Origin of the sequence: Bradyrhizobium sp. BWC-3-1, assembly GCF_032917965.1 — a bacterium.
GTDB lineage: Bacteria > Pseudomonadota > Alphaproteobacteria > Rhizobiales > Xanthobacteraceae > Bradyrhizobium > Bradyrhizobium canariense_D.
In genome coordinates, this window is sequence record NZ_CP136625.1 from 3,585,505 (window position 1) to 3,642,278 (window position 56,774).

54 protein-coding genes and 3 pseudogenes (2 of these 57 only partly in view) are annotated in these 56,774 nt (G+C 61.2%); 33 read left to right on the forward strand and 24 right to left on the reverse strand.

Going from position 1 to position 56,774, the window contains the following annotated elements; translation table 11 throughout:
* Positions 1-77, forward strand: partial view of a hypothetical protein gene (locus tag RX329_RS17195; RefSeq protein ID WP_317246164.1) — the final stretch only. 166 nt of this gene lie to the left of the window's left edge; 77 of the gene's 243 nt are visible here — the last part of the coding sequence; its start codon lies beyond the left edge, outside the window; the stop codon is at positions 75-77.
* Between the two features lie 100 nt (positions 78-177).
* Complete coding sequence (locus RX329_RS17200) at positions 178-1,524, forward strand: IS5 family transposase (protein WP_085383111.1); 1,347 nt, start codon at positions 178-180, stop codon at positions 1,522-1,524.
* Between the two features lie 1,269 nt (positions 1,525-2,793).
* Here RX329_RS17200 and RX329_RS17205 read toward each other — a convergent pair.
* Complete coding sequence (locus tag RX329_RS17205) at positions 2,794-3,102, reverse strand: hypothetical protein (protein ID WP_094183607.1); 309 nt, start codon at positions 3,100-3,102, stop codon at positions 2,794-2,796.
* 379 nt (positions 3,103-3,481) lie between these two features.
* Here RX329_RS17205 and RX329_RS17210 point away from each other — a divergent pair, with 379 nt between their 5' ends.
* Complete coding sequence (locus RX329_RS17210; protein WP_085383279.1) at positions 3,482-3,877, forward strand: hypothetical protein; 396 nt, start codon at positions 3,482-3,484, stop codon at positions 3,875-3,877.
* A gap of 313 nt (positions 3,878-4,190) precedes the next feature.
* Positions 4,191-4,535 carry a response regulator gene (locus RX329_RS17215; protein WP_085383280.1) on the forward strand — a complete coding sequence of 115 codons (345 nt, stop codon included), beginning with the start codon at positions 4,191-4,193 and terminating at the stop codon, positions 4,533-4,535.
* Here the strand turns inward: RX329_RS17215 and RX329_RS17220 are convergent.
* Positions 4,532-4,876: a response regulator gene (locus RX329_RS17220; protein ID WP_085383281.1), complete on the reverse strand. Its 345-nt coding sequence runs from the start codon at positions 4,874-4,876 to the stop codon at positions 4,532-4,534. The two genes, RX329_RS17215 and RX329_RS17220, sit on opposite strands and share 4 nt — an antisense overlap.
* Positions 4,877-5,042: 166 nt before the next feature.
* On the opposite strand from RX329_RS17220, the gene RX329_RS17225 reads away from it, so the two are divergent.
* Entirely contained in the window at positions 5,043-5,330 is a 288-nt protein-coding gene (locus RX329_RS17225; protein ID WP_085357295.1) for a hypothetical protein, read from the forward strand.
* Between the two features lie 28 nt (positions 5,331-5,358).
* Here RX329_RS17225 and RX329_RS17230 read toward each other — a convergent pair whose 3' ends face one another.
* Complete coding sequence (locus RX329_RS17230; RefSeq protein ID WP_244561131.1) at positions 5,359-6,468, reverse strand: sensor histidine kinase; 1,110 nt, start codon at positions 6,466-6,468, stop codon at positions 5,359-5,361.
* A 171-nt stretch (positions 6,469-6,639) separates the two neighbouring features.
* On the opposite strand from RX329_RS17230, the pseudogene RX329_RS17235 reads away from it, so the two are divergent.
* From RX329_RS17235 to RX329_RS17250, 5 genes and pseudogenes are all read left to right on the forward strand, one after another.
* A pseudogene (locus RX329_RS17235) lies at positions 6,640-6,852 on the forward strand (DNA polymerase/3'-5' exonuclease PolX); the annotation flags it as partial.
* A 107-nt stretch (positions 6,853-6,959) separates the two neighbouring features.
* Positions 6,960-7,310 carry an MOSC domain-containing protein gene (locus RX329_RS41940; RefSeq protein ID WP_349642617.1) on the forward strand — a complete coding sequence of 117 codons (351 nt, stop codon included), beginning with the start codon at positions 6,960-6,962 and terminating at the stop codon, positions 7,308-7,310.
* A gap of 491 nt (positions 7,311-7,801) precedes the next feature.
* Positions 7,802-8,038, forward strand: coding sequence for a hypothetical protein (locus RX329_RS41945; protein WP_410706321.1), 237 nt, complete (start codon positions 7,802-7,804; stop codon positions 8,036-8,038).
* A gap of 238 nt (positions 8,039-8,276) precedes the next feature.
* Positions 8,277-8,858, forward strand: a complete 582-nt coding sequence (locus tag RX329_RS17245) for a chemotaxis protein CheB (RefSeq protein WP_085383283.1) — start codon at positions 8,277-8,279, stop codon at positions 8,856-8,858.
* A 76-nt stretch (positions 8,859-8,934) separates the two neighbouring features.
* Complete coding sequence (locus RX329_RS17250) at positions 8,935-9,150, forward strand: hypothetical protein (protein WP_085383284.1); 216 nt, start codon at positions 8,935-8,937, stop codon at positions 9,148-9,150.
* Here the strand turns inward: RX329_RS17250 and RX329_RS41950 are convergent.
* The 10 genes from RX329_RS41950 to RX329_RS17295 form a co-directional block, all read right to left on the reverse strand.
* Complete coding sequence (locus RX329_RS41950; RefSeq protein WP_143273769.1) at positions 9,143-9,331, reverse strand: cupin domain-containing protein; 189 nt, start codon at positions 9,329-9,331, stop codon at positions 9,143-9,145. The genes RX329_RS17250 and RX329_RS41950 overlap by 8 nt on opposite strands.
* A gap of 12 nt (positions 9,332-9,343) precedes the next feature.
* Positions 9,344-9,946 (reverse strand): NYN domain-containing protein, encoded by a 603-nt coding sequence (locus RX329_RS17255; protein WP_085383285.1) that lies wholly within the window; start codon positions 9,944-9,946, stop codon positions 9,344-9,346.
* A 625-nt stretch (positions 9,947-10,571) separates the two neighbouring features.
* On the reverse strand, positions 10,572-10,871 hold the full coding sequence (locus RX329_RS17260) for a hypothetical protein (RefSeq protein ID WP_317246165.1): 300 nt from the start codon (positions 10,869-10,871) through the stop codon (positions 10,572-10,574).
* 447 nt (positions 10,872-11,318) lie between these two features.
* Positions 11,319-13,523 (reverse strand): PAS domain S-box protein, encoded by a 2,205-nt coding sequence (locus tag RX329_RS17265; protein WP_317246166.1) that lies wholly within the window; start codon positions 13,521-13,523, stop codon positions 11,319-11,321.
* 338 nt (positions 13,524-13,861) lie between these two features.
* Positions 13,862-14,086, reverse strand: coding sequence for a hypothetical protein (locus RX329_RS17270; RefSeq protein WP_085383266.1), 225 nt, complete (start codon positions 14,084-14,086; stop codon positions 13,862-13,864).
* 9 nt (positions 14,087-14,095) lie between these two features.
* Entirely contained in the window at positions 14,096-14,296 is a 201-nt protein-coding gene (locus RX329_RS17275; RefSeq protein ID WP_085383267.1) for a hypothetical protein, read from the reverse strand.
* A gap of 153 nt (positions 14,297-14,449) precedes the next feature.
* Positions 14,450-14,734 carry a hypothetical protein gene (locus RX329_RS17280; protein WP_094183532.1) on the reverse strand — a complete coding sequence of 95 codons (285 nt, stop codon included), beginning with the start codon at positions 14,732-14,734 and terminating at the stop codon, positions 14,450-14,452.
* Positions 14,735-14,978: 244 nt separating this feature from the next.
* Positions 14,979-16,139 carry a PAS domain-containing sensor histidine kinase gene (locus tag RX329_RS17285; RefSeq protein WP_085383269.1) on the reverse strand — a complete coding sequence of 387 codons (1,161 nt, stop codon included), beginning with the start codon at positions 16,137-16,139 and terminating at the stop codon, positions 14,979-14,981.
* A complete protein-coding gene (locus tag RX329_RS17290) occupies positions 16,140-16,928 on the reverse strand; it encodes an alpha/beta fold hydrolase (RefSeq protein WP_085383270.1) in 789 nt (262 codons plus the stop codon).
* A 91-nt stretch (positions 16,929-17,019) separates the two neighbouring features.
* Positions 17,020-17,421, reverse strand: a complete 402-nt coding sequence (locus tag RX329_RS17295) for a response regulator (protein ID WP_085383271.1) — start codon at positions 17,419-17,421, stop codon at positions 17,020-17,022.
* 36 nt (positions 17,422-17,457) lie between these two features.
* Between RX329_RS17295 and RX329_RS17300 the strand changes: the two genes are divergently transcribed.
* Entirely contained in the window at positions 17,458-17,637 is a 180-nt protein-coding gene (locus RX329_RS17300; protein WP_085357351.1) for a hypothetical protein, read from the forward strand.
* A gap of 32 nt (positions 17,638-17,669) precedes the next feature.
* Here the strand turns inward: RX329_RS17300 and RX329_RS17305 are convergent, their stop codons facing one another.
* Positions 17,670-18,389: a DJ-1/PfpI family protein gene (locus RX329_RS17305; RefSeq protein ID WP_085383272.1), complete on the reverse strand. Its 720-nt coding sequence runs from the start codon at positions 18,387-18,389 to the stop codon at positions 17,670-17,672.
* 114 nt (positions 18,390-18,503) lie between these two features.
* Positions 18,504-18,901: pseudogene (gene arr / locus RX329_RS17310) on the reverse strand (NAD(+)--rifampin ADP-ribosyltransferase).
* A 143-nt stretch (positions 18,902-19,044) separates the two neighbouring features.
* Between arr and RX329_RS17315 the strand changes: the two are divergent.
* The gene (locus RX329_RS17315; protein WP_085357349.1) at positions 19,045-19,275 is read left to right on the forward strand and encodes a hypothetical protein; all 231 of its coding nucleotides are present in this window, start codon (positions 19,045-19,047) and stop codon (positions 19,273-19,275) included.
* 16 nt (positions 19,276-19,291) lie between these two features.
* On the opposite strand, the gene RX329_RS17320 is transcribed toward RX329_RS17315, so the two are convergent.
* A complete protein-coding gene (locus RX329_RS17320; protein ID WP_317246167.1) occupies positions 19,292-19,723 on the reverse strand; it encodes a nuclear transport factor 2 family protein in 432 nt (143 codons plus the stop codon).
* Positions 19,724-20,323: 600 nt separating this feature from the next.
* On the opposite strand from RX329_RS17320, the pseudogene RX329_RS17325 reads away from it, so the two are divergent.
* From RX329_RS17325 to RX329_RS17345, 5 genes and pseudogenes are all read left to right on the forward strand, one after another.
* Positions 20,324-22,506: pseudogene (locus tag RX329_RS17325) on the forward strand (PAS domain S-box protein).
* The gene (locus tag RX329_RS17330) at positions 22,499-22,828 is read left to right on the forward strand and encodes a response regulator (RefSeq protein WP_244561126.1); all 330 of its coding nucleotides are present in this window, start codon (positions 22,499-22,501) and stop codon (positions 22,826-22,828) included. The pseudogene RX329_RS17325 and the gene RX329_RS17330 overlap by 8 nt, the downstream one beginning before the upstream one ends.
* Positions 22,829-23,647: 819 nt before the next feature.
* Positions 23,648-24,682, forward strand: coding sequence for an IS110 family transposase (locus tag RX329_RS17335; RefSeq protein ID WP_247287488.1), 1,035 nt, complete (start codon positions 23,648-23,650; stop codon positions 24,680-24,682).
* Positions 24,683-25,129: 447 nt separating this feature from the next.
* On the forward strand, positions 25,130-26,092 hold the full coding sequence (locus tag RX329_RS17340) for an ABC transporter substrate-binding protein (RefSeq protein ID WP_158091664.1): 963 nt from the start codon (positions 25,130-25,132) through the stop codon (positions 26,090-26,092).
* 117 nt (positions 26,093-26,209) lie between these two features.
* Positions 26,210-27,580, forward strand: coding sequence for an IS1182 family transposase (locus RX329_RS17345; RefSeq protein ID WP_026233905.1), 1,371 nt, complete (start codon positions 26,210-26,212; stop codon positions 27,578-27,580).
* Between the two features lie 1,529 nt (positions 27,581-29,109).
* On the opposite strand, the gene RX329_RS17350 is transcribed toward RX329_RS17345, so the two are convergent.
* Positions 29,110-30,141, reverse strand: coding sequence for an IS110 family transposase (locus RX329_RS17350; RefSeq protein ID WP_317246423.1), 1,032 nt, complete (start codon positions 30,139-30,141; stop codon positions 29,110-29,112).
* A 247-nt stretch (positions 30,142-30,388) separates the two neighbouring features.
* Between RX329_RS17350 and RX329_RS17355 the strand changes: the two genes are divergently transcribed.
* The 3 genes from RX329_RS17355 to RX329_RS17365 all read left to right on the forward strand — a co-directional run bounded on the left by RX329_RS17355 (position 30,389) and on the right by RX329_RS17365 (position 35,562).
* Positions 30,389-32,509: a 3-hydroxyacyl-CoA dehydrogenase NAD-binding domain-containing protein gene (locus tag RX329_RS17355; RefSeq protein ID WP_317246168.1), complete on the forward strand. Its 2,121-nt coding sequence runs from the start codon at positions 30,389-30,391 to the stop codon at positions 32,507-32,509.
* Between the two features lie 218 nt (positions 32,510-32,727).
* Entirely contained in the window at positions 32,728-33,921 is a 1,194-nt protein-coding gene (locus RX329_RS17360) for an ABC transporter substrate-binding protein (protein WP_085384124.1), read from the forward strand.
* Positions 33,922-34,023: 102 nt separating this feature from the next.
* The gene (locus RX329_RS17365; RefSeq protein ID WP_085384209.1) at positions 34,024-35,562 is read left to right on the forward strand and encodes an acyl-CoA synthetase; all 1,539 of its coding nucleotides are present in this window, start codon (positions 34,024-34,026) and stop codon (positions 35,560-35,562) included.
* A 64-nt stretch (positions 35,563-35,626) separates the two neighbouring features.
* On the opposite strand, the gene RX329_RS17370 is transcribed toward RX329_RS17365, so the two are convergent.
* Complete coding sequence (locus RX329_RS17370) at positions 35,627-37,846, reverse strand: acyl-CoA dehydrogenase (RefSeq protein WP_085384125.1); 2,220 nt, start codon at positions 37,844-37,846, stop codon at positions 35,627-35,629.
* A 74-nt stretch (positions 37,847-37,920) separates the two neighbouring features.
* Between RX329_RS17370 and RX329_RS17375 the strand changes: the two genes are divergently transcribed.
* The 9 genes from RX329_RS17375 (at position 37,921) to RX329_RS17415 (ending at position 48,182) form a co-directional block, all read left to right on the forward strand.
* A complete protein-coding gene (locus tag RX329_RS17375; protein ID WP_244561216.1) occupies positions 37,921-38,802 on the forward strand; it encodes a FadR/GntR family transcriptional regulator in 882 nt (293 codons plus the stop codon).
* Positions 38,803-39,011: 209 nt separating this feature from the next.
* Positions 39,012-39,800: a CoA-transferase subunit beta gene (locus tag RX329_RS17380; protein WP_085384126.1), complete on the forward strand. Its 789-nt coding sequence runs from the start codon at positions 39,012-39,014 to the stop codon at positions 39,798-39,800.
* Positions 39,801-39,849: 49 nt separating this feature from the next.
* Positions 39,850-40,734, forward strand: a complete 885-nt coding sequence (locus RX329_RS17385; protein WP_085384127.1) for a CoA transferase subunit A — start codon at positions 39,850-39,852, stop codon at positions 40,732-40,734.
* A gap of 8 nt (positions 40,735-40,742) precedes the next feature.
* Positions 40,743-41,963 (forward strand): CaiB/BaiF CoA transferase family protein, encoded by a 1,221-nt coding sequence (locus RX329_RS17390; protein ID WP_244561217.1) that lies wholly within the window; start codon positions 40,743-40,745, stop codon positions 41,961-41,963.
* A gap of 80 nt (positions 41,964-42,043) precedes the next feature.
* Positions 42,044-43,333 (forward strand): cytochrome P450, encoded by a 1,290-nt coding sequence (locus tag RX329_RS17395; RefSeq protein WP_198957588.1) that lies wholly within the window; start codon positions 42,044-42,046, stop codon positions 43,331-43,333.
* A 67-nt stretch (positions 43,334-43,400) separates the two neighbouring features.
* Positions 43,401-44,504, forward strand: coding sequence for an NAD(P)-dependent alcohol dehydrogenase (locus RX329_RS17400; protein WP_085384130.1), 1,104 nt, complete (start codon positions 43,401-43,403; stop codon positions 44,502-44,504).
* Positions 44,505-44,527: 23 nt separating this feature from the next.
* Positions 44,528-45,766 (forward strand): cytochrome P450, encoded by a 1,239-nt coding sequence (locus tag RX329_RS17405; protein ID WP_085384131.1) that lies wholly within the window; start codon positions 44,528-44,530, stop codon positions 45,764-45,766.
* A 62-nt stretch (positions 45,767-45,828) separates the two neighbouring features.
* Entirely contained in the window at positions 45,829-46,977 is a 1,149-nt protein-coding gene (locus tag RX329_RS17410) for an acyl-CoA dehydrogenase family protein (protein WP_085384132.1), read from the forward strand.
* 8 nt (positions 46,978-46,985) lie between these two features.
* Positions 46,986-48,182, forward strand: a complete 1,197-nt coding sequence (locus tag RX329_RS17415) for an acyl-CoA dehydrogenase family protein (protein ID WP_085384133.1) — start codon at positions 46,986-46,988, stop codon at positions 48,180-48,182.
* 125 nt (positions 48,183-48,307) lie between these two features.
* On the opposite strand, the gene RX329_RS17420 is transcribed toward RX329_RS17415, so the two are convergent.
* Genes RX329_RS17420 through RX329_RS17430 form a run of 3 tightly spaced genes read right to left on the reverse strand, consistent with a single transcriptional unit; the run spans position 48,308 to position 50,868 of the window.
* Positions 48,308-49,273: an NAD(P)H-dependent flavin oxidoreductase gene (locus tag RX329_RS17420; RefSeq protein ID WP_085384134.1), complete on the reverse strand. Its 966-nt coding sequence runs from the start codon at positions 49,271-49,273 to the stop codon at positions 48,308-48,310.
* Between the two features lie 22 nt (positions 49,274-49,295).
* Positions 49,296-49,700 carry a Zn-ribbon domain-containing OB-fold protein gene (locus RX329_RS17425; protein ID WP_085384135.1) on the reverse strand — a complete coding sequence of 135 codons (405 nt, stop codon included), beginning with the start codon at positions 49,698-49,700 and terminating at the stop codon, positions 49,296-49,298.
* A 1-nt stretch (position 49,701) separates the two neighbouring features.
* A complete protein-coding gene (locus RX329_RS17430; RefSeq protein ID WP_317246169.1) occupies positions 49,702-50,868 on the reverse strand; it encodes a thiolase domain-containing protein in 1,167 nt (388 codons plus the stop codon).
* A gap of 156 nt (positions 50,869-51,024) precedes the next feature.
* Here RX329_RS17430 and RX329_RS17435 point away from each other — a divergent pair, with 156 nt between their 5' ends.
* Complete coding sequence (locus tag RX329_RS17435) at positions 51,025-51,888, forward strand: MaoC/PaaZ C-terminal domain-containing protein (RefSeq protein ID WP_085384136.1); 864 nt, start codon at positions 51,025-51,027, stop codon at positions 51,886-51,888.
* Between the two features lie 60 nt (positions 51,889-51,948).
* Entirely contained in the window at positions 51,949-52,725 is a 777-nt protein-coding gene (locus RX329_RS17440; RefSeq protein WP_085384137.1) for an SDR family NAD(P)-dependent oxidoreductase, read from the forward strand.
* An 85-nt stretch (positions 52,726-52,810) separates the two neighbouring features.
* Here the strand turns inward: RX329_RS17440 and RX329_RS17445 are convergent, their stop codons facing one another.
* The 3 genes from RX329_RS17445 to RX329_RS17455 all read right to left on the reverse strand — a co-directional run bounded on the left by RX329_RS17445 (position 52,811) and on the right by RX329_RS17455 (position 56,047).
* Positions 52,811-54,025 carry an ABC transporter substrate-binding protein gene (locus tag RX329_RS17445; protein ID WP_317246170.1) on the reverse strand — a complete coding sequence of 405 codons (1,215 nt, stop codon included), beginning with the start codon at positions 54,023-54,025 and terminating at the stop codon, positions 52,811-52,813.
* 37 nt (positions 54,026-54,062) lie between these two features.
* Positions 54,063-55,202, reverse strand: a complete 1,140-nt coding sequence (locus RX329_RS17450; RefSeq protein WP_085384138.1) for an acyl-CoA dehydrogenase family protein — start codon at positions 55,200-55,202, stop codon at positions 54,063-54,065.
* 350 nt (positions 55,203-55,552) lie between these two features.
* Complete coding sequence (locus tag RX329_RS17455) at positions 55,553-56,047, reverse strand: MarR family winged helix-turn-helix transcriptional regulator (RefSeq protein ID WP_085384140.1); 495 nt, start codon at positions 56,045-56,047, stop codon at positions 55,553-55,555.
* A 180-nt stretch (positions 56,048-56,227) separates the two neighbouring features.
* Between RX329_RS17455 and RX329_RS17460 the strand changes: the two genes are divergently transcribed.
* Together RX329_RS17460 and RX329_RS17465 are read left to right on the forward strand one after the other, a co-directional pair.
* Positions 56,228-56,539 (forward strand): hypothetical protein, encoded by a 312-nt coding sequence (locus RX329_RS17460; RefSeq protein WP_085384141.1) that lies wholly within the window; start codon positions 56,228-56,230, stop codon positions 56,537-56,539.
* A gap of 35 nt (positions 56,540-56,574) precedes the next feature.
* Positions 56,575-56,774: the beginning of a Rieske 2Fe-2S domain-containing protein gene (locus RX329_RS17465; protein ID WP_085384142.1), read on the forward strand. The gene runs 1,120 nt beyond the window's last position; only the first 200 of its 1,320 coding nucleotides appear in the window; it begins with the start codon at positions 56,575-56,577; its stop codon lies beyond the right edge, outside the window.

Genomic DNA, 56,774 nt, shown 5'->3' on the forward strand with positions numbered 1-56,774 from the left:
TTCTCGAACTAGTCGTCCGTGAACAAGGTTCTAAGCGATTGATCAGGAGTCTTTTTTTCGGATTCGAGGCGGTTTGAGATTGCAGGGAATGGGAGGTTGAGGCCGCCCAACCCTGCAATTTCGTTTGTGGTTCCCTTTCCCTGCGGATCATGATTCTGTGGTGCACCGGAGGGGCCGATGCGACCGAAGAAGCACAGGACGACGGGATCGAACGATCTGTTCCGGGCGCGGCTGGACCAGATCATCAACATGAAGCACGAGCTGGTTCAGCTCGCCGGCAAGATCGATTGGGACTGGATCGACGGCGAGGTCGCGCCGCTCTACAGCGAGAATGGCCGGCCCGGAATCGAGACCCGGTTCATGATCGGCCTGCTGTTGCTCAAGCACACTTACGGGCTGTCCGATGAGGGCGTTTGCGAGCGCTGGGTTCACGACCCGTATTTCCAGTTCTTCACCGGCGAAGAGTTCTTTCAGCACGCCTTCCCGCACGAGCGCTCGGACCTGAGCCATTGGCGCAAGCGGCTCGGCGACAAGCTGGAGTCGTTGCTGGCCGAGAGCCTGCGGGTGGCGCACGAGGCCGGTGCGTTACGCGGCCAGGACCTCAAGCGCGTCACGGTCGATACCACGGTGCAGCCGAAGGCCATCACCTTTCCGACCGATGCCAAGCTGCTTCATGCGGCTATCAAGGGGCTCAACCGCCTGGCGAGAAGGCACGCCGTCAGGCTGCGGCAGTCCTATGTTCGCATTGCCAAGGCCGCTGCGATGATGGCGGGCCGCTACGCCCATGCCAAACAGTTCGGGCGGCATCAGCGGCAGTTGCGTATCCTGCGCAGCCGGCTCGGCCGGATCATCCGCGACATCCGTCGCAAGATCGAGCGCCAGCCAGCCCTCGAGGAGGCATTTGCCCTTCCGCTTGGCCGAGCCAGCCAGATCCGCTCCCAGCAGCAGCGCCAGCGCGGCTGGAAGCTATATTCCTTCCATGCCCCGGAGGTGGAATGCATCGGCAAAGGCAAGGCCGCCGCGCCTTACGAGTTCGGCGTGAAGGCCTCCATCGTCACCAACAACCGCCGGGCGCCCGGTGGCCTGTTCGTACTGCACGCCAGGTCGCTGCCCGATAATCCCTACGACGGTCATACCCTGCGGGACGTCATCGACCGCACCGAGGCGCTCACCGGATGTCCGATCGAGCGGGCCTATGTCGACAAGGGATATCGCGGCCACGACACGCAAAATCCCCGTCGCGTCTTCATTTCGGGCCAGAAGCGCGGCGTGTTCGGCGCCATCAAGCGCGAGCTCCGGCGCCGCTCCGCCATCGAGCCCATCATCGGACATCTGAAGGCCGAAGGTCACCTTGGCCGCTGCTATCTCAAAGGCCGCGCCGGCGACGCCGCCAACGTCGTGCTCTCAGCAGTGGGCCACAACTTCCGCCGTATCCTCGCCTGGCTCAGAGAACTCTTGTGCCTCTTCCTGGTCCGACTATGGCGCGTGCTGGCCGGTCCAGCCCCGCTCAATTCGGCTTCTTAACGGACGACGAACTAAGACGTTCGATCTTTGAGAGCGCTTCCGGCACGTGCCGAGATCAGGGAGAGAACCGGAAAGACTAGGGCGCCTGGCGCCCTAGTTCATCCGCCGCTGTCGCTGGGCGTCCCGTCGAGCGTCTAAGCCGCGGTGCTCCCTTTGTTGTTCAGCATTGAGCATCCGTTGGGCTTGGCGCGCCAGATCCGCATAATTCTGCGCAACTTTTCTGAGGGAGTCTCTGGTCTGTGGGTCCTCGCAATTGTCGGCCTTGGTGCGAAACTCCTCCGCACGCATGAGCCAGTACTCAACGCCCATGGCCAATCCCCTTCAATTGGACCGTCACTAGTAATGGACGTTCAGACAAATTGGTTCCGGGGGTGCACGTAAACCGCGCGCTGCGCAGCTGTCACGACTCCGTGGACAGCATCGTCCTGAGGGAGCGCCGCGGCTCCAGCGCTGGCGGGCTCCGTGGGAAGGTGGCTTCCGTAGACTGCCAATGCCAAAGCCGCGACCCGGGGGACGATGCCGCGCTCGTTGGGCCTCTGCATTTCACGTAGCCCAAAGCCATGTTCCAACGGTGGTGGGCTAGGCGGTTCCGTGTCTGTGCAGGAGCGAGCTGGCTGAATCTTGGTAAAATCATGAGCGGAAGAATTTGGAACGACGAGTGGAGGAAGGCCTGGTGTCTTGCTGGCTCACTTTGAGAGGCAGCCGGCGGAGCGGCCCCGGCCTGTCCTTCTTCCAGCCGCCTGAGCCGGGGCGTGTCTCCGCTAGAAGGGCGTCCGGGCGCGCACTAATGCGGCTTAGCCCTTCTTTCGAAACTGCTGCGCACGCTCCTGAAAATTCGTGGAATGTGCATCTCGGGATCCTTGAGCTGACTGCGGCTCAATCTGCGGAGCGCAATCGCCTGGTCTAGCGCGCTGAGCGCGATCTAACAGTTCCTGGGTTTCCGGGCTGAATTGTTTGGGCATGAAGGCGCTCCATGCTGGCAGGCGGGAGCGCTATGGCGTCTCTCAGTCACCGACGCCTACGGCAAGGCCTGCGGTCGGTGATGAACAGGATGGCTTGGGCTCGTTTTACCGCTTCGGTTTCGCGATCGGCATGCCGGTACTCCACTGACCCGGCAAGGAGAACGCCCGTAACAACGGCGTATTCTCAAAAGGAAGGCCTCCGGGAGCGGCGGAGGCCTAGTCTGGGAGGTTGGAGCTTGAAAAAACTTGACCCACTGCGCCCCGTTCCTACAGCTGCGCATCAAGCTGCCGCTTCCGCGCTGATCGCTTAATCTGCGTTATAGGTGCGCGTGAGCACGAGTAGTGCGCTTCTTGGAGTGTGGCCATGTCGTGCCCTTAAGGAGCAATCACGAGAGGCTTCTATAGAGCCCATCCTGCTTGGATCGATCTCGCTTTCCTTCACGGCGACCGGCTCTACCGCCTCGCGTTTCGCCAGAGGGTTTGCGGCACGCGCCTGCTTCAGCCACTCATCCGCAAACAACAGCCACTGCTCCTTGGATGCAGCGACGTCAGTCTTGGCGGCCTGCTTGCGGCATTCCTCATACTCGCGACGGAACTTGGCTGCATCTCCAGACATGACGTCGAAACTGCCGCTAGACCGGGTTGTGATTGAATCCGAATGCTATCTTAAGTCTTTCAACGGTGCCGAGTTCCGGCCCCTAGCAGGAGGGCAATAATCTTCTGCTCCCGAACGGAGGCCGCTCGGGCGCGGCTTGTCGCGACTTCAGGAGAGCGGCCAACCATCATCCTGCTTGGTCTCGGGCGACATCCAGTCAGGTGATTCATAAGTCGCCATCGCGCGTGCGCGTCGGACCACTCTTCCAACGACTGAATTGGGAGGGCGGCGCGGGCCGATTGAGCTCGGCGCAACTCCGTTGATCTAGGTCAACTTGCCGCAGTGAACCTGCCGCAGCCTTTCCAGATCCGGGGGCAATTCAAAAGGGAGATAAGGGACCATGCTTCGTTGTATTCTCGTTGCTCTCGCAGCAGTCGTCTTGTTCACTGCAACCTTGCTCCCCGACGACGCCTATGCTCGCCGTGGAGGTGGCGGCGGCTTCCATGGTGGTGGCTTCCGTGGCGGTGGCATGCATGCCGGCCGGGTCCACGGCGGTGCAGGAAGATATCACGGCGGCGGTCGCTACGCCGGACGTGCTCATCCCTCCCACCCGATAGCAGGGCGTCCGGGCCGCCCGGGCTACCGCCCAGGCGCCGGCTATGCAGGTCGGTACCCCTATCGCGGATACGGGGCGGCTGCGGTTGGAGCCGCTGCGCTCGGCGCAGCCGCATACGGCAGTTACAACAACTGCTTCGATGCTTATGGCAACTATATCTGCAACCAGTATCCCTATTAATCGCGCGCGCGAAGGAGGCCAGCCGCTCGGAGAAGCTGCGCCTCCAAGTGCGCGGTCCGCCCCGGCCGCCTTAGTCAGCTTTGCTGCGTGGCGCAGGGGCGCGCGGATCGATTTGCTCGGGCCATGGCGGCTTCTGCCGAGCGGTTTGAAAGGAAGCTTCGCATCGTAAGGTGCTAAGCTTTTTTTGACCGCCCGACCGGCCCTACTGATGGCATCGTCGGCGCGATCCAATAGATCGCGCCTTGTTACCAGCCTCATGCGAGCGTCTCGGAACATCCGAACTTGACGCAGGTTAAGACTCAGAGGTTGTTCAATGGCTCACACAGTTCTCGTCGTTGATGATGACGCCGCCGTACTCGACGTGATCGCGAGCATGCTCGAAGACATTGGTTGCAACGTGGTATGCGCACACAACGGCGATGAAGCTCTGGAAACACTGACGTGCCAGCCAAACATTTCGATCTTAATCACCGACATCAACATGCCCGGCATGGATGGTCATGAACTGGCCGAGCGCGCGACGCGTATTCGTCCCGCGCTGAAAGTTCTTCAGCTATCGGGCCGCGAGCGGAGGCGTGATGGCTTCCCGATGCTTAGGAAGCCGTTCTCTGAAGAAGACCTAGCACGCGTGATGCAGCAGACTACCGGCGTTTGTTAACGCAACAGGGTCGCTAAGCAGCGTTCAAGCTCCTCGATTGTGAAGGGCTTTTGAAGGGCCGGACAATTCCGAAATCCTTCAGGCACGCCGCCCGCCCCATATCCGCTCGCAAAGGCAAACGGAACGCTTCTGCTTTGCAGTGCTTCCGCGATGGGGACAGAACTATGGTCGCCAAGCTGGATGTCGAGGATGGCGGCATCAACGCCCGGCGCTGAAGCGAGCAGAAGCCCTCCCTGCAAATCGTTAGCCTCCCCAGCGACGCTATGACCTAGCTCGACCAGCATGTCCGCTATCATCATGCGTATGAGCGCTTCATCCTCGATCAGAAGCACAGACGCCATAACGCTACCCCCCGCCCGTATTGTACCCGACTACCAAGCCCAAGCTATGCTGCCTTAACATGGCTGTCGGCTGACCTGGATGTCCAGTCCGGTCATTGCGAGTCAAAAACATTTGTGTGACGGTGCTTTCCCCGGGGCTGATCGATGCCCCTGAATAGTGAGATCAATGACCGTTTTCTCTGGCTTCGTATTCGCAATGGATGTTGACGGCAAAGCTACGTTCGCCTTCGAGGCCAAGAATTTCCCCGAAGCCTTTGAGTTATGCAAAGAAGATTGGGTTCGTGAGGACCTGATCACGATGACATCGAACGGCGTCCCGCTTTGCTCCTCGACGGCGAAGTTGACAGTTCGCAGAGCTGACGAAGCCGAGATCGTCATCTATCGAGACGCCGCCCTCAAAGCACAGACGGAAGACTTGATCCTGGCGTACCTTCTGGAATTAGATCAAGAGTAGTGCGCAATGGGGTCTGTGCCTAGAACCGCTACGTTCCTGAGAGCGGTAGGCGGATGTGAAAAACCGCGCCATTCCCGGCCTTGCCCTCTGTCCAAATCTGACCGCCATTGGCTTCCACTATAGTGCGGACGATGGACAATCCCATTCCCATGCCTTCGGGCTTCGTGGAGAAAAATGGCTCGAACACCAATTGGACTATATCTGCTGAAATGCCGGCTCCCGTGTCCGATACGATGATGTCAGCGGAATTTTCGACGCGCGTTGTACTGATGGTAATCTTGCGGTTGGAAGCAGGCACGGATGACATCGCGTCCATGGCGTTTAAAATCAGATTGATGATGACTTGCTGGAGTTGGGGTTGGTCAAAATTTACAAGCAACTCACCTGACGCAGTCTCGGTGGCCAAATCCGTCTCCCGCGAGGCTGCTAATCTCGATAAAAGTCCGACCGTATCTTGAACAATTTGATTAACATTTTCATCTTTGCGCGCGAACGGCGCCTTTTTTAGAAACCTCCGCACGCGCTTTAGGACCTCACTGGCGCGTTCATCATCTCGCCGAATATCGTTCAGGATTTCGCTTAGTTCCTCAACATTCGGAGGCGACGAATCAAGCAACGCTATCGCCGTCTCGCTGTTGGTTAAAATGGCCGCGAGTGGCTGGTTCAGCTCGTGCGCTATCGTTGCGGTAAGCTCGCCCGCCAGGTTGAAGCGATTCAAGTGGGCCAGCTCTGCAGTGCGTTTTGAAATCTGTAACTCCGCCGCGCGCGCCCGCCGCGTCAAGCCATCGATTTCGGACAGACGGCTGCGCAGTTCGCTCTGCATTTCCTTGTGCTGGTTAACATCCGCACACGAGCCAATGTATCCCAGAAAAGAACCGTCCGGCGCATAGCGCGCAATTCCGGTGTCATCAATCCAACGATATGTTTGATCATGGCGACGGAGCCGATATTCCATCCGAAAGTCCAGCCGCGCATCAAAGTGGTGGACGTATGTTTTCAGGCAGCGATCCAAATCCTCAGGATGAACGCCCTCCGCCCAACCGTCGCCAACCTCCTCGAGAATGTCGCGCCCGGTAAAATTCAACCACCGGCGGTTGAACCAAAGGCATCGTTTATCTATGCCCGAGACCCAGATCATCACGGGCGCTGCATCCATCACTTCGCAGAATCTCGCGTCCAATCCAGCCGAAGGCTCGACAGGGAAACTGGTTGGCTGTGAACTGTTCAATGGGACCGTCATTCGCAAAGCCCCCTTGCTCTATCGCATGGGCTGAGTTTGATTGGCGATAAATGGCTGGTCAAGTCCAGGGTGGTCAGCGCATCGCTGGACTACGCGGACGACGTGCTGCAGGGCTTCCACTTCGTGGTCGCGAGCATCCACGGCCGATTCAAACTCGACCGCAAGGCACAGACGCAGCGCCTGCTGCGTGCGATCTCCGATCCCCACACCACCATCATGGGCCATATGACCGGGCGGCAGCTGCAGCGGCGGCCGGGCTACGAAATCGACATCGAGAAGGTGACGTGCTGGTGGAAGGCCATGGTGTCGAAGGCGACGCCCACGCCGGCGCGTTCGTCAAGCACCGGTATCTCGCCCGCCGGCAGCCGCGCCTACCCAATCTCCGGCAGGTGCACCACATCCCGGCTGAGCTCTTTGCATCACTGTCGGATGCGGCTTCCAGGTCGCAAAGGGGGGACCTGGGCGAGAATATCACCACTGCCGGACTGGACCTCGAGCGGATGCCGCTCGGGGCCGTGATCGAGCTCGGACCAACGGCGCTCGTGGAACTGACCGGCCTCCGCACGCCCTGTATCCTCATCGACCGTTTCCGGGCCGGCCTAAAACGGCAGGTGCTGTCGTCGGCGGAAACGGGCCCTCCATTCGAATGCGGGGTGCTGGGCTGGTCAGGGTCGGCGGAGCGGTCGTGCCTGGGCATTCGGCTCCCGTCCTCGCCATTTCGCGCCTTGCCGGCTCTGTAGGACCACTTCAGGAGGCGTTCGCCCTAGCTCGTTCGCGCGCCTCACGCCGACGTTCGCGACGTTCGCGCCGCCGCTTGGCTCGGTCAGGGGGCTGCCGCAGCGGAGGAACCTGCGTCGCAGCGACTATCCGCGCCGGAGCCTCTTCGACCAAAGGCGCCTGGATCGGTTCGGTCGCAGTGGGGCGGGCTTCCATGAATTCGAGCACCGCCCGTCCCTTGGCAGTGATCTGCCATCCGCTGCCAATCCTGCGATCCCTGATCGGGCGTCACAAGGAGTACCTCGCGAAGTTGGTGTGCCCGAAAGGCATGGATGAAGAGGTACGGATCGCGTGAAGTTGCCGTTCTCCGCAACTGCTCGCCAGACCGGATTGAGCAACTGCAGCACGGCGCCACGCCCGGCCAGCGAATCCGCAGCTGGTAACACTTGCCCTGAGTGCCTGGAAAGATCGGACCGAAACATCAGAGGTCTCCTGGTCGTTCCTGAGTCCGCACGTGAATCAAACGTTTGAGGCACTGCCTGTGCGCATACTTGTCGTCGAGGACGATGAACCAATTCGAGAATTCGTCGTCGAGGCGTTGCGACGACCAAAGGCGATCTGGACCTTGCGCGGCTGGGCCATCTACGTGCTGCAGCAGGCCGATGCCATCCACAAATGCGAAGAGCACGCTGGGCGAAGGACCGCGCCGATCCGCATGCGCGGGGCACGCGCTGGATGTCGCGAGACATGAGCCACCGGACGGCATGTCCCCGGACGAAGCGGTTGCCGAGGTCAGCGCCGTGCTGGATCCGATCGGCGTACCAGCCCCGAGTGTCTGCCCAGCTGGATTATGCAAGTTAGGCCGAGTGATAGCACTTTGTGAGCTTGGCGCTGCAGCGGCACAGGGTGGCGATCTTCAGCGCCGCGCATGTAACACCCACCTCATTCAGGCGACTGGCCCAACATGAGAACGCCTGTTAGAGTTGCCCATGGCGAATTCCTCCCCATGGTTTGTGGCCATCGGCGCATCCGGAGCGGAAGGGATGTCGGACCTGCTGTCCCTGCTCCGATCCCTGCCGTTCCCGCTCCCCTCCGTCACTCTCGTCGTGCTTCACAGACCTTCGGACCGCTCCTCCAACCTGAAGACCGTGCTCGCACGTGGTTGCCCACACCCGGTCGTCGTTGCCGACGAAGGTCAAAGCTTCGAAGCAGGAACGGTCTACATCGGAGAGCCTGCCGCGCACCTGGTCTTGGCCGAACGCAGCTTCGGCGAACTTGTGCAGGATCCCGACCACGCTTACCGCAATCGTACGATCGACCTTCTTTTCCGTTCGGTGGCAGCATATGCAAAGCCGCGTGTCATCGGTGTAGTCCTCTCGGGTTCGCTGGATGACGGGTCGCGAGGACTGGCTTCGATCCACGCGGCAGGAGGCCTGACGATGGTCATCACCCCGGATTCGTGGGCACCTCCGGGCATGCCTGAAAACGCGATCGGCTACGATGGTCCGATTGACCTGATTGGTTCAGCAACACAGATAGCGGCCGCCATTTCGAAAGCCATCGCGCACTGAAGATGCTTTCGTCCCTAGAGTTCGATGATGATCCAGATCAACAATCTTCCCAACTCGACGCTGAAGATCCATTCCCATGAAACAACCAACTTCACCTTCCCCCAGCGCCGGCGAGGAAGGACGGAAGCCGCCCTCGCGCTCCGACGAAGCCCGCCGCGTCGTCGAGGAGTATGCGAAGGATCTGGCGGAGATCATCAAGCGACTTCGGGACGAGCCTTCGTTGACAGGGATCACCCGCACTATGGCACGGGGCGACGACTGGCTGATTTGCGCGTTTAAGCGTCTCATCTGATCTGTGCCGTAGCGAGCTCGCATTCAGTAATGGTTGCTGGATCGGCTGCGGCCCAACAGGCAACGACAACGCGTGCGATCTTATCTGAGGTATGGCGGATGCTGTGTGGCACACCGGGTGGTAGGTACAGGTAGGTGCCACGTGTAGCGCGAAAGCGTTCCGCCGACCATTCCAGTCTCATTTCGCCGGTCGTTTATTCTAGAGGATCGTTTCCCTTCGGCTCTTGCAAGAATTTAGGCACGCGGTCTCGCGGGGCGGGGCGTTCGGATGGGTCGCGGCCGAGCTTGGACTGCAGGTCGACCAGGTCGGTGAAGACGTCGGCCTGGCGACGCAACTCGTCGGCGATCATCGGCGGATGGCTTGCGATCGTGGAAATCACGGTGACCCGCACGCCCCGGCGCTGAACGGCCTCGACCAGGGAGCGGAAATCGCCGTCACCCGAGAACAGGACCATCTGGTCGATTTGCTCGGCGAGCTCCATGGCGTTCACGGCGAGCTCGATGTCCATGTTGCCCTTTACCTTGCGGCGTCCGGAGGCGTCGATGAACTCCTTGGTCGCCTTGGTGACGACCGTGTAGCCGTTGTAGTCGAGCCAGTCGATCAGCGGCCGGATCGAGGAGTACTCTTGATCCTCGATGATCGCGGTATAGTAGAACGCCCGAAGCAGCGTCCCGCGGCTCTGAAACTCCTTTAGCAGGCGCTTGTAATCGATGTCGAAGCCCAGAGTTTTCGCCGTCGCGTAGAGATTGGCTCCATCGATGAAGAGCGCGATCTTGTCGGTAGGTGAGTGGGACATCTGTCCAGGCTTTCGGTGGAGCAACTCGGGCTTGAAGCATCCCGGAAATTTGCGACGCGGATGTTTGGTCGCATTCTATATGGATGGCTACCGGAGATCGTCGAGTAGCGTCAAACATTTAAGCTTGAAATAAATATCAGGCCTGTGCGGGCGTGGAACTCTACCATTGCCCGAAAGTTCTCCCTGACAAATTTGTAATGTAGCCTCGATTTCCAAGTGCGTATTGAAGGTTTGCCTGATGAACGCCGGCGATTTTGCTCTCTTTGATCTGTCCATACAAAGACGCGGTCGTGGTTGGCGATGGTCCGTCACTGACCGGTCAGGCACCCCTTTGTTGACTGGCAGCGAGTGCAGCAGGACTGCAGCCCATTACAAGGCCACCAGGGCAATGTTCCAAATGTTATTGACGGCTCCGTACCGCGTCCGAATTTCTGCAGCAGCCTGGTCGCTCGCCTCGAAGATTGAGGCGCCACGCACCAACCTAGATCCAGGGAGAAGGCGTGGGTTGACATCGAGGGGCTAAAAGGCGACGCGCCGGTAACGAGCTGCGTGCCGGCAGAAGATGCCTATGAGGTCAAAGTTGATCAGAGGCCCGCGGCACGAGCAGCGGAAACGGCGCATCTGATCACTGCACTTTGCGCCCGAGGTCTCTCAGGAGTGAGTGGAGAAAATCACTCGCGTGGTCGTACCGCGCGCCCCCGCTCGCGATTTCACGGGCCCGCGGCTCCACTACACTACCGACGGTTTCTGGACCGAGTAGATCAGCTTTTTCAGACCATTGCTGCAGCAGGCGATCGGGAATGTATTCCGCAGACCCGAACAACGTCAAAAGGCAATCCTCGGCTTTGTGATCGTGATGAGCCTTCGCCCAGTACAAAGCGAATAGTCCACGAAAAGCATCACGGGAAACGGCTGGTTTTGCCATTGCAATGTCCCCGCAGAATTGAATTCTCAACGAAGAGGCCACCTAAAGGCGGTCTCAGGAGTTGATCTAAATAACACGTACTGAAACGCCTGCCGCAGCGTTGCCGTTGCTTCAGAACCCGGGTGTAAATAGATGCGAGATGAACGTGCCAGCCCCGGTCACAGGAGCATGCCAATATGATTCGCTTCTGCCAACTAAAATCTGACGAATGCCGGGAAGTTTTGGCAATCCCAAACCTATGTTAATTTATGTGACGTACGCGTCGAGCCGTTCGGCGAGCCAAGCATGATGATCTATCAGGTTACGTGCTCGACGAACTCGACAACGCCGTGAGTTTGGTGCGCGACGAAGGTCGAAGCAAGGAAGGCCGCAGCGATGGTGGACGAACACCCCGTGGAACTTTGGTGCGATGGTCGTCGCCTCGCCTGTTTGCAGCCGCAGCTGGACTTAGTCCGAGGCGCCGTCGAGGACGTCACGCACCTTCGCCGCCAGATCGCTGAAGCTGAATGGCTTCACGAGCAACTGCACGCCCTTGTCTAACCGGCCGTGGTGGATGATTGCGTTCCTCGCGTAACCGGTCGTGAACAGCACCTTCAAGGTTGGACGGACCGTCTTCGCCTGGGCGGCGACCTGTGCTCCTGTCAGGCCGCCTGGCAAAACAACGTCGGTGAAAAGGAGGTCGACCCGGGGCTGCCGCTCCAGGAGCCTTAAGGCCGAGGGTCCGTCGTGAGCCTCGATGACGCGGTAGCCGAGTTCGCGAAGAGTCTCGACCGAATATGCTCTCACCTCGTCGTCATCCTCGAGGACGAGGACGGTCTCTTCCTGTGCGGCTTCGGGACTTGGATTGGACTCGACTTGTTCGGCACCCGCCGCCTGCGTCGCGAGCCGCGGCAAGTACAGCTTCACCGTCGTTCCCTGTCCCACTTCCGAGTAGATCTTGACGTGACCGCCGGACTGCTTGACGAAGCCATACACTTGGCTGAGCCCCAGTCCGGTGCCCTTGCCGACAGCTTTGGTCGTGAAAAAGGGCTCGAAAGCCTGAGCGACCGTTTTCGAATCCATGCCGACGCCCATGTCCGTGACCGCGATGGCAACGTACTGGCCCGGCACGACTTCGGTGTGCGCGGCGACGTACGCCTCGTCGATGTGCGCATTGCTGGTCTCGATCGTCAGTCGACCGCCATTCGTCATCGCGTCGCGGGCGTTCACGGCTAGATTGATGACAGCCGCCTCCAATTCGGCTGGGTCGGCTTCGACTCGCCACACGCCTGCACCAAGGACAGTTTCCACGTCGATCGTTTCGCCGAGCGTACGATGGATCATGTCAGACAGTCCGTTGACAAGTGCGTTCACATCGAGGGGCTTGGGATCGAGCGGTTGCCGACGCGAAAATGCCAGGAGCCGTTGGGTTAGGGTGGCTGCCCGCTGCGCGCCCGTCATCGCGTTTCGCGCCGCCCGCTGCAACCGACCCGATTCAGCCGGAAGATTGCGTTGCAGGGTGTCCAGATTTCCCAGAATGATCTGCAGCAGATTGTTGAAATCGTGCGCCACGCCGCCCGTCAGTTGTCCTACGGCCTCCATCTTCTGCGACTGCCGCAAGGCCTCCTCGTTCTTGCGCAGCTGTTCGGTGCGCTCGGTCACTTGCCGCTCGAGCGTGGCGTTGAGCTCGACAAGTGCCTCTTGTGCCCGCTTCCGCTCCTCGATTTCGCGCTGCATGGCTTGGGAGAGGCGGACGTTGTCGATGGCGACGGCGGCTTCGGCGGCAAGCCCGGACAGACCCCGCTCGGAGCGTTCGTTGAACACGCCCGTTCGGGCGTGCCCGAAGAAAAGACCGCCAAGCACTTCACCAGTGCGGGATATGACCGATACAGCAAGGTAGCTCCGGACCGGTAGGTGGCCTTCAGGCATCCCTTTCCGGGGCGAGTTCCTCCCGTAACGCGGATCCTTGGTGATATCGTCCGAACGAACGATGCCTTGGCCCAGAAAGGTGGGCGCGAACACCTCCGTATTGCGCGGCATGGGGAATTTCGAGAATGCCTCGATCGGCGCTCCGGAGAGCGTGTAGAGCATATAGCTCTCGCCGGCGTTGTTGACGACGTTATAGAAGAACGCACCGAATTCCGCCCCCGTCAGTTCGACGCCGGCATCGGTGACGATCTGGACCAGCCGGTGAATGTCCGTTTGCGCGGCGAGTGCCGAACCGGCACGGTTGAGAACTTCGAGCGCGCGGCGCTCTTCGCGAAGGGCCTGCTCGGCGCCGCGTTGCGCCGTGCGGTCCCTCAAGATCTTGATGAATCCTACGACCTCGGATTTGTCTCGGATGGGACTGAGCTCACCGACGGCCCAGAAGCGGGAGCCACCCTTGCGAAGACGCCAGCCTTCTTCGCCGCCGCCCTTGCCCTTTGTCATCGCGTCGGCGATTTCGCGGCTAAGCTGGGCCTCTTGGTCCTCCTCCGCAAAGACGCGGCTCAAGGAGCGGCCGATCATCTCCTCTTCCGTCCAGTCAAGAATGTTGCAAGCGCCAATATTCCAAGTCGTCACCCGGCCACGCAGGTCGGTGGTGATGATGGCGGTATCCGTCGCGCCGTTGACGATTTGCTTCCACTGCCACGCGGCAATTTCCGGCTTCTGATCTTCGCTATTTCGCGTCATGAGCCTCCCAGCGGGCCGCGCTCTTCTGGCGCCGACACGTCGGACACGCCGACCGTCACTTGCTTGATTGATTGATTGCCCCCATTGGCATGGGGCAACGATCAACGAAGGTTCCAGTTCCTCAATAGCTTACCTTGGTACCTCTGCCCCTAGAGCCGGTTGCACCTGAATCGCTCGGGACAACGTAAAGCTCCAGAGCAGGAGGCGCGCGCCAAGAGGACGTCCACTCGGGACCGGAATATGGAGCCGCAGCGGCGCATTCGGCGTGCGTTGCGCGCCGCGCGAACATGGGAAGCCGCGGCCTGCCTGGCATGGTCGAGCGGGCGGCTGTTGAAAGTTTAAGGCTTCGAAGCTGGCCCGGTACAGTGGTCGATTACTTCGTCTTTGCTGCTGATCGGCGCCCCTGGAAGCGTATCGTTTTCCGTGCTCGCTGGGCTCGCTTTCCTGAACGAACTGCTGCTCCCCGTGTCGGCTTTACTCAAGCCACCACTGTTCCCATCTTCGAGGGACGCGGCCTCGTCATTGAGCTCGAAGAAGAACGTCGGCATGTCCGCAAATGCCATTGGCCGCTCCTAGTTTTCATTCGCGCCTGGAAAAATGCCGAGGACCTCGCCTTCTGCGTTCCGTACGGTGACAGTTCGCCCAGTCGTCTCGGCCATCCGCTTCCCCACCGCGCAGGCCTCCTCCGCATTTTCCAGATCGAGAGCGACCACCGATAGCTTTGTTGCGCCAGCTCCTATGACGGCGATATCGAAGGGTTTGCTATAAGCCATATGGCGCAACTCCTGCTGTTGGCGGGTAGCGCGATCCTTGCTTGCTGCAACCGTGATTTAAGGATGAGACACTTTGTACACAACTGAACACGGAACCTGGTCGCTCATCAATTGGCGATACGCGAGCGGACGGAGGCCCTTAGACTTCCGACATCACCATCCGTAGAAGTTCTTGGCGATGGCCAGTGTCTCAAGTTCGCTCGTCTCTAAAGCGATTTTTTGAACCAGCATCACATCCCCTTCGACCAGCTCACCAACCGGAACAAAGCACCATCCCATTCCTAGTCGACCGGATGCATCGACCTCGCGGACATTGGCCGATGTGCCATGACGGATGCGGTAGCGGGTACCCGTGTCGGACCCGACCACCTCGAAATAGCCCTTCCCGACGAACTGGGCGCGCTGCTGCGGAGTGAGCCAGCCGCGGAGCAGGCACAAGCCCTTTCTCCGCCTTTCCTCCTGACAGCTCCGGTAGAAAAGCCTACACGCCCGACGCCGAAAGAGGCTGAGGTAATGGAAATTGACCAAATCAATCTCGTTCATCTGAAAGGGTGACGAAGCCCAGTGGAAGATGCCGAGAAGCCAGCGCGTGTTCCTATGCACGATGCGCGCCGATTGCCGCCTTGGGACTCACGGTTCTGCATCCGCATCGAACGGCCCACGACCGCTGAGGTTGCTGGTCTCAGGGAGCGGAATGCGGCCGGAGGGATCCATCGCCTTCGAGGGGCATCCGCAAGGTGAACTTGGTTTCTGTGTCGGTCGAGTCGACGCCGATTGAACCTCCGTGCGCCTTCGCTATTTCAGACGCGATGTACAGACCAAGTCCCAATCCTTGAGAAGGGCCGTGCGCCTTTCCTCGGTAGAACGGCTGAAACAGGCGCGTCCGCGCCTCTTCCGGAATAGCCGCACCTCCATTCGCCACCGAGAGCTCAAACATTTCTGCTTTGGCGGTAGCTTGGACCCGCACTGGCTGATCCGGCGCGCCGTGGCTGATTGCGTTGCCGAGCAGGTTCGAGAACAACTGGGCGATACGGGCCGGATCGCAGAAGACCGGTGTCTCGACCTCGAAGCTGGTTTCGATGCGGCGCTCCGGATGGGCCGCCGTCAATTCGGCGACGACCTGGTCGAGCACGGGTTCAATCGCCGTAATTGACTTGGACAGCGAGATGCCTCCGCCAAGGCGGCCTCGTGCCAAATCCATGACGCTCTCGATCATCTTGGCCATTCGCCCGACGCTGCTCTGCATCATGGCCTCGAGCCGCAGCGCGTCTTCCGGCGTCTTGGCCTTGAGCATCAGCCGTGCACCGGCCGCAATGGATGCGAGAGGGTTGCGTAGGTCGTGGCCGAGCACGGCGATGAACTGCTCACGCAACTCCGCGTTTGCGCGCTCCTGCTGCAGACGCTCTTCCAGCGCCGACTTGAGCTCATCGCTTTCCTTCCGGGCGTCGATGAGCTCGCGCTCGTAGCGACGCCGGTCCGTGGCCCGCATGATTGTCAGGCGGGTGAACAGAAGCGCGTCCGCGTCGGTGCGCCGCTCACGGGCGTTCGCGATCGCCGGAAGCCGCGCCCCGCTCTTGGTGAGGAGATCGAGGGCGAACTCGTCGAAGAAGCCCTGCATGCGCAGCAGCGGCGCCACGTGGGTCTCCAGGAATATGCGTCCCGCCATGTTGAGCAGGTCGCTCAGTCGCATCCCAGGAAGGTCGTCCGACTGGTAGCCCATCCAGCCCGCCAGCGTTCGATTGGCACGATCGATGCGGCCGTCCGGACGAACGGAGAGGTACCCGCATGGCGCGTTTTCGTAGAGGTCTTCGAAATCGCTGTCGGCGGGGTAATTATTGTTCACTCAGACGAAATCTCGGATTGCGGCAACGACTTCGTCAGGCGCGCTCAGGTTGGGACAATGGCCGGTTGCCTTCAGAACCACCATTTTGCTGTTCGGGATGTTGCGCTGCACGTACGCGCCGACCTGCTGCCCGGCGATGATGTCTTCGCTGCACTGGAGGATCAGCGTGCGAGCGTTGACCTTGGCCAGGTCCGCGCGATTGTCGGAGAGGAACGTGACCCGGGCGAACTCCTTGGCGATCGCGGGATCGGTCCGGCAGAAGCTGTTGGTCAGTTCCTCGCCGAGTTCGGGACGGTCGGGATTGCCCATGATGGCAGGCGCCATCTGGGCCGACCACCCCATGTGGTTCTCTTCCAGGAAAGAAAGAAGCTCCTCGATCTGCTGGGAGCTGAAGCCGCCGACATAGTCGCCATCGTCGATGTAGCGCGCCGAAGGCCCCACAAGGATGAGGCTTTCGAACAACGAGGGGTCTTTGATCGCAGCCAAAACCCCGATCATGGCGCTGACGGAGTGCCCTACGAAGACCGCGCCCTTCAGCCCGAGCGTCTGACCGATCTCAACGAGGTCGTCGGCATAACCAGACAATTTGGAATACTTCTGACGGTCGTACGCGGTGAGGTCGGACCGGCCCGCTCCGACGTGATCGAACAGCACCGTGCTGAACTCGCCTTCGAATGCCGGGGCCACGAAGCGCCACATGTTCTGGTCGCACCCGAACCCATGAGCGAACATCATGGCCCGCTCGCCGCGGCCGCGGACTTGCACGTTGTTGCGAAATTCGACAGACACTTGGTACCCCTGAGCGCGAGACGGTTTTTATTATTTCGAGAAGCTTAGGGTGAACTGAACCTGGATGCATCCCTTTTCCGGCGCCCGGCAGCTATGACGTTCGGATGAGAAGATCCGACAAAGCCTGGACCAATTGCGCCGGCGCGAACGGCTTAGGCAGGAGGATGCTGCGGGGCACGCCATTGGAGGCCCATCGGTGGGCGCTATCGCCGGAGACGTACAGGATCCCGCAGCTTGGGTCGTTCTCGCGTGCGAGGCGAGCCAGCCCCCATCCGTCCATCCTGGCGCGGCCGAGATTGATGTCAGTGACCACAGCTCGCGGAAGGGGCGTTCTGATGAGCAAACGGGCGGCCTCTTCGCCCGATGCGGCGCTAACAACACCGTAACCGGCCTCGATCAAGGTCTCTTCCAGCATCTCGCGGAGAAGTGCTTCATCCTCAACCAGAAGAATGGTCGATCCATCTGCGGCGTTGTGGGAGTTGCTCAGGTGCATCCTCTCGCATCTCTCAACAAAATGGCACCGCACCCCATGACGCAGGTCACCCGTCTCAACGTTGAACAGGACGAAGCGTTCACTTTTTCTCGCCGGGTCGCGCTCAGCAAGGAATCAGTGAAAATGTTGGCGCAGATTTGGCGATGGTGCCAGCCGCAGTCAATTCGCCATTGGTTCGGCCAGAGACGCACCTTACGCAAGGCGGAACTTCCGTAAGGCTCCCGCCAGGCGCCCATCCGGTCCCGGTGCTATTGCCCCGTGCGGACGAGGTCGAGAAACCGATTCCAGGCGATCTTGGGAACGAGCCGCCGCTGGTCTCCGGGCATGCTGTCGTCCATCATCTTGTTCGCCAGGCGCTGCACTTCCTTGGAGGCCTTGCTGATATGACCGGCATCAAAGGGCGGATGCGGATCGTATTCGATGACCAGTTGGATGGCCTCGGCCCGCTCACGGCCCGCAATCTCGCCGGCCAGCCAGAGCGCCAGGTCGATGCCAGCCGAGACGCCCGCCGCCGTGACGACTTTCCCAGACCGGACGACGCGCTCATCGGGCCTGGGCTTCGCACCCATGATCCGCAGCACGCCCATCTTGTACCAGTGCGTCGTCGCCGGCTGCCCTTTCAGGATTCCCGCCGCGCCAAGGATCAAAGCTCCCGTGCAGACCGAAGCCGTCCACACCGAGGTTCGGTGCACCTTCCGCAGCCAATCGAGGACCTCGTCGTCGACCATCTGACCGGGGGTGGTCGAGCCTCCGGGAACGACGAGCACGTCGGGACAGATCGTCTCCGAGATCGAGTGGGTGGCTCCGAGTAGAAGCCCGCCGCCTTCCGCCACCACCGGTCCGACTTCCTTGCCGACGAACTGCACCTTCGCCCCGGGAATGCGCGACAGCACTTCCCAGGGCCCGACCGCATCGAGCGCCGTCACACCCTGATAGAGAAGGATTGCGATCTCAACAGAAGCTGCCATTCGAAAGTCTCCTTGAAGGGTCCGGCGCTGACCGGCGACAACCTCAACAGTGCAAGTCGGGCCAGCCTGCTTTCCGTTGCGGCCTGAAGCCGACGGCGAGGATCTCTGTCGACATCAGTCGATCGCCTCCACTCCTTCCTCCTTTAGCCGCTCGATCTGGTCCTTCATCTCCTTCAGCCGCTCGGCGGAATGTCCGGTCCATTGGCTGACCTCGCCGATAACGCGGAGTGGCTCGCGCGACCGTAGGACTGCGTGGGGTTTCCAGGGAATTTCCTGTCGGTCAAGTTGGGATCATCCACGATCTCCCCGGTCGGCTCGACGATGTAGATTCTCTCCGCGCCGTCGCCGTGTGCCAGCTCTGCGCCCCAAATGGCTGCTTCCAAAGTACCCGTGTGATAGAGCCAGGATGCCTGAGCCCGCCTTCCGTAATTGGAGCGAAAACCGGCAGCGATCAGGTCCCCCGGCTTCAAGTCGGCCCGGGTGCCGTGGTAGGAGAGTCTCGTTCCGCTCATTGAAAAAACCTCGAAAATGATCCTGGGCTCGCGCGCTCAGCAGCAGCGCCTGGCGTGAGTTTACGAAGCGAAAAGAGTTAAATTTTGGCCGGTCAGCGCTTACAGTTCGGTCGAGCTGAACCGCCGAATCAAAAGAGTTGAGAATGCAATATCGAGCCTGCATCGTTGATGCGAATGGTCGCGAGAACTCCCGCACGTTCGCCTGTGCCAACGACGAGGACGCCATCGTCTGGGCGAGGCAGATGCTGCACGGCAATTCAGTCGAGCTCTGGTGCGGTGAGCGACTGGTGAAGCGTTTGCCGGTTTCAGAGGACAGCCGCGCCGTAACGCATGAGGTGCATGAAGGTCGAATGGTGCCAAAAGCAAAAGAATGAGCTACCTGCGAAACCGCTATGGAGCCGCGATGCTAACCGTCTCCTCAATGATCCTCATTTCGTCGCCATCGCCGGCCAGGATTGCGCTGTAGTAGCCGCGGAAAGGCTGATCGCCCACTTTGGCCTGCCATTCTCCGACGTTAAGTCTGAACGATCCTTCTGTGCGAGATACGACGCGCCTGACGGAGTAGTCGTGCAGTCCTATTTTTAAGGCTTCTTGAAAACTTCGCCGTATGGCATCGCGACCCTGGAAGATTCCGCTAGGAGTAACTCTGATTGCATCCTCGGCGAATGCTGCCGCCATTGCGTCAACGTCGCCTCGGTTGTACGCGGATGCGAAATTCTTCTGAAAATTGGCGCTCGCACTTTCGGCGGATAGCTTCTCTTGGGCACCAAGTGACGGGGATATAGAGAGCATGAAGGCGACCGTGAACAAGGTTTTCAGCATCGATGGCTCCGTGTCGCTAGTTGCAGCTCAGGCCGACTTGAAAACCCTGATGCGATCGCCGGTCTGATAGTTGATCTTCTCGTAAGGTCGGGGTCAATGCGACCGGATGGGTGACGAGGCAGAGTCAAGAAGCCTTCGGTTCATACGGGGCTGTTGGTCATGCTACGTTTCCCGGGGGCTCCGCATCAAGACGAACTGAGGTCCACGGTTCCCTCCGGCCGCTGTCCGCGCGATCAAGTCCTGTAGCGGCCCACTGAACACGGCACCCATCGGCAAGGACATGGCTCAATGACTGCCAACGGAGCGCTCGTGACCGGTTGCATTTGGCGGCCCGGAGACCCGTGCGGTGCGGAAGGTTAACCTTTCGCCGAGGAAAGGTAGGGTCGCAGTCCAACATCCGATCCGTCCGGAACAGCGACGGTCCACCCGTCAATCCGCCATCTTGGGCGCATCGACAAAACCGCTGAAGTTAGGGAACTATCCGTCGCCTCCGACGTTAGGGCTTGTTCGGCGGTCCAGCGGGGGAGCTGCCCATATTCCTTTTCAAACAGTTGGCCGGTGTGGTGGGCCTTCGCTCCTCTCGCCCCGAGAGATGCTTTCATGTCCAATGTTGAGGATTTTCCGGTCTCTGCCCGTCGTCAGCCGACGGAGTTCGAGGCGCTGGTCGCGGCCGGTCGCGCCGCACTCGACGCCATTCCTGGGGCGGTATACCTCTGCGATGCAGAGGGACTTCTCGTCGCCTACAACAGTGAGGCGGTTGAGCTGTGGGGCCGGACGCCCGATATGGCCAAGGAGGAGCGCTTCTGCGGCTCCCATCAGCTTTATCACCTCGATGGAACGCCGCTCGCCCACAGCGACTGCCCCGTGGCCACGGCCGTTCAGACGGGAACGCCCGCGCGCAATGCCGAAGTCATCATGGCGCGACCTGATGGCTCGCGCTTCACGGCTTTAGTCAACATCCGAGCGTTGCGCGACCGCTCCGGCCGCATCCAAGGTGCGATCAACTGCTTCCAGGACATCACGGGACGCAAGCAGATCGAGGAGGAAGTCCGCCGGACGAAGCAGGACCTGGAGGACTTCTTCGAGAATGGAGCCGTAGGTCTCCATATCGTCAGCGGCGAGGGTATTGTTCTCCGAGCCAACAAAGCCGAACTGGACATGCTCGGATACAGACCCGAGGAGTACATTGGCCGCCATATCGCGGAGTTTCATGCCGACGCTCCGGTGATCGGTGACATCCTACAGCGCCTTTCATGCGGCGAACCGCTCGACCGCTATCCCGCGCGGCTGCGGGCGAGCGATGGGTCGGTGAAGCATGTGCTGATTACATCGAACAGCCGCTTCGTGGATGGTAAGTTCGTTAATACACGTTGCTTCACCATGGACGTCTCGAAACTGCATGCTGCCGAAGAGGCTCGACGAGGCAGTGAAGCCCGGCTCGCAGCGACCTATGAGGCTGCGAGCGTCGGCATCTCCGAGACAGACGAGAACGGGCGCTTCTTGCGCGTGAATGATTCCATATGCCGCATCACGGCGCGTTCGCGCGACCAATTGCTTGGAATGACCTTCCTGGATTACACCGATCCGGATGATCAGGCGGATGACGCTGAGCTATATGCGCGGCAAGTCCATGGCGATATCGAGAACTACACCACACGAAAGCGCGTATTGCGACCTGACGGCTCCATGCGCCACCTTGATATTTTCAGTTCGTCGGTGCGCGATGCGGATGGCCGCTTTCTTTACGCGTCCGTGTTGCCCAGGACGTCACCACCGCCAAACAGTTAGAGGATCGTTTGCGCGAGAGCGAGCAGCGCATGCGCGATCTCCTTGAGGCATTGCCCGCCGCAATCTACACGACCGACGCTGAGGGCCGTATCAATTTCTTCAATCGAGCGGCGGTCGAGATGGCGGGCAGAACCCCCCAGCCTGGCGACGAATGGTGTGTAACCTGGAAACTCTATTGGCCCGACGGTTCGCCCCTCCCACACAATGAATGTCCGATGGCTGTGGCTCTACGCGAAAACCGCCCCGTTCGTGGTGCTGAGGCTGTTGCCGAGCGGCCGGACGGCAGACGTGTGCCGTTCATTCCCTATCCCACGCCACTGCGCAACGCGGACGGAAAATTGGTCGGTGCCATCAACATGCTGGTCGACATCAGCGAGCGCAAGCAAGCAGAGAACGCCCAGAAGGTTCTCATCGACGAATTGAACCACCGCGTGAAAAACACGCTTGCCACAGTACAGTCTCTGGCGAGCCAGACTGCCCGCCATGCTGCTGATTTAGAAGAGTTTCTGCCGACCTTCACGGGAAGGTTGCTGGCGCTCGCCGGAGCGCATGATCTGCTTACCCAAAGAAACTGGCAAGGTGCCCCTTTCGAAAAGCTGGTCCACGATATCGTCGCTCCAGTGTCGGGCGGGCGCGTCGTGGCAGGCGGGCCGCACGTCGATCTCGACCCGCGGACGGCCTTGAGTATCACCATGGTACTCAACGAGCTTCTGACCAATGCTGCCAAATATGGCGCACTCTCCGCGCCGGGCGGGTCCGTGTCGCTCACCTGGAGCATCGGCGACGGCGAACAGTCGAAAGGCATGCTCGAATGCGAATGGCGCGAACGAGGGGGCCCCCCTGTTGTGCCTCCCAAGCGGCGAGGGTTCGGTACACGGCTGATGGAGCGCTGCATAGAACACGACCTTGCCGGAGAGTTCGAATTGGTGTTCGAGCCGGAAGGCACAAGCTGCAGCATTGCCTTTCCGGTTAGGGTCCCAGCATCCAATGGCTGACATGTCGGGCGCCAGGGTTCTTCTCGTCGAAGACGAAGGATTGGTGGCGCTCATGATCGAAGACATGCTCGAGGAACTGGGATTGAAGGTCGTTGCCTCGGCTGCCCATCTGAAAAAGGCCTGCCAACTTGCGACGACCGCATCCATCGATGTCGCGCTCCTTGATGTAAATCTGGCTGGAGAGCTTGTCTTCCCGGCAGCTCGGATCCTGCGCGCGCGGAGTATTCCGTTTCTCTTCAGTACGGGGTACGGCGGGCCTGCCCTCGAGGCGGAGTTCAGGAATGTCCCCGCGATCGGGAAGCCCTTCTCCGCCAACAATTGAGCGATAAATTGCGAACGCTTCTGTCGCCGCTCTAGCGCGAAGCATCCTCGTAAGGACAACGTCCACACCATTTCTTAAAATTTTTTGCTGCGAGGGTAAGCTTCGAGACCTCCATCAAATCCGGCCGTTCTTCAGATTCCAATCAACGACCGTCACTCAGGTTTTCGGCGTTGATGTGCAGGACGAAGAGAGTGTTTCGGAATTCGTCTGTAACTTCCATCGCCATTCCCGCCCAGGCCCCAGCTTTCCGTCAATGCCCTGCAACGTCTGACCGGCCATCACAGTCGCCTCTTTCCAGGCTGCATGACGGTCAATCTCGGTGTGTGTTCATGAGTAACATTGAAGTAGTAGCGCGGCATCACGAATGACCTCTGCTTATAAGGTACTTGCGTAACTTCTGGGCCTGTTCGCCGTTCCGCCTTCAGGTCCGATCCAACAGCTTGGCGATACACCCTTTGAGTTGATCTATTTGAAAAGGTTTGGTGAGGAGCGGTCGCTCCTGGAATCCGTCCGGGACTCCGTCGGCCCCATACCCGCTCGCGAAAACGAACGGGAGGCTGCGCCGAGTGAGGACTTGGGCAACGGCTCACTACTGGGGCGGCCAAGTAAGACGTCCAGCACAGCGAAGTCGAAGTCAGCGGTACTGGCGCGCTCTAGGGCGGAGACCAGATCACAGGCTTCGGCCACAACCGAATGACCTAGATGCCGTAATGGGCCCTGCTCCGAGGAAGGGGTCATGATGGTGGCTGTCCCCCGATAGATGATGAGACGGGGTCACGACTTGAGTCGGCCCCAAGCATCTAGAGACGGAGGACAGCCGTGGAGAACTATGCCGGAATCGACGTGTCATTGGAACTGTCGAGCGTGTGCGTTGTGGATGCCCAGGGTAAGATCCTGAGAGAGGCGAAGGTCGCAAGCGAACCCGACGCCTTAGTTGAGTTTTTTGAGACGCTCGGCTTTGCAGTGGAGCGGATCGGGCTGGAGGCTGGGCCGCTATCCCAATGGCTGCATGCGGGGCTGAGAAAAGCAGGATTCGAAACGGTTCTGCTGGAAACACGGCACGTAAAGGCCGCATTATCGGCGATGACGGTAAAGACTGATCGCAAGGATGCCCGCGGGATAGCCCAGTTGATCCGGATGGGCTGGTTCCAGCCGGTGCACGCAAAGTCGGTCGGTGCGCAGGAGATCCGGGCACTCCTGATCGCGCGCAAACAGCTTCTCGGGCGACTTATCGATGTGGAATTAAGTATCCGAGGGATTTTGCGTGGCTTCGGGCTGAAGGTTGGCCCGGTGACGCGGAGGAATTTCGAAGCGCGGATCCGAGAGTTGGTTACTGGTCAGGCGACATTAGAGCGCATTGCCGGTGCGATGCTTTCGGCGCGATCTGCCTTGAAGGCAGAGTACGGAAGGCTGCACAAGGCTGTGCTGGCAACTGTGCGTGACGATGCGGTCTGTCGCCGGCTTATGACCGTGCCGGGGGTTGGTCCCTTGGTGGCCATCACCTACAAATCGGCGATTGATGACCCTCATCGCATCGCGAAATCGAAGGCGGCAGGTGCGCTGTTCGGGCTCACGCCAAAGAAGTACCAATCGGGAGAAAAGGACGTCACGGGCGGAATCACGCTGGCCGGTGACGAGATGGTGCGCACGGTATTGTATGAAGCCGCCAACGTTTTGCTATCGCGCATCACGCGGTTCTCAAAACTTAAGCGCTGGGGGATGGACGTCGCCAAGCGGCGAGGCTCGAAGCGCGCAAAAGTTGCCTTGGCACGTAAGCTTGCAGTGATCCTGCATCGGATCTGGGTCGACGGCACAACTTACCGATGGGCTGAAACGGGCCCGATCGCAGCATAGAGCACGAGGAGAAGAGCCGGAATGCAACCGGGCTGAACAGAAGCCCAGTGCCCGAAGTCCCGTCGCCGGGACGGTGGATGCGGTGAAGCCGTTACACGCCCAGTGGCCGTCGTCCGACGAACCACGCGTATCTAGATAGGCTCACCGCTCCCTCTGACAGCATGATGTGGCGGCCAGGCGTTGACCACGGACAGAAGCATGAGCTCGGCGGCGCGACGTTCACCGGGAGGCTTGACATCATCGGGCCCATTACAGAAGGGCGTGAACCCATAAACATGGAGCGGACGGCGGACGTCCGCCTTGGTGCCGATAACGGACTCAAGTCGGACGTGGCCCCACGTCCGAAAAGGGGCCAGTTCCAGACTCTTGCACCGCAGCAAGCGAGACCATGATTTTCTGAGAAAACCAGCTGTGCTAACTTTGAAGGGCGGACTGAAGGAGGGACACGTGGCTCGTTTAGTAACGCGTCGTACCTTGGTTACGACTACCTGTTCGATTGCCATTGTCGCCGTGGTGAATGCCGAGACGTCGCGGCCATGGCGCGTCGGACTGGTTACCTCTGGGTCGGGCGACCGGATTATCGCATGGTTCAGGGAAGCTTTCAAAGCCAAGGGATATCGCGAGGGGAAGGACCTGGTAATCGAACTGCGAGAAGCGAAGGGTCACTACGCGCTGTTGCCAAATCTGGTTGAGGAGCTCGTTGCGCTGAAGCCAGATGTCATAATCGCTGAAGCAACACCCGCAATCGCAGCGGCACAACGAGTGACCTCGACGATTCCGATCGTCATGTCACCATCCACTGATCCCGTTGGCTCCGGCTTCATCAATAGTTTTGCCAAGCCCGGTGGCAAAATTACTGGCGTAGCGAACATGTTCGGTGACCTCACAGCCAAGACACTTGACATCGTTCGCCTTCTCTTTCCCAAAGTGCAGAAAATCGGTGTGCTCACCTCAAATAACCCGACGCATCCGGCGTTGGCCGAAGTGGCGGCGAGTGCAGCGGGTGCGATCGGTGTTGCAGCCCAACGGTACGTTGCGGTGAACCCCGAGGACCTCGACAAGGCATTCGCCGAGATGCAAGCGGCGAATTGCGAAATCGTTTACGTGCTGGCAGACCCACCGCGACGAACAATGCCCTCAATCGCGCTCAAGTATGGGCTGCCCACGGTCTATCAGGTCACGAACTACCCAGACATAGGTGGGTTGATGGCTTATGGGCCGGACATCGAGGCTCTATTTGTACTAGCGGCCGATTACGTGGATCGCATCCTAAAAGGTGCGAATCCAGCGGACTTGCCGGTTCAGCAACCGACGAAATTCCAGTTCGTGATCAACCTCCAAACGGCCAAAGCATTGCACTTGACTGTCCCAGAGCAAGTGCTCCTACTCGCGGACAGAGTGATCGAGTAGCGCTCGTGTTGAGACACCGAAAGTCTGCTTCGGGTCGATTTTGTTGCAAAAGTCGGTTGAGACAAGTCACGAACCGTGATTCCGTTGTGTTGACGCGAATCTCGGCGAGGTCGATCCATGATGGGCCGTCTGAAGAGTGACCAAGGTCAACTGTTCTACGAGTTTCGTCTTGGCGACGCGATACCCGAAGATCATCTGGTGCGGAAGATCGATGCTGCTCTCGATCTGTCCTGGCTTCGCGGTGAACTAGCATCTCACTATTCGTCGATGGGGCGCCCGTCGATTGATCCGGAACTGATGATCCGGATGCTGGTCGTGGGGTATGTCTTTGCGATCCGCTCGGAACGGCTGATCTGCCGTGAAGTGCAGGTGAACCTCGCCTATCGCTGGTTCTGCAAGCTTGGTATCGAGGACGCTGTCCCGGATCATTCGGCATTTTCGCGCGCCCGCAACGAGCGCTTCCGTGATGGAGATGTTCTCCGCCGCGTGTTCGAACGGATTGTCGAGACATGCATTGCCGCCGGTCTGGTTGGTGGCGAAGGATTTGCAGTCGATGCGAGCCTGATTGCGGCCGACGCGAACAAGCAGCGCTCGATCGCAGGTCAGGACTGGCGCAGGGATCGCGATCCGGCCAGGTCCAGCCGCGCGGTGAAGGAGTATTTGGCAACCCTCGACGATCCGGCGTGGGGCGCCGCCAGCGATGTCATCCCGAAGTTTGTCTCGCCATCCGATCCGGCAGCGCAGTGGACCGGCGCTCACAAGGGGCCGGCATTCTTCGCGTACTCCGACAACTATCTCATCGACGTGAAGTTCGGCGTCATCGTGGATGTCGAGGCCTCCCGCGCCATTCGCCAGGCCGAGGTCGGTGCAGCAAAAACCATGATCGAACGAACCGAGGAGCGCTTTGGTCTCAAGCCAGAGCGACTTGTCGGGGATACCGCTTACGGAGCGGCTCCGATGCTGAACTGGCTGGTCGAGGAGAAGGGCATCGCGCCGCATATCCCTGTGTTCGATAAGTCGAAGCGGGATGATGGCACCTTCTCGCGGAGCGACTTTCGATATGACCCAACCGGGGACGTTTACCACTGCCCGGGTGGTAAGCGGCTTGGGACGAGCGGTACCGTGCACGAGGGCAAGACCCTTCTGTATCGTGCCAGCAAGCTCGACTGCGATGTATGCCCGCTCAAACCGCAGTGCTGCCCAAAGGAACCATCACGCAAGATCCCGCGCGATATCCATGAGCATGCCCGAGACGTTGCCCGGTCGTTCGCTGGCACCGAGGGCTTCGAGCTCTCTCGGCGTCAGCGCAAGAAGATCGAGATGAGGTTCGCACACTTGAAGCGCATCCTGAAGCTTGGTCGGCTCCGATTGCGAGGCCCGCAAGGTGCCCAGGATGAGTTTGTTCTAGCCGCCATCGCTCAGAATCTGAGGCGGTTTGCATCGCTGGTCGCACGACCGCCGCCGGCTCAGGTTCTGCGCATCGCGTAGCGTAGCGTCAAAGTTGCGTAAAATGCGTCAGGGCCAGCGCTTCAAAGCGCGGCTCAACAAAAGGCCCAGCGGCCAAATCCATTGCAGCCAACTTTTGCAACAAAATCGGTCACAAGCGGTCCTCCAGTGGCTGCGCGCCGTAGGTCAGCTACGGGTCCCGAGCGGTCCTCCACCAGCAGCGCGGCAGGGGTCAGCTGCGGGCCAGGAGCGGACGTTGCCTGCGGGCAAAGAAAAAGAGGCCGCCCGCTGAGGCGGCCTTACTCGTCCCAAGTGAGCTTCCGGCAGTCTGTGCATTTGAATATGCGAGCTGTCTTGCCGGAGCGAGTGTCGAGATAGCTTTGAACCCGCAGCAATCGCCCGCCGCAATGTGGGCAGTTCTCGAATTGAGTTGGGCGCTGCGGAGCAGATTGGGGACCAAGGCGAAGCATCTGCAAATGATTAGCTCGTGGAGACAACCGACGACGCTAAAGGCGGCCGAGTGTTCCTACATTTAAGTAGGACACTTCCCGACATTTAAACTCAGGCTGTGGATGCAGCACCTTGGGCGCTTGGCTTTGAAGCAGCGCTATCGATGCTGCGATCTGCTCCTGAGACCGGCGGATCATCTCCGCCGACATTTGCTTCGTGCCAAATCGAGGGTGCTCGACCGGGTACGAGTCAAATTGCTGGTCTGTGTGCATGGCGGAGTCCCACCGGGCTTCCCTAGAGCTAGGTTAAAAACTCGATCTGAACAGCCCAAAATATGAAACTTAGGCAGTCTTACTCCGTGGATGGTAGGCGGGCTACTCGGCGGGCGCGGTCCCACACCTCAATGGAGACGCCATCCACGTACTGCTTGGCCTCGGCAATAGCGGCATCGTCATCCTCGCAACTGACGATCAGGGGGGCTCCCTGGATATGTCCCTCGTGGTCAACTCGATAAAGACGATACTCCGCCATGGTTTGAACTCGTGCGCGCTGCTCCGACGCGCGATCTTCTACTCAGAGTTCCCAGAAGTGCAACCTCATATGTTGCAAACTAGGCCACTCCAAAATCAACTTAGGCCACTAGGGGTGGAAACAGGCCGTACCCATACCTGCATGAGAACAATCTGGCAACTTCAGAACTGATCGTGAACGGGCTGAGCGGGCCTTAACCTCGGCTTGGGGTCACAAGCAGCCCTTCGGCATCCCGGCTGCTTATGTCCGATTGAGCACCGGGAGCGGACATCACCCCCGCCGGTCGGAAGGTCCGAGATGGGCCATGTGTGGACGTATATGGACCCCGCCCGATTGCAACGACTGGCTTGATCAGGATCGACGGCCACAACTGCTGACGTATATCCGGCTTCTTGATGCGGCTGGACAACGTCTCCGCCGCGAGCCTCGATGGTTTTCGCCCGCTTCCACCTCAACGGCCCCGAGACATCGGCGCAAGCCGTGCCGGTCCACACATCAGGTTCGGGAAGCGACGGGGTGACCGTTTCGCCATCTCCTGCCATTTGTTGCAATTGCCGGTGAGACCTCCTTTCCTTGATTGCCGCTTCGCTTCAGGCCGCCTTCACCGAAAGCGCCGGCTCATAAGCCGCGCCGCCTGTGAGCATAGCCCACCCGATCCGCGCGTTCTTGTTGGCAAGAGCCACGGCCGCGACATTGGGATGGCGCCGTTGCCGCATCTTGCCGAGCCAGAGGCTTCGCGGATCCTGCTTGCCATTAGCACGGCTTAAAGCGGCGCGAGCTCCGTGAATGATCAGCGTCCGCAGGTATCGATCGCCCCGTTTGCTGATGCCGAACAAGCGGGCCCGCCCTCCACTGGATCGCTGCTTGGGTACCAGACCAAGCCAAGCCGCGAACTGTCGGCCGTTCTTGAAACAGCTTCTATCGCCCACGGCGGCGACCAAGGCTGTTGCTGTCACAGGTCCGACGCCTTCGATTTTGCCGAGCCGCTGGCACTGCTCACTCGTACGGAAGATTTCCCTTATCCGCCGGTCATAGGCTGCAATGCGGGTATCAAGCTCGGACAACTCCTCTTGCAGTTCCCTCATGAGCGCTCGGAGCATCTCGCTGAGGTCGTCATTGATGTTTCCTACGATGACCGCGAGGCCACGCCGCAGCTGCGCGATGTCACGGGCAATGACAATCCCATGCTCGGACAGAAGACCGCGAATCTGATTGACGAGCCTGACTCGATCGGCGACCAGGCGCCGGCGAATGCGGTGGACGGCCTGTACCGCCAGCTGATCGGTTGATTTCGGTGGCACGAAGCGCATGGACGGACGACCGACCGCTTCGCAGATGGCTTCCGCATCGTTCTGGTCGTTTTTGTTCGACTTGACGTATGGTGTCACGAACTGAGGGCTGATTAGTCGGACCTGATGGCCAAGCTCCGTGAGCACGCGAGCCCAATAGTGTGCCCCGTTGGAAGCCTCCATGCCGACCAGGCAGGCCGGTAAATTGGCGAAAAAGCCGGCCACCGCATCGCGACGTAACCTCTTTCGCACAACGACTTTCCCGTGGTTGTCGACGCCGTGAACTTCGAAGACATACTTCGCCAGATCTAGACCTATCCGAACGACCTGCATAACATCCTCCTTCGCTGCAGTTGACGCTTGAGATTCCACCGCGGCAAGGGCGGGGTCCATACCATTGGCTCCGGGTTGGCAAGGAGAATCTTCACTTGCGGCGTTGGTCGGAGCAGCCATGTGTTCGGCCTTTTTGTGCGGTACTCATGACCGCTGGCCATAATGCCCTCCGCGGATCAGGTCCCGATCAAAAGCACGCATTCGAAGATGCCATGGCCCATGTGGGATGACTGCCATCAATTGTGCCATGGATGATCAGGGCATCGTCACGCTGACCATGGACATGCCGGGTCAGGCCGTCAACACGATGACCCAGGCGTTTCGTGATGCTTACCGCGAGGCAGTGGAGCGGATCGAGCAGGAACGCCAGAATATTGTCGGTGTCGTCCTCACCTCAAACAAGCCGACGTTCTTCGGGGGCGGAGATCTCAAGGGGCTTCTCGCCGCCGAGGACGCGGCGGCGCTCTTTGCCCGTGCCGAAGCCACCAAGGCGACGATGCGTCGGCTGGAGAAGTTGGGAAAGCCCGTGGTCGCGGCCATCAATGGTGCTGCGCTCGGCGGAGGTTTCGAGCTCGGCCTTGCCTGTCATGCGCGCTTCGCCATCAACGACGGAAGCGTTCAGCTCGGTCTTCCAGAGACCGGCCTCGGGCTCATTCCGGGGGCCGGAGGTATCGTGCGCCTCGTCCGCATGCTGGGGCTCGAGGCTGCGATGTCGCTGGTCCTCGACGGCGTAGTCTTCAGTCCGGAGCGCGCCCTCGAACTGAAGTTGTTGAACGGCGTGGCCCGGGACAAGGACGAGCTTCTCGCACAGGCGCGCCGCTGGATCTTGGACAATCCCGAAGCCAGCCAGCCCTGGGATCGCAACGGCTTTCGCATTCCAGGGTCGACGCCCAATGCCGCTGCGCCTCTGGCTTGGCTGCGAACCGCGCCCATGTTGCTGATGAAGAAGCACCGCTCGCGTTATCCTGCCCTGGAAGCCGCGATGTCCGCGGCGATCGAAGGGGCTGCGGTCGATTTTGACACGGCATGTCGGATCGAGAGCCGCTACCTCGCGAACGTCGCGATTGGTGGCGTGGCTAAGAACGTGATCCGGACGTTCTTCTTCCAGATGAACGACATCAAGGCCCGGAAGAGCCGGCCCGAGGGCGTTCCCGACGCCAGCTTCGAAAGAATCGGAGTGTTGGGAGCCGGACTGATGGGCCGTGGTATTGCCCAGGTCGCCGCGCAGCGGGGCATCTCGGTCGTCTTGAAAGACGTTAGCCGCGAGCAGGCCGAAAAAGCCAAATCGCAGATCGAGAGCGGGCTTCAGAAACAGGTCGAGAAAGGCCGGCTGTCCGCGGATCGCATGAGCGCTGCGCTTGCCTTGATCAAGCCGACCGAGAACCCGAGCGATCTGACGGGATCGGAATTGATCATCGAGGCGGTGTTTGAAGACCGTGACCTCAAGCGAAGCGTGACTCAGGAGGCTGAGCCATATTTGGCGCGCGGGGGCATCTTCGCTTCCAACACGTCGACGCTTCCGATCACGGGGCTCGCGCAAGCTTCGGCCAATCCGGCGAGCTACATTGGATTGCATTTCTTCTCTCCCGTCGATCGGATGCCGCTCGTCGAGATCATCAAGGGAGCGATGACATCGGCAGAGACTTTGGCCCGGGCCTACGACTTCGTGCGGCAGATCAACAAGACGCCGATCGTGGTGAACGACAGCCGCGGCTTCTTCACGAGCCGCGTGTTCGGAACCTTCACGCGCGAGGCAGGCGCGATGCTGGCGGAGGGCGTCGATCCTGCAGCAATCGAAAACGCGGCGATCTGGGCCGGAATGCCCGTAGGCCCTCTCGCCGTCATGGATGAAACCTCTCTTACGCTGGCTTGGACAGTTCGGCGCCAGACCGTTGCTGACCTACAGGCCGAGGGTAAGCCGGCGCCTGCCCATCCTCACTGGGCCGTTGTAGACAGGATGGTCAACGCTTTGAAGCGGCCCGGTCGAGCTGGTGGTGGCGGCTTCTATGAATATCCCGCCGGTGGCAAAAAACGAATCTGGCCTGGCTTGCGTGATCACTTTCCACCCAGCTCGACGCAAATTCCTCTCGAGGAGCTGTCTGACCGTTTTCTCTTTATCCAGGCCCTCGAAGCCGTGCGCTGTCTCGAGGAAAAAATCATCGAATCTTCCCGAGACGCAAATATCGGTGCGGTCCTAGGCGTGGGTTATCCGCGCTGGACCGGCGGGCCTCTTCAGTACATCGACATGATTGGATCCAGGGCTTTCGCTCTACGTGCCTCCGAGCTCGCTGCGAACTACGGCGACCGCTTTTCTCCGCCTCGCATGCTGGTGCGGATGGCTGAGGGTGACGACCGTTTCTGCGCCTGACGATTGGAGGCCTGCAGCGGAGAGCCTCGCGCCATAACAATCGTGGGTCCGGCCTGTCCAAAGGCCGGGAATATGCCGGTTGCGCTCGACGTCTTTTCCCCTTCTCGTCCGGCGGAGGCTGACAAAAGGCCTCGCCGAATGTTCGGCCGAATGGGCTTGCGGCCACCACGGCCAACATGTATCAATGGTACGACCAATAAAACGGGAGGCAGCTGCTCATGGCAAGGCGCGTCGTGGCCGCGGGACTGGGCTTGTTCCTGTGGAGCGGTCTGGCGGTTGGAGAGCCGTTGAAGATCGGTGTCTTGACCGACATGTCCGGAGTCATCGCCGATACGGTCGGTCGCGGCTCGGTTGTTGCCGCGGAACTGGCAGTCAGCGACGCGGGCGGCACCGTCCTTGGCCGACCGATTGAGATTGTCTCGGCCGACCATCAACTGAAGCCCGACGTTGGCCTGACCATCGCCCGACGGTGGTACGACGAGGAGGGTGTCGAGGCCATCGCCGACATTCCCGTATCCACCATCGCGCTCGGAATCCAGAATCTCGCCCATACGAAGGGAAAGATCGCCTTGATCTCGGGGGCCGGGACCCTCGATCTCTACGGCCAGTCGTGCTCGCCGACCGGATTCGTGTGGACATTCGACACCAGCGTGCTTCCGCGCGCTCCCGTTCTGAGCGCAGCCGAATCCGGCGTGAAGAAGTGGTTCGTGGTCGGCCCCGACTATTCCTTCGGACACCAGATGGAGCGGGCGGTCGCGGAGGTCGTGAAGGAGACCGGTGGACAACTGGTCGGCACGCGGCGCGCGGCGATCGGGACGTCGGATTATGCCTCGCTTCTTCTGGCTGCGCAGGAAGCGCGGCCGGACGCGATTGCCTCGTCCTTTGCCGGCCACGACGGGGTGCTTCTCATCGAGAACGCCGTCGAGTTCGGCCTGCTGCAGAAGGGAATGCGGATCGCGAGCCTCATGCTGTTCGAGTCCGACGTGCACAGCCTGGGGTTGGATCGCATGAAAGGCATCTATACGACGTCAGCGTTCTATTGGGATACGGACGACAACACCCGCAGTTTCGCAAGTCGGTTCGGGGAGAAGATGGGGCGACCGCCTTCCGCTCTGCAGGCGGGAGTCTATAGCTCGATCACGCACTACCTGAAGGCCGTCAAGGCGGCGGGCTCGACATCCGGACCTGAGGTAGCAAAGAAGATGCACGAGCTGCCGATTTCAGACCTCACGACACCTTCGGCCAGGATCCGAGCAGACGGCCGCGTCATGCGCGACATGTTCCTGCTCCAGGTCAAATCCCCGGAAGAATCAAAAGCCCCGTGGGACTACTTCAAGATCGTCCGTCGTATGAAAGCCGAAGAGTTGATGTCGGAGGCGCCCAATCCGGACTGCAAGCTTGCAACGCAGTAGCAGGTCGTTTTGCGGAATGATCACCAGACAGGCGGCCGAACAGTCGTGCGCTTCACCAGAAGCGCGCTCTCACGCCCCACGCAGAACATTGTTAGAGGAATGATGACTTCGCCACTAATTTTTATCGATGGAACAGCACGCGCGCGCGAAGAGGTGCTCACGAACGCGGCTCGCGCCGCCAGCGGGCTGCATGCTCGCGGAGTCTCCGAGGGGGATACTGTTGCGGTTCTGCTGCGCAACGACTTCGCCTTCGTCGAGGCGACACAGGCGGCCTCCCTGATCGGCGCCTATTGCGTGCCGATCAATTGGCACGGCCGGGCGCAGGAAATCGCTTACATCCTCAAGGACGCGAAGCCCAAAGTCCTGGTGGCTCATGCCGATCTGCTCGCGGCCGTCCGCGACGAGCTTAAGGAGGCCTTGGACGGCGTTCTCGTGCTGAGCGTACCGACGCCGCCCGAGCTCGTTCGGCAGTTCGGCATTCCATCAGGTGCCGAGAAGCCGAATGTATCGGACCGCAGCTGGCCGGTTTGGCTGGCGGAATTCGGGCCCTGGAGCAGCGCCCCGCCGCGCAGCCGCGCTACGCTGATCTACACGTCGGGCACGACGGGACACCCGAAAGGCGTGAAGCGCGAACCTGCGACGGCCGAGCAGGTCAAGGCCTATGGGGAGCTGATGCGGGCGGTCTACGGCATGGCACCTGGCGTGCGCGTGTTGATCGGTGGCCCGCTCTATCATGCGTCTCCGAACGCCTGTTTGCGTCAGGCCATCGCACAGGCCGATATCATCGCGTTCCAATCCAAGTTCGAGCCGGAAGAAACGCTGGCGCTCATCGAGCGGGAAAGGATCACGCATGCGGTCATGGTTCCCACCATGTTTGTCCGCCTGATGCGACTGCAGGAGGAGGTCCGCTGCCGATACGATGTGAGCTCGCTGCGATGGGTGATCCACACGGGCGCGCCATGTGCGCCGGAGATCAAGCAGGCGCTGATGGATTGGTGGGGGCCGGTCATTTACGAGACCTACGGCGGCACGGAGGTTGGAGCCGTCATGCTGAGCACGCCGGAAGATTGGCTGGCTCACCCCGGCAGCGTCGGACGGCTCACGCCAGGCGCCCGGATTGCGCTCTACGGCGACGATGGCAAGCCGGTTGCGCCGGGCGAGGTGGGCGAGATCTACGTTCGTCAGGACTCGCTGGCGGATTTCGTCTACCTCAACGACACGGCAAAGCGAAAATCGGTCGAGCGGGACGGGCTGATCAGCGTTGGCGACGTCGGCTATCTCAAGAACGACCGGCTGTATCTGTGCGATCGGCGGTCGGACATGGTGATCTCGGCCGGGGTCAACATCTATCCTGCCGAGATTGAATCGGCTTTGATTCAATGTCCCGGCGTCCGCGACTGTGCCGTGTTCGGCATTCCCGACGATGAGTTCGGCGAGTCGCTGGCTGCCGCAATCGAGCTCGAAGTGGGCTGTGAACTCACGACGGAGCAGGTGCGGGCCTATCTCGCCGAACGTATCGCCAAATACAAGGTGCCGCGGCGGATCGATTTCCATGCAGCACTTCCGCGCGAGGAAAGCGGGAAGATATTCAAGCGCCGGCTCAAGGATCCTTTCTGGAGCGATACGGGCAGGCGCATCTAGTTGAATCGTCAGGCTCTGGGAGACTCTGGACGATTTTTCTCTGCCTCATCTCACCACGGGCATCTTATCGCGGCAATCCAAGGCCGCGTTGGGCGATCAAGCTGCGCTGGATTTCATTGGTGCCGATGCTGATGACCCACATCAGCGAATGTCGAAGATTTTGTTCGATGCGCCCGTGCAGCACGGCGCCGGGGGCGCCCTCGCTGACCAAGGCCTCCAGCCCGAGCAGATCGAGTGCGGTCTCGCCGAAGCGCTCCATCAACTCGCCGGAATAAACCTTGCTAACGGCCGCTTCGTCGGGCGGCGTCTCGCCCCTGTCGACCAGCTCGGCGCAATGGACCATCATGCGCCGTCCGGCTTCGATTTCAGCCGCGAGCGTGCCAATCTTGGCGCGCACGACAGGATCGTGCCGCATCGGCTTACCCTGGCGTTCGGCGATACGGATGTGCCCGCACAGCAGTTCGAACATGCTTGCAACCTTGAGCACGATCCCGCCGCCGATGAAGCCGCGTTCGGTCGCCAAAGCCCCGGTCAGCACCTTCCAGCCTTCACCTTCGGCGCCAATCCGGTTTTCTGCCGGCACGCGCACGTCGTCATAGAAAATGTTGGCGAAAGTGCCGCCATACATCGTTTCGGAAGGACGGATCGTGATGCCGGGCGTCGTCATCGGAACGATGAACATGGTGATGCCTGCATGAGGCGGTGTCGCGTTCGGATCGGTACGGGTCGCGAGCAGCATGTACTCGCCCCAATAGGTCGTGGTCCAGATCTTCTGCCCATTGATCACATAATGGTCGCCGTCGCGAACCGCGCGGGTCTTGAGGGACGCCAGGTCGGAGCCGGCCTGCGGTTCGCTGTAGCCCATGCCGTAGATGGCTTCCCCTCGCAGGATTTCCGGAAGATAGCGGCGCTGCTGCTCTGGCGTGCCGTAGACCTGGAGCATCGCGGCCTGCACGGGCGCACCGACACGCGGCGCTCCGGCGCGCTCCATCTCCTCCATGAAGGCAAGCTGTTCGAACGCGCCACGCCCCTGACCGCTGAACCGCTTTGGCCAGTTGAGGCCAATCCAGCCGGTCTGGCCCAGCGCCCGAGCAAATTCGCGGTCATACTCCCGCTCATGGAAGGAGAGCTGTTCATGCCGCGCGCGACGCTCACCTGACCAATATTCGTCGAGCCAGGCGCGAACCTCGTTGCGGAAAGCATTTCCGGACGCCCCCAGATCATATTCGGGAAACGCACCGCTGTCGTGATCGAGAAAATGGCTCGCGAGTTGCTCGACCGGCTGGCGTTGGCTGCCATGGCGAAGCATACTGACATGGACCTGCCTGAAGTGTCGCGGGGCCTCATGCTCCTCGCTGTAGCCGATCGCGCCGAAGGCGTGCTGGGTCTCGAGCGATACCTGGCGAAGAGAACCCGCGGCGGTGGCCAGGGCTGCGGCTGCGAACCAGCGCCATTGCGCAGCCTCCAGGTCATATTGAGCGGCGGCATTCGCAATCGTCAGCTGAACCGCGCGCAAGGCGATGTGGCAGTTCGCGAGCTTATGCTGGATGGCCTGGAAGCGTCCGATAGGTTGTCCGAACTGCCGACGTTCGCCGGCATAGGCAACGGCCTGCTCGAACGCGCGCCGGGCTGCGCCGAACGCCCGCGCGGTCTCGCTCAGGGCGGCGACGGTGAGAAGGTCCCGGACCTCGGCATTCGTGAACGGCACCAGGACGATCGGAACTGCATCGATCCGAACTCGCCAGCTGCCAGCCTTTCCCATCACCGGGGTCGGTTCAGCGGCAACGCCTTCGCCGGCCTCGACGATAGCCAGCGCCGGGCCGTGCACGAATATGGCCAGATGGGTCACGATGTCGGCGGATTCGACGAATCCCAGCTCCGCAACCAGGCGATCCGCGTCCATTTTCGCCCAGCCTGCGGCTCCACCACGGTCGAAGCCTGCAAAGGACATCGCGATCACCGCGTCACCGCGATGGAGCTCATCTACGAGCGACGTCAAGGCACGGGCATCGTTGCGGCTTCGAAGCTGCATGAGGTTGATCAGGGCTGCATCCGCGAGCGGTGCACGGCACGCAATGCGGCCGGCCTCTTCCTGGACCAGCACAATCTCGCGCAAGCCGCCTTCGGCGGGAGAGGCTGCAATCTGGGTCAAGCCCTGAGCGGCCAGTTGCTTCCAGAGCCATGGGGTCGCCTGGGCGGACTTGTCCGAAACGTCCTCAAAAAATCCCCGGACCGCTTCCTTCAGGATCTGACGATCCTCGTCCGACGGCAACTCCCGCAGCATTCTGGCGGCTACCTTCTGCAGTTTGGTCCTACCATTCTACTTTTGTGAGAAGTCGCGGTCAACGCCAACGCGCTATGGCGGGAATCGTCAGCTTCGCCTATATGTCGCTGCAGCTTCGAACCATCCGGGTGGATATGAGCGCTTCACAATTGCCGGCGAAATCCAAGGTAGAGGCTGCGCCGATAGCGCAGTTCCAACGAATTAGATCGCCCCGCGCGTTCGACGAGATTGCCGCTCAGATCCGAACGGAGCTCTCCACCGGCAGACTAGCGGTCGGCAACCGTCTGCCATCCGAGCGGGCGCTGTCGGAGCAGTTTGGCGTCTCTCGCAATACCCTTCGTGAGGCTTTGCGCTCGCTCGAGCACGCCGGTCTGATCCGCCTGCAGAAGGGCGCCCGCGGCGGCGCTTTCATCAGCCAGCATAGCGGCGAGGCTATCGCGACCGGCCTGATGGACATGTACCACGTCGGTACCATTCAGCCGGCGCAATTGACCGAGGCCCGCATCTGGCTCGAATCCGTCGTGGTCCGGGAAGCGTGCCGGCGCGCAACGGCCGTGGACATCGACATGCTGAACCGCAATATCGACGAAGCGCAGGACGCGCGCCGCCGGGGCGACTTCGCAGGCCGCGCCGAGAGGCACATCGAGTTCCACAGAATGCTGGCGCGCCTCACCGACAATCCGATCATGGTCATCGTCATGAACGGGGTGCTCGACGTGCTCACTCATTTTGTGCAGCGGATCGGCGAGTACGACAACAGCTTCGTGCTGCCGTCACGCCGCCGCTTCATGGAACACTTCACTGCAGGCGACGCCGAAGCTGCCGTGGCCGAGATGGAAGCCTGCTTGAAGCGGCTGCAGCGCAGCTACATGTCGCGCATTCAGGCTGCCGAAGGGGTGTCAGCCACCAAAGCCGCTCCACGTGGCCGCCGGGCTCCCCCAGCTACCCAGCGGTAAATCCACTCACTGCGCAAACCGGCCTGTCGTCTTTCGAATAGCCTGCACGCATCCCCTGGACGGAATGCGCACACGGCTGGTCGACGACCACTCACGTCCGAATCGCCCGCTACGAACCCGAGCGGTCTCGTCTCCGCGGGCGGCGGATCGTTGACATGGCATCCGACCGTGCTAATGTGGCAATGGTTCAACCAATAGGTCGCAGGCAAATGGCTGCAAATCCGTCTCTCGGAGAAACGCTGGCGGTGTTGCTGGCGCGCGATATCGCCGATGGCGAGAAGGTCATCATCGGAACCAATTCCGACATCCAGCTTGCCGCCTGCAATCTCGCGCGCCGGCTGCAGGCGCCGCGCTTGTGGTGGATTTCCGGTCCCGGCGGAATGGTCAATCCGACGCGCGATCATCTGCTGTCGACTGCCGATTACGAGAACGTCGAGTCTGCGGAGTCCTGGATGGATCTGCCGGTCATGATCGACTTCATCGATTGGAAGGTCCACTTCTTTGATTTTGCCATCTTGTCAGCACTGCAGGTCGACCGCTTCGGCAACATCAACACTGTGGTGGTCGGTGATCAACGTAAGCCGCGCGTGCGCGGGCCGGGAACCGTCGGCATCAGCGCACTTTGCGGTCTCGCCAAGCGGTTCTACGTGTGCCTGACCCGTCACGACCGGAGCGCGTTCGTGCCGCGGGTCGATTTCCTGTGCGGACCCGGTCACATGGAGGGCGGCGACTCCCGTGAGCGCATGGGTCTGCCGCCTGGCGGTCCCAGACTGGTGCTATCGCCGCTTGGGGTCTTCGATTTCGCGCCCGACAGCAAGGCTATGCGCGTGAAGTCGATCAGTCCAGGCGTGTCGCTCGAGCAGATCCGCGACTCCACGGCCTTCGACATCGTCGTGAAGGGCACGCCTCCGGTGACGACCATGCCCACCGATCATGAGCTCGAGTTGCTGCGCAAACATGTCGACCGGCGTGGCGATCTCCGGCGCAAGTTTCCCTGATCACAACACGGATCTCCTCCAATCAGACCGACAGGCAAGCTGAAGTCCCATGACAAAGAGCAAGATCGTTTCCGTCGATGAGGCCGTAGCCGAGATCCCGGACGGAGCCAAAGTCGCCCTCGGAGGGTGGATATTCAATTCGCAGCCGATGGCGCTCGTGCGCGCGTTGATCCGCAAGGGTGCGCGCGACCTGCACCTGATCCCTGCGCCCGGCTCGATCGCGCCGGACATGCTGATCGGTGCGGGTTGTGCCGCATCCACCGTCTGCGTCTTCATCAGCTTCGAGCAGTTCGGTCTGGCGCCGAATTTCCGTCGTCACGCGGAGAGCGGCGCGCTCAAGGTCTACGATCTGGATGGACCGGGTATTGCCGGCGGACTGCGGGCGGGAATTTGCGATCTGCCTTACATGCCGGTGCCCGACCTTGGGACCGATCTGCCGAAGTTTGCGCCGGAGCATTACTGGCCGCTGCCGTCCAAGCCCGGCGAGCGCAAGATGCTCGCTGTCGCCGCCGTCAAGCCGGACGTCTGCCTGCTGCACGCCCAGCAGGCAGACGAGCATGGCAACGTCCAGCATTTGGGGCCGCCCTTCTTCGACGCGATGATCGCTCAGGCGTCCCGACGGGTGATCGTCTCGGTTGATCGCATCGTGTCGACCGACACGATCAGGCGCAGCAATCATCTGACCAAGCTGCCGAGCGCGATGGTCGATGCGATCGTGGAAGCGCCTTTCGGCGCGCATCCGACGACCTCACCCTCGCTGTACCGCTCCGACGAAGCGCATTTGAAGGAATATGTGAAGAGCAGCGCCGGCGCAGAGACCTTCAGCGTCTATCTGGACCGGTACGTTCGGAACGCCTCATCCAGCGCCTATCTCGACGCGATTGGCGGCAACCGGCTGGCGGCGCTTGCGGTCTCCGAAACCAATCTGAAATGAGCATCAATATGCCAGTCGGATCGGCCCGGCCGGGAATTCTCGACGGAATCCGCGTGCTCGACTTCACTGCCATGATGTCCGGCCCCTATTGCACGCGGCTGATGGCGGACCTCGGCGCCGAGGTGATCAAGGTGGAGCCGCCGGAGGGCGACCACATCCGGTTGCGTCCGCCGCTGCGGGATGGTCGGAGCGCTTATTTCGCGCAGCTCAATGCCGGCAAGAGCAGCATCGCTCTGGACCTCAAGCAGCCTGTGGCTCGCAAGCTGATCTACGAATTGGTGCCTCGGTGCGACGTGCTCGTGGAGAACTACCGCCCCGGCGTGATGCGGCGGCTCGCGCTGGACTACGAAACCCTCGCGAAGCTCAATCCCAAGCTCGTGTACTGCTCGATTTCGGGTTTCGGCCAGGAGGGATCCTGGTCCGGACGGAGTGCATATGCGCCGGTGCTGCACGCAACTTCGGGCTACGACATGGCAAACCTCGATTATCAGGAGGGCAATGTCGAGCGTCCGCTGAAGAACGGAATCTTTATCGCCGACGTTCTCGGTGGCTCGACGGCATTCGGAGCCATTCAAGCCGCGCTGTTTCGGACACTCAAGACGGGGCAAGGCGACCATGTCGACGTATCCCTGCTCGATGCCATGGTGAGCATGCTGGTCTACGAGTGCCAGGAAGCGCAATTCCCGGCCGAGCGCCGCCGGCCGCTCTATCGACCCACGCAGGCCAGCGACGGCTTCCTGCTCGTCGCTCCCGTGAGTCAGAACAACTTCGAGGCTTTGGCCCGCGGCGTCGGCCATTCGGAATGGATTAGCGATGCGCGCTTCGCAACCAGCAGCGCTCGCGAGCACCACTGGTCCGAATTGATGAACCTGCTCGACGATTGGGCGGCATCGCGAACGGCCGCGGAATGCGAGGCGATCCTCACCGACGCCGGTGTGCCATGCTCTCAATACCGGACCATCCGTGAGACCATGGCGCTGCCGCCCATCCAGGAGCGCGGCGTATTTGAGGAGATCAATGACGGGGCCGGGCCGTTGCGTATTCCCAATCCGGCGTTCCGGTTCGCGCACAGCGCGGCCAATGTCCGGAACAAGGTGCCTGCGCTCGGCGAGGATGGACCAAGGCTGTTGCAGAGCCTCTTGGGGCTGAGTCCGCAGGCGATTGCGGCGCTGCGCGAGAGCAAGGTTCTTCGCGGCGCGGAAGAGAGGACCGTCGCGGCGGCCGAGTAGCCGCCAGGGTCATCAGGAATGTCGAAGTCGTTGATCGCCTGCCGCTGGGCTTCCTTCCTGACCCCCTTGAGCACGGCGACATGAAAGAGGGGGGACCAGGGTTGAGCGCTGCGAATTTTCAAATCCCCGACGATATCGTGGCCGTGCTGACGGACCCCGCAGCCTATGGCACTCAGCGCATCTTCGACGCCTATCGCTGGCTGCGCGTCAATCAGCCGCTCGGAAAGGCCAGCCCGCGCGGCTTCAACCCTTTCTGGGTCGTCACGCGTCACGCGGACATTCAGACCGTCAGCCAGCAGAGCCAGCTGTTTCGCAGCAGTGATCGCCCGGTGGCGTTGCTGAGCAGCAAAGCCGAAGCCAGGATCGAGGCGGCAACGGGTGGCCACGGGCTGCTCCGCACCCTGGTGCAGATGGATGCGCCCGATCATCCCAAGTTCCGGGCATTGACGCAGAAATGGTTCACGCCGGGTAATTTGCGTTCGATCGAAGGCAAGATTCGCGACCTCGCGAGAAGCTATGCAGATCGCCTCGCGATGTCCCGCGGGCGTTGCGACTTCGTCTCTGAAATCGCACTCGGGTTTCCCCTTCGGGTCGTGATGACGATCCTGGGCATCGATCCGGTTCATGAGCCCAGGATGTTGCGCCTGACGCAAGAGTTCTTCGGCACCAAGGACCCGGACAACGCGCGCAAGGGTCAAAATGACGGCGCCGCGGCTCTGTCCGACGTGGTCTCGGAGTTCGGCGAGTTCTTCTCGTCCGTGGTTGCGGACCGGCGCGCCAATCCGTCCGATGATCTTGCAAGCGTCATAGCCAATGCGCAGATCGACGGCGCGCCGATTTCCGACCTGGATGCGCTCAGCTATTTCGTGACGATCGCCACCGCCGGCCACGACACGACATCGTCCTCGAGTGCGGGCGGGATGTGGGCGCTTTGCGAGCATCCGGAGCAGTTCGAGCGGTTGAAAGCCAATCCTGCCCTGATCCCCGGTTTCGTCGACGAGGCGATCCGCTGGACCACGCCGGTCAAGCATTTCATGCGCACCGCGGCCGAGGACACCGAGCTCGACGGCCGCTCCATCGGGCGCGGTGATTGGCTGATGCTGTGCTACGCCTCCGCCAATCGCGATGAGGCCGTCTTCCAGGATCCTGACGCGTTCCGGATCGATCGGTCGCCGAACCGGCACCTCGCCTTCGGCTACGGCGCCCATCTGTGTCTGGGACAGTATCTTGCCAAGCTCGAGATGCGGATCCTGTTCGAAGAATTGTTGCAGCGGATCTCATCGGTCGCGCTCGACGGCGCCGGAGCAATGACCGTTTCCTGGTTCGTCAACGGGCCCAAGCGGCTCCCGATCCGCTTTCAACTCCATTGATCGCTCGCCACACATCGTTTCCGCATGGTTTGACGGGGACTGCGCAATTGCAAGAGAGAAGACGAGCATGAAGATCACAGCCGCAGTCGCAGTTGCGCCGGACCGCCCGTTCGAGCTGATCAGCTGCGATCTGTCGGATGATCTTGCGCCCGGAGAGGTGCTGGTCCGCGTCGAGGCTTGCGGCATCTGCCATACCGATCTCGCGGTGAAACTGCAGCACATCCCCGTGCCGCTGCCCAAGATTCTCGGCCATGAGGGCGCGGGCGTGATCGAACGCGTCGGTCCGGGCGTGGTTGGCTTGAGCGAGGGAGACAGCGTCCTGATGAGCTTTGGCTCCTGCGGTGCGTGCGGACAGTGCCAGCTCGGCGCGCCCGGCTATTGTGATGAGTTCGGGATGATCAACCTGTTCGGTCAGCGGCGCGGCGGCTCGGGCCTCCGTTACCGGGGTGCCGAGCTTGGCGGCTACTTCTTTGCGCAATCGGCATTCGCGACCCATGCCATTGCAACGGCCCGGAACGTGGTGAAGATCGGAAAGGATCTGCCGCTCGCGCTGCTCGCGCCCTTGGGCTGCGGGATCCAGACCGGTGCAGGCGCAGTCCTCAACGTGCTGTCGCCTCGGCCGGGTGCGTCAATCGCGGTGTTTGGCGTCGGCGCAGTCGGGATGGCGGCGATCATGGCTGCTAAACTAACGGGATGCAGCACGATCGTTGCCGTCGACATCCGGGACGAACGGCTTGTCCGAGCGCGCGACGTCGGAGCAACCCACACAGTCGACGGCCGGACATCCGATCTTGCCAAGGCAGTCGCCGCGCTCGGCAGCGGCCGCGGCGTCGATCATTCGATCGACACCACGGGTGTGCCCGAGGTGGTCGCGGCCTCGATCGCGTGCCTGCGGCAGCGCGGGTCATCCGCTCAGGTCGCCGCACCGCCGCGCGGGACACGGTTTCCCGTGGAGGCGAGCGTCCTGGTTGGCGGAGGTCTGACGGTGCGGGGCGTCGTCGAGGGTGACGCCGTGCCCACGATCTTCCTGCCGCGACTTGTCGACTTCTTCCGCCAAGGGCGGCTGCCGCTCGACAAGATCGTCAGCTTCTATCCGTTCGACAAGATCAACCAGGCCGTCGAGGACATGGAAACCGGCGCAATCGTCAAGCCGGTGCTGCGGATGAACTGAACAGGAAACCAGGGGAGGACGCGATGCAAGATACGAATTTGGATCAGGCGATCGTTGACGACAAAACTTACGGTGCTCTCGACAGGCAGCATGTCCTGTTCTCGACCCTTCGCAAGGAGGATCCCGTGCATTGGACCGAACCTCCGGGCTTCCGTCCGTTCTGGACGGTCAGCAAGCATCAGGACGTCATCGAGATCGAACGGCAGAACGAGAGGTTCATCAACGCGCCGCGTACCAAGCTTTTGTCCATCGATTTCGAGACAAAGGTCCGGGAAGCGATGGCGGGCCGTCCAATGCTGGTTCGCGCGATCAATCACATGGATAATCCGGATCATGCCAAGTACAAGAAGATCACGCATGCCTGGTTTCAGCCGCGTGAAGTGCGTCATCTCGAAGACAGGATCGCTTTGATCGCACGGGCCAGTGTCGACCAGATGCTGGACAAGGGGACTGAGTGCGACTTCTACAAGGATGTCGCAGGGTGGTATCCGCTCAAGGTCATCATGCTTATCCTCGGAATTCCGGATGAACATGGCCAGCGACTGCTCGACATCACCCGAGCGTATTTCGGCGGCGGCGATGCGGAGATGCAGCGTGGCAATGACCTGATCGATGCCACCTTCGCCTATGTGAACTTCTTCAAGGAGGTGGCGCGGGAACGACGGCAGAATCCCACGGACGACCTCGCCAGCATCATTGCGACAGCCGAGGTCGACGGCAAGCCGATAGGCGAATTCGAGACCTCGTCCTATTACGTGGCGCTCGCCAGTGCCGGTCACGACACGACCAGCGCAACGCTCTCCGGCGGTCTGCTCGCCTTGATCGAGAATCCCGGAGAGATGCGGAAGCTGAAGGAAAATCCAGATCTCATTCCCGCAGCCGTCGAGGAAATGGTGCGCTGGGTATCTCCGGTGAAGCATTTCTTCCGGACCGCGACCGAGCCCTATACGTTGCGCGGCAAGACCATCAAACAAGGCGATAACCTGCTGATGGCCTATCCGTCTGCGAATCGGGATGAGGATGCCTTCGAGCGTCCCTTCGCATTTATCGCCGACCGGACGCCGAACCGCCACGTCGGCTTTGGTTTCGGCATCCACGCCTGTCTTGGAATGTATCTCGCGAAGGTCGAAATGATTGCCTTCATGCGCGAGCTGCTCTCGCGCGTCGATGGAATCGAACTTGCTGGCGAGCCGGCCTGGACCGAGACCACCTTCGTCGGCGGCTTGAAGCGGCTTCCAATCCGTTTCTCGCGACTCCATTAGAAGATGACCGATCTGCGCGCCCGGAAAGCGGGACCGGTAGGTGTGATGTGTGGAGCTGAGGGATGGATCTGACGCCGAGCGAAGCGCAGCAGATGCTGCGCCATAGCGCGCAACGGTTCATCGCTGAACATTGCGAGCCGATCGCACGTCGCCATGCGATGCAGGATCCCACGGGATTCAAGCGCGAGAACTGGGGCAAGTTTGCGGATCTGGGCTGGCTCGGGCTTCCGTTTCCGGAGGAGGTTGGCGGCTTCGGCGGAGGGCCCGTCGAGGTCGGGATCCTGATGGAGGAGTTCGGCCGGGGGCTTGCGACCGAGCCTTATCTCTCGACGGTGCTGCTGGCAGGGGCCCTGGTTGCCGAATGTGGCACGGAAGAGCAGCAGAAGGCGTTGCTGCCGGCCATCATCAACGGCGAGCGTCTGTTGTCGTTCGCTCACTACGAGTCGGACGCAAGGGCAGGTCTTTCCGAGGTCCAGACCCTGGCGCAGACTGACAATCATGGCTGGACGCTCCACGGACGCAAGATCGCCGTGCTCGACGCGGTCTCTGCGGACGTCCATATGGTGTCGGCGCGCTTGCCCGATGCTCAGGGTGCCGGACTTGCTCTCTTCCTGGTGCCGAAGGATGCCGCAGGAGTGACATTGCGCGATGCACCACGTCTCGGTGGGGGCCGCGTCGCGGAGCTGACATTCGACCACGCCCGGCTCGTGCCCGATGCGCGGCTCGGAGCCGGTGCGGACGTGTTGCCGACGATCCAGAGCGTCGTCAATCGGGCGATTGTTGCGCTCAGCGCAGAGGCCGCCGGCATGATGAGAAGCATGTTCGACACCACGCTTGACTATACAAAGGTGCGCAAGCAATTCGGTCGGCCGCTCGCGGCCAACCAGGTGATCCGTCACAGGCTGGCCGACATGTATGTTCAATGCGAGGAGGCCCGAGCGATGGCGGCGCGTGCGGCTCTTCTCGTGGGAGCCGATACCGATTCGATGCAGCGGTCGCTCGCCGCGTCCGGCGCCAAGGTGAAAATCGGCCGCTGTGCGCGCAATGTCGCGGAGCAGGCGGTGCAACTCCACGGCGCAATGGGCGTCACCGACGAACTCGATCTCGGCCTTTATTTCAAACGGCTGCTGGTTTTCGAAGCACTTTTCGGAAGCGTGGATTATCATCTGCGGCGTCACGCCGAGCTATTTGGCAACTCCCGGGCGGAATGAGATCAACCATGTCGCTATCGTTCACGCCCGAGGAATTGCGGTTCAGAGATGAGGTGCGAGCATTTATCGTGGCGCGTCTTTCTCCCGAGCTGCGGCGGGCCAGCTCTCTCAACGTGTCCTTCTTCTCAGATCCCGATATCGTCGCGCCATGGCAAAGGGCTTTGCATGAGCGAGGCTGGGTTGCACCCGGTTGGCCCCGGGAGCATGGTGGTCCGGGCTGGACGGCGACGCAGCGATGGATCTTCGAATCCGGGTGTGCCGCAGCAGGGGCGCCGCAGCTATCTCCCATGGGTATCAAGATGGTCGGACCGGTCTTGATGCGCTTCGGGACCTCGGAGCAAAAGAAGTTCTACCTGCCGCGCATCCTGAGCGGCGAAGATCGGTGGTGCCAGGGCTATTCGGAACCAGGCTCGGGATCGGACCTCGCCTCGCTGAAGACACGCGCCGTTCGCCGGGGCGACCATTACATCGTCAACGGCACCAAGATCTGGACAACGCATGCGCACTTCGCAAACCGCATGTTCGCGCTGGTCCGAACCAGCGACGAGCCGAGGCAACAGGACGGCATCAGCTTTCTGCTCATTGACATGGCATCCCCAGGCATCACCATCCGCCCGATCATGATGATCAGCGGGGACCATGACGTCAATCAGGTGTTCTTCGACGAGGTGGAAGTCCCCGTCACCAATCTCGTCGGCGAGGAAGGGCGGGGTTGGACCTGCGGCAAGTATCTGCTCGAATTCGAGCGAGGCGGCGGAGTCAACTCGCCGAAACTGAGATATGCGCTCGAGAAGGTGCGGGGATTGGCCAACTCCGGCCTATCCTACAAGGCGATATTGCTTCAGGAGATCGCAACCAAACTGTCGGAAATCGAGCTTGACGTCCAGACACTGGAGTTCCTCGAATTGCAGGTGTTGTCAGCCCTGCAAAGAGGCGAAAATCCGGGACCGGTGTCGTCTGTGCTCAAGCTGCGTGCGAGCGAGATTCACCAGGCCATCTCGCGCGTGGGAGTTGAAATGGTCGGACAAAATGCGCTGGTGGAGGAAACGCGCCGTCCTCTCCATGCCCTTAAGGACCGGCCGCTCATCCCGGAAGAAGTCCTAAGCGTGGTTCCTCGTCACCTCAACGGCCGCGCCAACACGATCTTCGGCGGGAGTTCCGAAATCCAGCGCGACATCATTGCCAAGCAGGTGCTCGGGCTTTGAGGAAATCACCGAATGAGATTGATGCGGCCGCGCCGGGGACGGTCCGGCAAGGCGTCGACGTCAAAGGCCGGGTGCGATCCCGGCCAGTTCTTCACGCGAGTCGAAAGCCGAGTCCGAAAGCGACCTCAGACCATAGCGGGGATCTGGCAAGCTTCCGCATATTCCCGCTTTAGCTTCAGAACCAGGTCCGCTACCGCCGGAATTTCGTCGATCAGATCGATCCCCTGACCCGCGCTCCACAGGTTCTTCCAGGGTTTCGCGCTCTCAGGCAGATGGTCGTGCCGCATGCCCTTGCCCTTCGGCTCGGGCAAGGCGTCCGGATCGAGGCCAGCAGCGCACAACGACGCGGTCAGCCAGTTCGCGGCCACGCCGGCAACCTTCTCCGTGTAAATCAGGTCTGCGGACGTCTGCGATACGATCATGCGCTTGTATTCGTCGGGCGCCAGCGATTCCCTGGTGGCGATGAACCTGGTCCCGAGATAGGCCAGGTCGGCGCCGAGCACTTCCGCCGCACGGATGGTGGCGCCGTCGGAAATGGCACCGGCCATGACGATCGTCCCGTTGAAGATCGAGCGCACTTTGCGGATCAATGCGAGGTGGCTGATCGTACCGGAGTGACCGCCACCCCCAGCGCCGATGCAGATGAGGCCGTCGACGCCGGCTGCGATGGCCCGCTCGGCGAAAGGGATGCTGGTGATGTCGTGGAAAACCTTTATTCCACGATCATGCGCCTGTTGAACAATGATCCTAGGATTGCCGCCGACGGTGATGACGATGTCAACGTCAACGTTCTGTTCGGCGCATAGATCGAGGTGGCTTCCGATCTGGTCCTCCGGCGTCCTTGCAGACAGGTTCACCGCAAGTGGACCGACTGGTCCCGGCGCCTGCGCGGCGTGTTCGCGCAAATCCGCGGATATCGTGCGCAGCCAGTCGGCGAACTCGTCGAACGAGCGGGCGTTCTGGCGTGGCAGGGCGCCAATCACGCCCGCCTTGCAGGCCTCGCGGACGAGATCAGGGCCGCTGACAAGGAACATCGGCGCGCAGACGGCGGGCAACGAAAGCGATCGCCGAAGCTTTGGATCGAGCGACATGAAGGTGCTCCTGGGCCGTTCGTCAGCCCGGATCCGGGGCGAACATCGGGATCATCGTCCCGTCCTCGGCCGGCTTGAAGATGACGTGGACGCGTTGCCCGATCCGCAGCGAATCGAAGTCGCAATCGACGATATTGCTCAACATCGTGACGCCTTCGTCGAGTCTCACATAGGCGATGGCATATGGGGTGGGGCCGGCACGGCGGGTGACGCTGACGCTGTAGATTTCACCCTTGCCGGTGACGTCGCTCCATTCGGTGTCGCCGAGACAATAGGGGCAAAGCGGCCGCGGATACCAATGCGGCTTGCGGCAGGAAACGCAGGTTTTCACGCGAAGCGATCCGCCTGCGGTCGCGGCAAAGAAGGACTCGGTTGCGGCGTCATGCACCGCCGAGCCGAGGGGGCGGTCCTGATACATCGTCATCATCTCATGCGCGCTCCATGATGAGGGTGGCACTGCCATGGCGCGAGCCGAGCAGGCCGCCGGTGCCCTGGGCCAGGGCAAGGCTGCAATTTGGAACCTGCACCTTGGGGTGGGCTTCGCCGCGCAGTTGGCGGACGGCCTCGATGACCTTGGTGATGCCGCCGCGATTGGCAGGATGGTTGTTGCAAAGTCCGCCGCCGTCGGTGTTGAACGGCAGCTTGCCGACTCCGGAAATCAGATTGCCGTCCGCGACAAAACGTCCGCCCTTGCCCTTCTCGCAAAACCTGAGATCTTCGATCTGCATCAGCACCGTGATGGTGAAGCTGCCGTAGATCGAGGCATATTGGACGTCGGACGGCTTGACCCCGGCTTCCTCGAACGCGCGAGGACCGGACCACGCTGCGCCCGAGAACGTCAGGTCGACCTGCCCGTTGAGCTGACCTTTGATCGCTTCGCCGGCACCGAGAACGTTAACGATGGGACGCTTGAGCGAACGCGCGATCTCGGGGCGAACGACGAGCAGGGCACCGCCGCCATCGCTGACGACGCAACAGTCGAGGCGGTGCAAGGGATCGGAGATCATCGGCGAGGCGAGGACATCGTCGACCGTGACCTGTTCGCGCAACATCGCATTCGGATTGTGCTGCGCGTGCGTGGCGGCCGCGACCTTGATCCACGCCAGCTGTTCGCTCGTCGTGCCGTACTCGTACATGTGACGGGCCGCCGCGAGCGCATACATATTGACCGTCACCGGGGCATAAGGCGCCTCCCAGGGCACATCGGGCGTTCCGGCGCCGACGAGCCTTGGCGCCACGCCGCTCGATCCCTCGCTCCGCGGCCGGCCCGCGAGCGTGATCAGGGCCACGTTGCACTTGCCCATCGCGATCGCCTGGGCGGCATGCGAGACGTGAACCAAATAGGCGGAGCCGCCGGTGTCGGTGCTGTCCACATGGCGCGGCCGGAGCCCCAGATAATCCGCCATGCTGTTCGCGCCGAGGCCCGGCGCGTCGCCCGCGCAGAAATAGCCATCAACATCCTCAAGGCGCAGGCCAGCGTCTTCCAGGGCTCCGCGCGCACATTCGGCGTGCAGCTGGGCGACCGTTTTGTCCGGTGCTTTTCGGGTGGGGTGCTCATAGGCGCCCGCGATGCAGGCTTTGCGTCGAATGCTCATCAGGTCTCTCGAGCTTATGTTCAGCCCGTGGCCGTGCATCTGCACTGTGCATTGTTGACCACGACAGGCCGGGTCTATATCATTGGTTCAACCAAAGACCAATAGGCTACATTTGTTTTTGGCGCGACCGGTGTCCCGAGGGGAGGGCTGTCCGCGATGGTTGATTATGCAAAGACGCGGGCCTGGCGCTCCGGCGACGTCCGCCATGTCTACACGGCAAGAGACACCATTCTCTACGCACTCGGTGTCGGTGCCGCGAGCGATCCATCGCACGAGCGGCAACTGCGCCTCGTATACGAAAAGGATCTGGTGACACTTCCGACCATGGCGACCGTTCTGGCGTCGCCGGGTGCCTGGATGAGGGACAATGCGGAGCTCGGCATCAATTTCGCGAAAATGGTGCATGGCGAGCAGTCCGTGAAGATGCACGCCGCACTTCCTCCAAGCGGAATTCTCATCGGCAAGAGTCGCGTCGCACGGCTTGTCGACAAGGGCGAGGGCAAGGGCGCCATCATGCATGTCGAGAAGGAACTATGGGACGAAGCGAACCAACGACTGGTGGCCGTCAGTGAGCAGGTGCTCTTCCTTCGCGGCGACGGCGGCTTCTCACAAGCCGCCGGCGGCGACGAACCCGCCGCCGCTCCGACGCCAGTCCCTGATCGTAGGCCGGACCGCGTCATCACGTTATCTACGCGCCCGGACCAGGCAGTGCTTTATCGCCTGTCGGGAGACCTCAATCCCCTGCACATAGACCCCGCGGTTGCCAGCAAGGCCGGCTTCCGGAGGCCCATCCTGCACGGGCTTGCGACTTATGGATTTGCCTGTCGCGGCTTGGTGGAGACCTTCTGCGACGGAGATCCCGCAGGGCTGAAGACGATCCGCGCCCGGATGTCCGCGCCGGTCTTTCCTGGAGACACGATCCAGCTCGAATGCTGGCGCCTCGCTGACCGCATCGCATTTCAGGCGCGTGTCGTCGAGCGCGACGCGCTGGTTCTCAGTCACGGCTGGGCAACGACCTGATTCGCGCGAAGCGGTGCGCACACAAGATGTTGGACTTCACTAGAAACTGAGGAATTGGGAATGACGAAAAACATGGTGTCCCTACAAGGCCGGACGATCGTCGTCACCGGCGCCGCACAGGGGATCGGCAAGGCAACGGCCGAATTGGCGATCGAACTCGGGGCGAACGTCGTCGCCGTCGATCTCAACGGCGAGGCGCTTGGGCCGGCCCTGGCGGCGTTGCCTGCGGCGCGGGTGATGAAGGTCGTCGGCAGCGTCACGGACGCGGAGTTGGCCGCGAGCACCGTCGCTGATGCCGTCGGGCGGTTCGGTTCGGTGAACGGACTGGTCAACAATGCCGGCATCATTCGTCCCGCCATGATCGAAAAGATGAGCATGCATCAATGGCGCGAGGTCATCGATGTTCATCTCACGGGCGCGTTCATCTGGCTGCAGGCGGTGGGACGCCACCTGGTGCAGCGCGCCAAGGACGGCGACGCCTCGGGAGGAGCCATCGTCAATATCTCGTCTGACGCGGGACGAAAGGGGTCGGTAGGCCAGATCAACTATGCCGCCGCCAAGGCCGGATTGCTCGGCATGACCATGACCGCGGCCCGGGAGTGGGGCAAATACAACATCCGGACCAATTCGATCTGCTTTGGCGTCGTCGAAACGCCGATGACCGAGGTCGTACGCGGCGAGAAATTCCGCGATGGCATGTTGGCGCAGATCCCGCTTGCACGCTGGGCGACAGCGGACGAAGTGGTGCGGACCGTCTGCTTCCTGCTCTCCGATGCGTCCTCGTACACGACGGGCCAGCACATCGGAGTCAACGGCGGCTTCCACATCAGTCTTTGACGCTACTCTGCGATCGGTGGTGCCGAATGCGAAGGCGAAACTTCCGGTGGGCGCGCACGAGACGCGACCCACTGGATCTCTTCTCCTAATCCGCCGTCATCGGCTCACCGGACAGACTCCAGCTGGTTCCATCGAAAACGGCGATGCGCAGCGTCTTGAACGCCGTGTAGTCTTCGGGTGTGGTGCTGATGGTGATACCTGGCAGCATCATCGGCATTCGCTCGCCGTGCAGGGATGTCGCCTTTCGAATCAGGTTCGCCCGGGTCAACTCGTCGCCGCAGGCCTTCAGAACGGCCCCGAGCGCGTTGACGTTCATGTAGGCGACGAGCACCGAGTAATCGTCTGGATTGACTGACGGCGCATGTTTCTTGAGAAAAGTCCTGTAGGCCTTGACCTCATCGTCGTCGGCCCAGGCCGGATCGCCCGGCTGCTTGAGAAACTGCGTGGTGACCAGTCCGCGCGAGGCGTCAAGGCCGGCGGGCTTCAGCACCGTCTCGACGGAGGCGGTCGAGCCACCGATGATGTGCAGCGGATGCCAGTCCAATTCATGAACCTTGCGGATCGACTGCGCCGCGGCCTTTGCCGCAGACTGCTCGATCAGCGTGTCGACGCCGGCAGACTTCAACTGAACGATTTGCGAGTCGATGGTCGGGTCGGAAACTTCATAGGAGGCTTGGGCAACGATCAGAGTCGCCTTCGCGCCGAGTCCCGCGCGCAACCCCTTGAGATAATCCTTCCCGAAATCGTCGTTCTGATAGAGAACGCCGATCTTCGCCTCCGGCCGGGCCTTGAGGATGTATTTGGCGATGACGCGGCCTTCGGTCTCGAAGTCGGGATAGAGCGGGACGGTCCAGGGAAATTGAGCGGGATCGTTGAAGCGGCGCCCTCCCGCCGTGATGAAGAGTTGCGGCACCTTCTTGGCGTTGAGATATTTTTGGATGGCGACGTTCGGCGCGGTCCCTATGGTGCCGACCTCGGCAAGCACGCCGATATCCTCGATGAGTTTTCGGGATTGCTCGACGGCTTTCGGCGCACTATAGGCGTTGTCGAGTTGAGTGAAGCTGATCTTGCGTCCGTTGATCCCGCCCCCCTCATTGACCATGTCGAAGTAGCCGACCACCGCCCGTCCGGCTCCTGCGCCGAACGCGGAGGCCGGGCCGCTGAGCGGCGTCGATTGACCCAGCTTGATCTCGGTGTCGCTGGCGCCCGGATCATAAGTCTTCTGGGCCTGCGCGGCCGAGAGGGACAGCAGAGTGGCCGCGAACAGAGAGCACGATGTCAGGACCGATGTACGGCTCAAGGGCGTTCCTCCACGTCTGTGTTTCTTGATTTGGCGGCTATCGAAGCAGTTCGCGCGCGATGACGAGGCGCTGGATCTGGTTCGTTCCCTCGAAGATCTGGGTCAACTTGGCGTCACGCATCATCCGCTCGACCGGATAATCCATGGTGTAGCCGTAGCCGCCGAAGACCTGGACCGCGTCGGTCGTGACCTTCATCGCCATGTCGCTGCTGAAGCACTTGGCCATGCTCGCGAGCAGGTTGAGGCGCTTCCAGTCGCCGGCGTCTCCGGCGCGGGCGCATTCGTAAACCAGCGCACGCGCCGCCTCGATCTGCATGGCCATGTCGGCCAGGATGAACTGGACGCCCTGGAATTCGGAGATGCTCTTTTTGAACTGCTTTCGTTCCTTGGCGTAGGCGAGGCTCGCTTCGAACGCGCCTTGCGCGAGGCCGACGCATTGGGCGCCGATCGTCGGCCGATTGAGGTCGAGCGCGCGCATCGAGGCCTTGAAGCCCTTGCCTTCCTCGCCGACGAGGTTCTCGGCGGGTACGCGGACGTTGTCCAGGAAGATCGGCGTATTTGGCGCCCCGCGGAAACCCATCTTGCGTTCGTGGCGTCCGAAGCTGATGCCGGGCATTTTCTTGGGCTCGAGAATGAACGCGCTGATGCCGTCCGAGCCGGGACTGTCGCTGGTGCGCGCCATCAGGACGATGTAGTCGGCGGCAACGCCGTAGCTGCACCACTGTTTCCTGCCGTTGATGACGTAGCTGTCGCCGTCCTTGCGAGCCCGCGTATTGAGGGCGGAGACGTCCGATCCCGCCTGCGGCTCGGAAATGGCGATGGCGGTGACGACGCCGCCCTCGGCAATGATCGGCAGGAATCGCTTGCGCTGCTCTTCCGAGCCGAAGTGCAGCAGCGGCATGATGAACATCGTGTTGAGGCCGGCAATCGAAGCGCAGGCCGGCGAGACTTTCGCGATCTCCTCGCGTGCGATGCACATCATGGTGAGATTGCCGTTGGGACCGCCATACTGCTCGGGCACCCAGAGCTGCATCAGCCCCATTTCACCGAAAATCTTGACGATCTCCTCGGGAAAGCGATCCGTCGCGTCGATCTCGGCGGCGATCGGGGCCACGTGCTTGGCGACAACTTTCTGAACGCTGTCGCGAAAGGCGACCTGCTCCTCGGTGAAGCTCATAATGGGGGCGCCCTCCATGCCTAGGTAAGATCAATGGTTGGACCAATATATCTTTGAGCTGCAGGACTGGCAAGTGGGTCGGGCGCCGAAAGGCGCCCGGCGTCTTCTCAGGCCCCCCGGCCGAGCTCTACCCGGCGACATCCGAGAGCGGCAAAATCAGCTGGACGGCCAGACCGGGCACGGCATCAAGCATCTGAAGGTGGATCGGATCCCGAGGCTCGGCAGTCCCCAACGAGACGTCGCGGAGGCATAAGAGCCCGAGCAGGGGCTGAGGTCTCCGAACGGCAGGTCGAGGAGATCGCGCCGGGCGCGATAGGCCGCACAACCAAGCGACGGGATCGCGATCGGCGTCACTCGTCCGGTGCGCCGGCGACGGGGGCGGCCTTTGCGATCGCGAGCAGGCACTTCAGGAAATGAGCACGATCTTCCTTGCGCAGGGGCGCCAGCATCAGGCTCTGCAGCTCGGCTGCCGCTGGAATGACCGCAAGCAATGCTTCCTCGCCCTTGGCGGTGATCTGGATCTGAATGGAACGGCGATCTTCCGGATTGCTCTTCTTTGAGACCAACCGCCGCACGGCCATGCGCTTGAGCATCTCGCTGAGAGTGTTCCGGTCACAACTGATGCGGTCGGCGAGAACGGACGACGTCATCGGACCCTGCTGATAGAGCGCCATGAGCACGCCGAACTGCCGCGGCGTGATGTCGCTCTGTCTGGTCAGGCTCTGATAGAGGCCGTCATACCGGGCCTCGAGCAGTCGCAACAGAAATCCGATGCCGCCTTCGAGTTGCCAGGTGCGCGCAAGCTCCCCCGCCGAATCCGTTTCCGTGCGTTTGCCTGCGCTCATGTGCTTCAACCTCGCTCCGATTCCTGACGGTCGCCTCGCGGGTAACAGCTTGGGTCGGCGAGCTCAACTCTACCGCAATGCGGCGTAACTGGCCGAATTAGAACCATTGCAAGAGGATTGGAATTATAGTACGTATACGTATCAATTAACAAGCTCGTGGCGGCAACCAGGGAGGTCACTTTGCATCTGCGCGAATTGCTGGCGATCCCTTATCTGCTCGAAGCGGAAGCTGTGGAGCGGGAGCCCGGACAATGGCTGATCCGGCTCGCTTATCCGGAACTGCCGGGCTGTGCGGCGGAAGGCGCGGTGGTCGAACACGCGCTCCGGGATCTCGAGCGGCGACGGATCGAAATCATCGTCGGCCTGGTCGAGCAGGGCCGGCAGCCGCCGATACCGCGCCAGCCGCTCGCAACAAGCGATCCACTCTGGACGGTACGCGATCTCGGTATGGCGGAGCGCGTGGCTCCGCTGCTCACCACGGCAAACCCATAACGACCTGAAGCCATCGATTCGAATGGAGAATTGTCATGCTCTCACATGAAGACAATGAGCGGTTGGTGAGAGTCGGGAAGGGCACGCCGCTTGGCGAACTCTTCCGTCTATACTGGATTCCGTTTCTGCCTTCGGCCGATCTGACCCCGGACGGACAGCCGCGGCGGATCCGGTTGCTCGGCGAGGATCTGGTCGCTTTCAGGGACTCCGAAGGGCGCGTGGGCCTGGTCGACCA

Bases quoted from the DNA above. Each gene is read 5' to 3' on its own strand.
- RX329_RS17230 (WP_244561131.1), bottom strand. From the start codon at position 6,468: ATGATCTGGGTCTCGGGCATAGATAAACGATGCCTTTGGTTCAACCGC.
- RX329_RS17380 (WP_085384126.1), top strand. From the start codon at position 39,012: ATGGCTGCAAATCCGTCTCTCGGAGAAACGCTGGCGGTGTTGCTGGCG.
- RX329_RS17330 (WP_244561126.1), top strand. From the start codon at position 22,499: ATGGCTGACATGTCGGGCGCCAGGGTTCTTCTCGTCGAAGACGAAGGA.
- RX329_RS17385 (WP_085384127.1), top strand. From the start codon at position 39,850: ATGACAAAGAGCAAGATCGTTTCCGTCGATGAGGCCGTAGCCGAGATC.
- RX329_RS17350 (WP_317246423.1), bottom strand. From the start codon at position 30,141: ATGCAGGTCGTTCGGATAGGTCTAGATCTGGCGAAGTATGTCTTCGAA.
- RX329_RS17455 (WP_085384140.1), bottom strand. From the start codon at position 56,047: ATGAGCGCAGGCAAACGCACGGAAACGGATTCGGCGGGGGAGCTTGCG.
- RX329_RS17365 (WP_085384209.1), top strand. From the start codon at position 34,024: ATGACTTCGCCACTAATTTTTATCGATGGAACAGCACGCGCGCGCGAA.
- RX329_RS41950 (WP_143273769.1), bottom strand. From the start codon at position 9,331: ATGAGACTGGAATGGTCGGCGGAACGCTTTCGCGCTACACGTGGCACC.
- RX329_RS17425 (WP_085384135.1), bottom strand. From the start codon at position 49,700: ATGATGACGATGTATCAGGACCGCCCCCTCGGCTCGGCGGTGCATGAC.
- RX329_RS17270 (WP_085383266.1), bottom strand. From the start codon at position 14,086: ATGGCATTTGCGGACATGCCGACGTTCTTCTTCGAGCTCAATGACGAG.
- RX329_RS17400 (WP_085384130.1), top strand. From the start codon at position 43,401: ATGAAGATCACAGCCGCAGTCGCAGTTGCGCCGGACCGCCCGTTCGAG.
- RX329_RS17250 (WP_085383284.1), top strand. From the start codon at position 8,935: ATGAAACAACCAACTTCACCTTCCCCCAGCGCCGGCGAGGAAGGACGG.
- RX329_RS17275 (WP_085383267.1), bottom strand. From the start codon at position 14,296: ATGGCTTATAGCAAACCCTTCGATATCGCCGTCATAGGAGCTGGCGCA.
- RX329_RS17435 (WP_085384136.1), top strand. From the start codon at position 51,025: ATGGTTGATTATGCAAAGACGCGGGCCTGGCGCTCCGGCGACGTCCGC.
- RX329_RS17315 (WP_085357349.1), top strand. From the start codon at position 19,045: ATGCAATATCGAGCCTGCATCGTTGATGCGAATGGTCGCGAGAACTCC.
- RX329_RS17415 (WP_085384133.1), top strand. From the start codon at position 46,986: ATGTCGCTATCGTTCACGCCCGAGGAATTGCGGTTCAGAGATGAGGTG.
- RX329_RS17420 (WP_085384134.1), bottom strand. From the start codon at position 49,273: ATGTCGCTCGATCCAAAGCTTCGGCGATCGCTTTCGTTGCCCGCCGTC.
- RX329_RS17260 (WP_317246165.1), bottom strand. From the start codon at position 10,871: ATGGCAAAACCAGCCGTTTCCCGTGATGCTTTTCGTGGACTATTCGCT.
- RX329_RS17395 (WP_198957588.1), top strand. From the start codon at position 42,044: ATGAAAGAGGGGGGACCAGGGTTGAGCGCTGCGAATTTTCAAATCCCC.
- RX329_RS17305 (WP_085383272.1), bottom strand. From the start codon at position 18,389: ATGGCAGCTTCTGTTGAGATCGCAATCCTTCTCTATCAGGGTGTGACG.
- RX329_RS17200 (WP_085383111.1), top strand. From the start codon at position 178: ATGCGACCGAAGAAGCACAGGACGACGGGATCGAACGATCTGTTCCGG.
- RX329_RS17245 (WP_085383283.1), top strand. From the start codon at position 8,277: ATGGCGAATTCCTCCCCATGGTTTGTGGCCATCGGCGCATCCGGAGCG.
- RX329_RS17440 (WP_085384137.1), top strand. From the start codon at position 51,949: ATGACGAAAAACATGGTGTCCCTACAAGGCCGGACGATCGTCGTCACC.
- RX329_RS17360 (WP_085384124.1), top strand. From the start codon at position 32,728: ATGGCAAGGCGCGTCGTGGCCGCGGGACTGGGCTTGTTCCTGTGGAGC.
- RX329_RS17450 (WP_085384138.1), bottom strand. From the start codon at position 55,202: ATGAGCTTCACCGAGGAGCAGGTCGCCTTTCGCGACAGCGTTCAGAAA.
- RX329_RS17355 (WP_317246168.1), top strand. From the start codon at position 30,389: ATGGATGATCAGGGCATCGTCACGCTGACCATGGACATGCCGGGTCAG.
- RX329_RS17345 (WP_026233905.1), top strand. From the start codon at position 26,210: ATGATGGGCCGTCTGAAGAGTGACCAAGGTCAACTGTTCTACGAGTTT.
- RX329_RS17370 (WP_085384125.1), bottom strand. From the start codon at position 37,846: ATGCTGCGGGAGTTGCCGTCGGACGAGGATCGTCAGATCCTGAAGGAA.
- RX329_RS17390 (WP_244561217.1), top strand. From the start codon at position 40,743: ATGCCAGTCGGATCGGCCCGGCCGGGAATTCTCGACGGAATCCGCGTG.
- RX329_RS17225 (WP_085357295.1), top strand. From the start codon at position 5,043: ATGACCGTTTTCTCTGGCTTCGTATTCGCAATGGATGTTGACGGCAAA.
- RX329_RS17210 (WP_085383279.1), top strand. From the start codon at position 3,482: ATGCTTCGTTGTATTCTCGTTGCTCTCGCAGCAGTCGTCTTGTTCACT.
- RX329_RS17410 (WP_085384132.1), top strand. From the start codon at position 45,829: ATGGATCTGACGCCGAGCGAAGCGCAGCAGATGCTGCGCCATAGCGCG.
- RX329_RS17215 (WP_085383280.1), top strand. From the start codon at position 4,191: ATGGCTCACACAGTTCTCGTCGTTGATGATGACGCCGCCGTACTCGAC.
- RX329_RS17205 (WP_094183607.1), bottom strand. From the start codon at position 3,102: ATGTCTGGAGATGCAGCCAAGTTCCGTCGCGAGTATGAGGAATGCCGC.
- RX329_RS17265 (WP_317246166.1), bottom strand. From the start codon at position 13,523: ATGACGCGAAATAGCGAAGATCAGAAGCCGGAAATTGCCGCGTGGCAG.
- RX329_RS17320 (WP_317246167.1), bottom strand. From the start codon at position 19,723: ATGCTGAAAACCTTGTTCACGGTCGCCTTCATGCTCTCTATATCCCCG.
- RX329_RS17405 (WP_085384131.1), top strand. From the start codon at position 44,528: ATGCAAGATACGAATTTGGATCAGGCGATCGTTGACGACAAAACTTAC.
- RX329_RS17295 (WP_085383271.1), bottom strand. From the start codon at position 17,421: ATGCACCTGAGCAACTCCCACAACGCCGCAGATGGATCGACCATTCTT.
- RX329_RS17255 (WP_085383285.1), bottom strand. From the start codon at position 9,946: ATGTCCCACTCACCTACCGACAAGATCGCGCTCTTCATCGATGGAGCC.
- RX329_RS17375 (WP_244561216.1), top strand. From the start codon at position 37,921: ATGGCGGGAATCGTCAGCTTCGCCTATATGTCGCTGCAGCTTCGAACC.
- RX329_RS17220 (WP_085383281.1), bottom strand. From the start codon at position 4,876: ATGGCGTCTGTGCTTCTGATCGAGGATGAAGCGCTCATACGCATGATG.
- RX329_RS17300 (WP_085357351.1), top strand. From the start codon at position 17,458: ATGACGCAGGTCACCCGTCTCAACGTTGAACAGGACGAAGCGTTCACT.
- RX329_RS17430 (WP_317246169.1), bottom strand. From the start codon at position 50,868: ATGAGCATTCGACGCAAAGCCTGCATCGCGGGCGCCTATGAGCACCCC.